The organism is Chryseobacterium sp. FP211-J200, from assembly GCF_001643375.1.
GTDB lineage: Bacteria > Bacteroidota > Bacteroidia > Flavobacteriales > Weeksellaceae > Epilithonimonas > Epilithonimonas ginsengisoli.
Map to the genome: position 1 here is coordinate 1 of NZ_LSHB01000044.1, position 57,671 is coordinate 57,671.

54 protein-coding genes (1 of these 54 running past the window's edge) are annotated in these 57,671 nt (G+C 38.1%); 24 read left to right on the forward strand and 30 right to left on the reverse strand.

Annotated features, from left to right (window positions below):
- The first annotated feature begins 103 nt into the window (after positions 1 to 103).
- From AXA65_RS13245 to AXA65_RS13265, 5 genes are all read left to right on the forward strand, one after another.
- A complete protein-coding gene (locus AXA65_RS13245) occupies positions 104 to 2,029 on the forward strand; it encodes an ABC-F family ATP-binding cassette domain-containing protein (protein ID WP_063970573.1) in 1,926 nt (641 codons plus the stop codon).
- Positions 2,030 to 2,153: 124 nt separating this feature from the next.
- Positions 2,154 to 2,762, forward strand: a complete 609-nt coding sequence (locus tag AXA65_RS13250) for a PH domain-containing protein (RefSeq protein ID WP_086048203.1) — start codon at positions 2,154 to 2,156, stop codon at positions 2,760 to 2,762.
- 29 nt (positions 2,763 to 2,791) lie between these two features.
- The gene (locus tag AXA65_RS13255; RefSeq protein ID WP_063970574.1) at positions 2,792 to 3,139 is read left to right on the forward strand and encodes a hypothetical protein; all 348 of its coding nucleotides are present in this window, start codon (positions 2,792 to 2,794) and stop codon (positions 3,137 to 3,139) included.
- 34 nt (positions 3,140 to 3,173) lie between these two features.
- The gene (locus AXA65_RS13260) at positions 3,174 to 3,749 is read left to right on the forward strand and encodes a Crp/Fnr family transcriptional regulator (RefSeq protein ID WP_063970575.1); all 576 of its coding nucleotides are present in this window, start codon (positions 3,174 to 3,176) and stop codon (positions 3,747 to 3,749) included.
- A gap of 153 nt (positions 3,750 to 3,902) precedes the next feature.
- Positions 3,903 to 4,346: a carboxymuconolactone decarboxylase family protein gene (locus tag AXA65_RS13265; protein ID WP_063970576.1), complete on the forward strand. Its 444-nt coding sequence runs from the start codon at positions 3,903 to 3,905 to the stop codon at positions 4,344 to 4,346.
- Positions 4,347 to 4,615: 269 nt separating this feature from the next.
- On the opposite strand, the gene AXA65_RS13270 is transcribed toward AXA65_RS13265, so the two are convergent.
- The 13 genes from AXA65_RS13270 to AXA65_RS13330 all read right to left on the reverse strand — a co-directional run bounded on the left by AXA65_RS13270 (position 4,616) and on the right by AXA65_RS13330 (position 17,263).
- Complete coding sequence (locus AXA65_RS13270) at positions 4,616 to 5,281, reverse strand: hypothetical protein (RefSeq protein WP_063970577.1); 666 nt, start codon at positions 5,279 to 5,281, stop codon at positions 4,616 to 4,618.
- Between the two features lie 202 nt (positions 5,282 to 5,483).
- Positions 5,484 to 6,206, reverse strand: a complete 723-nt coding sequence (locus tag AXA65_RS13275) for an intradiol ring-cleavage dioxygenase (RefSeq protein ID WP_228391681.1) — start codon at positions 6,204 to 6,206, stop codon at positions 5,484 to 5,486.
- A 120-nt stretch (positions 6,207 to 6,326) separates the two neighbouring features.
- A complete protein-coding gene (locus AXA65_RS13280; RefSeq protein ID WP_063970578.1) occupies positions 6,327 to 7,007 on the reverse strand; it encodes a LytR/AlgR family response regulator transcription factor in 681 nt (226 codons plus the stop codon).
- Positions 7,008 to 7,009: 2 nt separating this feature from the next.
- Entirely contained in the window at positions 7,010 to 8,023 is a 1,014-nt protein-coding gene (locus AXA65_RS13285; RefSeq protein WP_131797821.1) for a sensor histidine kinase, read from the reverse strand.
- 283 nt (positions 8,024 to 8,306) lie between these two features.
- Positions 8,307 to 10,388, reverse strand: a complete 2,082-nt coding sequence (locus tag AXA65_RS13290; protein ID WP_228391683.1) for a M3 family metallopeptidase — start codon at positions 10,386 to 10,388, stop codon at positions 8,307 to 8,309.
- Between the two features lie 376 nt (positions 10,389 to 10,764).
- Positions 10,765 to 12,618: a cation:proton antiporter gene (locus AXA65_RS13295; RefSeq protein WP_063970581.1), complete on the reverse strand. Its 1,854-nt coding sequence runs from the start codon at positions 12,616 to 12,618 to the stop codon at positions 10,765 to 10,767.
- Entirely contained in the window at positions 12,615 to 13,139 is a 525-nt protein-coding gene (locus AXA65_RS13300) for an NAD(P)H-dependent oxidoreductase (RefSeq protein ID WP_063970582.1), read from the reverse strand. The genes AXA65_RS13295 and AXA65_RS13300 overlap by 4 nt, the downstream gene beginning before the upstream one ends.
- Before the next feature lie 172 nt (positions 13,140 to 13,311).
- Entirely contained in the window at positions 13,312 to 14,115 is an 804-nt protein-coding gene (locus AXA65_RS13305) for a TPM domain-containing protein (protein WP_063970583.1), read from the reverse strand.
- Complete coding sequence (locus AXA65_RS13310; RefSeq protein ID WP_063970584.1) at positions 14,096 to 14,527, reverse strand: TPM domain-containing protein; 432 nt, start codon at positions 14,525 to 14,527, stop codon at positions 14,096 to 14,098. The genes AXA65_RS13305 and AXA65_RS13310 overlap by 20 nt, the downstream gene beginning before the upstream one ends.
- Positions 14,524 to 15,120 (reverse strand): LemA family protein, encoded by a 597-nt coding sequence (locus tag AXA65_RS13315; RefSeq protein ID WP_063970585.1) that lies wholly within the window; start codon positions 15,118 to 15,120, stop codon positions 14,524 to 14,526. The genes AXA65_RS13310 and AXA65_RS13315 overlap by 4 nt, the downstream gene beginning before the upstream one ends.
- A 62-nt stretch (positions 15,121 to 15,182) precedes the next feature.
- Positions 15,183 to 15,953 (reverse strand): nucleoside triphosphate pyrophosphohydrolase, encoded by a 771-nt coding sequence (gene mazG / locus AXA65_RS13320; protein ID WP_063970586.1) that lies wholly within the window; start codon positions 15,951 to 15,953, stop codon positions 15,183 to 15,185.
- Positions 15,954 to 16,172: 219 nt separating this feature from the next.
- The gene (locus AXA65_RS13325; protein WP_063970587.1) at positions 16,173 to 16,613 is read right to left on the reverse strand and encodes a PH domain-containing protein; all 441 of its coding nucleotides are present in this window, start codon (positions 16,611 to 16,613) and stop codon (positions 16,173 to 16,175) included.
- Positions 16,613 to 17,263, reverse strand: a complete 651-nt coding sequence (locus AXA65_RS13330; RefSeq protein WP_063970588.1) for a protein-L-isoaspartate(D-aspartate) O-methyltransferase — start codon at positions 17,261 to 17,263, stop codon at positions 16,613 to 16,615. The genes AXA65_RS13325 and AXA65_RS13330 overlap by 1 nt, the downstream gene beginning before the upstream one ends.
- Before the next feature lie 190 nt (positions 17,264 to 17,453).
- On the opposite strand from AXA65_RS13330, the gene AXA65_RS13335 reads away from it, so the two are divergent.
- From AXA65_RS13335 to AXA65_RS13355, 5 genes are all read left to right on the forward strand, one after another.
- Positions 17,454 to 18,431: a 3-oxoacyl-ACP synthase III family protein gene (locus AXA65_RS13335; protein ID WP_063970633.1), complete on the forward strand. Its 978-nt coding sequence runs from the start codon at positions 17,454 to 17,456 to the stop codon at positions 18,429 to 18,431.
- 31 nt (positions 18,432 to 18,462) lie between these two features.
- Positions 18,463 to 19,287 (forward strand): SDR family oxidoreductase, encoded by an 825-nt coding sequence (locus AXA65_RS13340; protein ID WP_063970589.1) that lies wholly within the window; start codon positions 18,463 to 18,465, stop codon positions 19,285 to 19,287.
- Between the two features lie 330 nt (positions 19,288 to 19,617).
- Positions 19,618 to 20,646: a Gfo/Idh/MocA family oxidoreductase gene (locus AXA65_RS13345; protein WP_063970590.1), complete on the forward strand. Its 1,029-nt coding sequence runs from the start codon at positions 19,618 to 19,620 to the stop codon at positions 20,644 to 20,646.
- 373 nt (positions 20,647 to 21,019) lie between these two features.
- Positions 21,020 to 21,985 carry a Gfo/Idh/MocA family protein gene (locus AXA65_RS13350; protein ID WP_063970591.1) on the forward strand — a complete coding sequence of 322 codons (966 nt, stop codon included), beginning with the start codon at positions 21,020 to 21,022 and terminating at the stop codon, positions 21,983 to 21,985.
- 17 nt (positions 21,986 to 22,002) lie between these two features.
- A complete protein-coding gene (locus AXA65_RS13355; RefSeq protein ID WP_063970592.1) occupies positions 22,003 to 22,764 on the forward strand; it encodes a DUF6882 domain-containing protein in 762 nt (253 codons plus the stop codon).
- Here the strand turns inward: AXA65_RS13355 and AXA65_RS13360 are convergent.
- Positions 22,757 to 23,206 (reverse strand): very short patch repair endonuclease, encoded by a 450-nt coding sequence (locus tag AXA65_RS13360; protein WP_063970593.1) that lies wholly within the window; start codon positions 23,204 to 23,206, stop codon positions 22,757 to 22,759. The two genes, AXA65_RS13355 and AXA65_RS13360, sit on opposite strands and share 8 nt — an antisense overlap.
- A 222-nt stretch (positions 23,207 to 23,428) precedes the next feature.
- On the opposite strand from AXA65_RS13360, the gene AXA65_RS13365 reads away from it, so the two are divergent.
- From AXA65_RS13365 to AXA65_RS13375, 3 genes are all read left to right on the forward strand, one after another.
- Complete coding sequence (locus AXA65_RS13365) at positions 23,429 to 24,319, forward strand: 3-hydroxyacyl-CoA dehydrogenase family protein (protein WP_063970594.1); 891 nt, start codon at positions 23,429 to 23,431, stop codon at positions 24,317 to 24,319.
- Between the two features lie 90 nt (positions 24,320 to 24,409).
- Positions 24,410 to 25,741 (forward strand): hypothetical protein, encoded by a 1,332-nt coding sequence (locus tag AXA65_RS13370; RefSeq protein WP_063970595.1) that lies wholly within the window; start codon positions 24,410 to 24,412, stop codon positions 25,739 to 25,741.
- 79 nt (positions 25,742 to 25,820) lie between these two features.
- Positions 25,821 to 26,063 carry a hypothetical protein gene (locus AXA65_RS13375; protein WP_063970596.1) on the forward strand — a complete coding sequence of 81 codons (243 nt, stop codon included), beginning with the start codon at positions 25,821 to 25,823 and terminating at the stop codon, positions 26,061 to 26,063.
- A gap of 58 nt (positions 26,064 to 26,121) precedes the next feature.
- Here the strand turns inward: AXA65_RS13375 and AXA65_RS13380 are convergent, their stop codons facing one another.
- Together AXA65_RS13380 and AXA65_RS13385 are read right to left on the reverse strand one after the other, a co-directional pair.
- Positions 26,122 to 26,523, reverse strand: a complete 402-nt coding sequence (locus tag AXA65_RS13380) for an META domain-containing protein (protein WP_063970597.1) — start codon at positions 26,521 to 26,523, stop codon at positions 26,122 to 26,124.
- Between the two features lie 94 nt (positions 26,524 to 26,617).
- The gene (locus tag AXA65_RS13385) at positions 26,618 to 27,529 is read right to left on the reverse strand and encodes a T9SS-dependent choice-of-anchor J family protein (protein WP_063970598.1); all 912 of its coding nucleotides are present in this window, start codon (positions 27,527 to 27,529) and stop codon (positions 26,618 to 26,620) included.
- Between the two features lie 190 nt (positions 27,530 to 27,719).
- Between AXA65_RS13385 and AXA65_RS13390 the strand changes: the two genes are divergently transcribed.
- Positions 27,720 to 28,166: a KTSC domain-containing protein gene (locus tag AXA65_RS13390; protein WP_063970599.1), complete on the forward strand. Its 447-nt coding sequence runs from the start codon at positions 27,720 to 27,722 to the stop codon at positions 28,164 to 28,166.
- A 143-nt stretch (positions 28,167 to 28,309) separates the two neighbouring features.
- Here AXA65_RS13390 and AXA65_RS13395 read toward each other — a convergent pair whose 3' ends face one another.
- The 4 genes from AXA65_RS13395 to AXA65_RS13410 all read right to left on the reverse strand — a co-directional run bounded on the left by AXA65_RS13395 (position 28,310) and on the right by AXA65_RS13410 (position 34,676).
- A complete protein-coding gene (locus AXA65_RS13395) occupies positions 28,310 to 31,498 on the reverse strand; it encodes an efflux RND transporter permease subunit (RefSeq protein ID WP_063970600.1) in 3,189 nt (1,062 codons plus the stop codon).
- Between the two features lie 6 nt (positions 31,499 to 31,504).
- Positions 31,505 to 32,566, reverse strand: a complete 1,062-nt coding sequence (locus AXA65_RS13400) for an efflux RND transporter periplasmic adaptor subunit (RefSeq protein WP_063970601.1) — start codon at positions 32,564 to 32,566, stop codon at positions 31,505 to 31,507.
- 59 nt (positions 32,567 to 32,625) lie between these two features.
- Positions 32,626 to 33,978, reverse strand: coding sequence for a TolC family protein (locus AXA65_RS13405; RefSeq protein ID WP_063970602.1), 1,353 nt, complete (start codon positions 33,976 to 33,978; stop codon positions 32,626 to 32,628).
- A 104-nt stretch (positions 33,979 to 34,082) separates the two neighbouring features.
- Complete coding sequence (locus tag AXA65_RS13410) at positions 34,083 to 34,676, reverse strand: TetR/AcrR family transcriptional regulator (protein WP_063970603.1); 594 nt, start codon at positions 34,674 to 34,676, stop codon at positions 34,083 to 34,085.
- Positions 34,677 to 34,951: 275 nt separating this feature from the next.
- Here AXA65_RS13410 and AXA65_RS13415 point away from each other — a divergent pair, with 275 nt between their 5' ends.
- Entirely contained in the window at positions 34,952 to 36,157 is a 1,206-nt protein-coding gene (locus AXA65_RS13415; RefSeq protein ID WP_063970604.1) for an RsmB/NOP family class I SAM-dependent RNA methyltransferase, read from the forward strand.
- Positions 36,158 to 36,347: 190 nt separating this feature from the next.
- Here the strand turns inward: AXA65_RS13415 and AXA65_RS13420 are convergent, their stop codons facing one another.
- Entirely contained in the window at positions 36,348 to 39,662 is a 3,315-nt protein-coding gene (locus tag AXA65_RS13420; protein ID WP_063970605.1) for a T9SS type A sorting domain-containing protein, read from the reverse strand.
- A gap of 119 nt (positions 39,663 to 39,781) precedes the next feature.
- On the opposite strand from AXA65_RS13420, the gene AXA65_RS13425 reads away from it, so the two are divergent.
- Together AXA65_RS13425 and AXA65_RS13430 are read left to right on the forward strand one after the other, a co-directional pair.
- Entirely contained in the window at positions 39,782 to 40,834 is a 1,053-nt protein-coding gene (locus tag AXA65_RS13425; protein WP_063970606.1) for an NAD(P)/FAD-dependent oxidoreductase, read from the forward strand.
- 160 nt (positions 40,835 to 40,994) lie between these two features.
- Complete coding sequence (locus AXA65_RS13430; protein ID WP_063970607.1) at positions 40,995 to 41,327, forward strand: 2Fe-2S iron-sulfur cluster-binding protein; 333 nt, start codon at positions 40,995 to 40,997, stop codon at positions 41,325 to 41,327.
- Between the two features lie 80 nt (positions 41,328 to 41,407).
- On the opposite strand, the gene AXA65_RS13435 is transcribed toward AXA65_RS13430, so the two are convergent.
- A complete protein-coding gene (locus tag AXA65_RS13435) occupies positions 41,408 to 42,838 on the reverse strand; it encodes a M20/M25/M40 family metallo-hydrolase (RefSeq protein WP_063970608.1) in 1,431 nt (476 codons plus the stop codon).
- A 152-nt stretch (positions 42,839 to 42,990) separates the two neighbouring features.
- Between AXA65_RS13435 and AXA65_RS13440 the strand changes: the two genes are divergently transcribed.
- From AXA65_RS13440 to AXA65_RS13450, 3 genes are all read left to right on the forward strand, one after another.
- On the forward strand, positions 42,991 to 43,533 hold the full coding sequence (locus tag AXA65_RS13440; RefSeq protein ID WP_063970609.1) for a lipocalin family protein: 543 nt from the start codon (positions 42,991 to 42,993) through the stop codon (positions 43,531 to 43,533).
- 256 nt (positions 43,534 to 43,789) lie between these two features.
- Positions 43,790 to 44,701: a DnaJ C-terminal domain-containing protein gene (locus tag AXA65_RS13445; protein ID WP_063970610.1), complete on the forward strand. Its 912-nt coding sequence runs from the start codon at positions 43,790 to 43,792 to the stop codon at positions 44,699 to 44,701.
- A gap of 2 nt (positions 44,702 to 44,703) precedes the next feature.
- Entirely contained in the window at positions 44,704 to 45,009 is a 306-nt protein-coding gene (locus tag AXA65_RS13450; RefSeq protein ID WP_063970611.1) for a chaperone modulator CbpM, read from the forward strand.
- On the opposite strand, the gene AXA65_RS13455 is transcribed toward AXA65_RS13450, so the two are convergent.
- Positions 45,006 to 45,617: a hypothetical protein gene (locus AXA65_RS13455; protein WP_063970612.1), complete on the reverse strand. Its 612-nt coding sequence runs from the start codon at positions 45,615 to 45,617 to the stop codon at positions 45,006 to 45,008. The two genes, AXA65_RS13450 and AXA65_RS13455, sit on opposite strands and share 4 nt — an antisense overlap.
- 216 nt (positions 45,618 to 45,833) lie before the next feature.
- On the opposite strand from AXA65_RS13455, the gene AXA65_RS13460 reads away from it, so the two are divergent.
- The 4 genes from AXA65_RS13460 to AXA65_RS13475 all read left to right on the forward strand — a co-directional run bounded on the left by AXA65_RS13460 (position 45,834) and on the right by AXA65_RS13475 (position 51,610).
- Positions 45,834 to 46,274 (forward strand): hypothetical protein, encoded by a 441-nt coding sequence (locus AXA65_RS13460; protein WP_063970613.1) that lies wholly within the window; start codon positions 45,834 to 45,836, stop codon positions 46,272 to 46,274.
- Entirely contained in the window at positions 46,274 to 49,510 is a 3,237-nt protein-coding gene (locus AXA65_RS13465) for a T9SS type B sorting domain-containing protein (RefSeq protein ID WP_063970614.1), read from the forward strand. Before AXA65_RS13460 ends, AXA65_RS13465 begins: the two co-directional genes overlap by 1 nt.
- Positions 49,511 to 49,535: 25 nt before the next feature.
- The gene (locus AXA65_RS13470; protein ID WP_063970615.1) at positions 49,536 to 50,498 is read left to right on the forward strand and encodes a YpdA family putative bacillithiol disulfide reductase; all 963 of its coding nucleotides are present in this window, start codon (positions 49,536 to 49,538) and stop codon (positions 50,496 to 50,498) included.
- Positions 50,499 to 50,614: 116 nt separating this feature from the next.
- Positions 50,615 to 51,610 carry a L,D-transpeptidase gene (locus AXA65_RS13475; protein ID WP_063970616.1) on the forward strand — a complete coding sequence of 332 codons (996 nt, stop codon included), beginning with the start codon at positions 50,615 to 50,617 and terminating at the stop codon, positions 51,608 to 51,610.
- A gap of 253 nt (positions 51,611 to 51,863) precedes the next feature.
- Here AXA65_RS13475 and AXA65_RS13480 read toward each other — a convergent pair whose 3' ends face one another.
- From AXA65_RS13480 to AXA65_RS13510, 7 genes are all read right to left on the reverse strand, one after another.
- A complete protein-coding gene (locus AXA65_RS13480) occupies positions 51,864 to 53,153 on the reverse strand; it encodes an aldehyde dehydrogenase family protein (protein ID WP_063970617.1) in 1,290 nt (429 codons plus the stop codon).
- A gap of 285 nt (positions 53,154 to 53,438) precedes the next feature.
- Positions 53,439 to 54,035: a hypothetical protein gene (locus AXA65_RS13485; protein WP_228391682.1), complete on the reverse strand. Its 597-nt coding sequence runs from the start codon at positions 54,033 to 54,035 to the stop codon at positions 53,439 to 53,441.
- A gap of 28 nt (positions 54,036 to 54,063) precedes the next feature.
- On the reverse strand, positions 54,064 to 54,708 hold the full coding sequence (locus tag AXA65_RS13490; protein ID WP_063970634.1) for an HD domain-containing protein: 645 nt from the start codon (positions 54,706 to 54,708) through the stop codon (positions 54,064 to 54,066).
- The gene (locus tag AXA65_RS13495) at positions 54,708 to 55,547 is read right to left on the reverse strand and encodes a serine aminopeptidase domain-containing protein (RefSeq protein ID WP_063970618.1); all 840 of its coding nucleotides are present in this window, start codon (positions 55,545 to 55,547) and stop codon (positions 54,708 to 54,710) included. The genes AXA65_RS13490 and AXA65_RS13495 overlap by 1 nt, the downstream gene beginning before the upstream one ends.
- A gap of 56 nt (positions 55,548 to 55,603) precedes the next feature.
- A complete protein-coding gene (locus AXA65_RS13500; RefSeq protein WP_063970619.1) occupies positions 55,604 to 56,512 on the reverse strand; it encodes a PfkB family carbohydrate kinase in 909 nt (302 codons plus the stop codon).
- 74 nt (positions 56,513 to 56,586) lie between these two features.
- The gene (locus tag AXA65_RS13505; protein WP_063970620.1) at positions 56,587 to 57,231 is read right to left on the reverse strand and encodes a DUF4241 domain-containing protein; all 645 of its coding nucleotides are present in this window, start codon (positions 57,229 to 57,231) and stop codon (positions 56,587 to 56,589) included.
- Positions 57,231 to 57,671 carry the end of a valine--tRNA ligase gene (locus tag AXA65_RS13510; RefSeq protein WP_063970621.1) on the reverse strand. It continues 2,178 nt past the right edge of the window, so only the last 441 of its 2,619 coding nucleotides appear in the window; its start codon lies beyond the right edge, outside the window; the stop codon is at positions 57,231 to 57,233. Before AXA65_RS13510 ends, AXA65_RS13505 begins: the two co-directional genes overlap by 1 nt.

A 57,671-nucleotide genomic window follows, 5' to 3' on the forward strand; every position in this document is an offset into this window, starting at 1 on the left:
AATAATGCACTACGAGTTAAGTAAATATAAACTTCCCACATCCAGCTTCCATCTTCCATCATATTTCACTACTTTTGCAAATTCAAATAAAATATAGAATACAATGCTTTCGGTTCAGGGATTAGGCTTACATCACGCAGGAAATTATCTTTTCAAAGACACCAATTTTACCATCAAAAAAGGGGACAAGATCGGATTGGTCGGAAAAAACGGAGCTGGAAAATCCACGCTTCTCAAAATACTTTCCGGAGAGATCAATTTCTACGAAGGTAATGTGATCACTGAAGGTAAGATCACAATCGGTTTCCTAAAACAGGATCTTGATTTCGTAAAAGGAAGAACAGTTTGGGACGAGACCATGCAGGCTTTTGAGCAGATCAATGCTTTGAAAGACGAATTGGAAGAAGTCAACCACCAATTGGCAACCAGAACCGATTACGAAAGTGATGCTTACACGGATCTCATCAACAGAATGACCGATCTAAATGATCTTTTGATGAATTTCGATGCTTACAATTTGGAAGGTGATGTGGAGAAAATTCTATTTGGACTAGGTTTCAAAGCGGACGATTTCCAAAAGATAACCGACGAATTTTCCGGCGGTTGGAGAATGAGAATCGAATTGGCAAAATTGCTTCTTCAGCAAAACGATTTAATGCTTCTGGATGAGCCTACCAATCACTTGGATATGGAATCTATCATTTGGCTAGAGGATTTCTTGAAAGATTATCAGGGATCGATGTTACTCGTAAGTCACGACAAGCAGTTTATGACTTCCACTTGTAACCGGACTTTTGATGTTAATAACAGAAAGGTTGACGATTACAAAGCCAACTATTCCAAATATCTTGAACTAAGAAAAGACAGAAAAGAAAAACTCATCCAGGCGAAGAAAAACCAGGATGCAGAAGTAAAACATACCGAGGAATTGATCAACAAATTCCGTGCAAGTGCTTCCAAAGCCTCTTTTGCGCAGTCTTTGATCAAAAAACTTGACAAACTGGAACGCATCGAAGTTGAGAATGATGACGTTTCCAAATTCAATATCCGATTCCAACCGAGTGTTCAACCTGGAAAAGTGATTTTCGAAGCACAAAATCTTGGGAAAGCTTACGGCAAAAAACAGATCTTCGATAAAGTTGATTTCATCGTAGAAAGAGGTGCTAGAATTGCTTTGCTTGGACAAAATGGACAAGGTAAAACAACTTTGGCAAAAATCCTTGCGGGAGACATCACTGACTTTTCAGGAAGCTGGAATCTTGGTCACAATGTGAACATTGGTTATTTCGCTCAGAATCAGGAAGAAGTTTTGACGCCGGATAAAGCCGTTCTTCAGGAAGCGGAAGATTCTGCAACCGAGGAAACAAGACCGAGAGTTCGGGATCTTTTGGGATCTTTCCTTTTCCAAGGTGAAGATGTGACCAAGAAAACGAAAGTCCTTTCCGGAGGTGAGAGAAACCGTCTGGCACTTTGTAAATTGTTGCTTCGTCCTTTCAACACGTTGATCATGGATGAGCCTACGAATCACTTGGATATCCAATCTAAGGAGATCATCAAGTTGGCACTTCAGAAGTTTGAAGGCACCTTGATCGTCATTTCTCACGACCGTGAATTTTTACAAGGTTTATCAGACAAGATCTTCGAATTCCGTGATGGAAGCATGAAGGAATTCCTTGGCGACATCAATGAATATTTGGAATACAGACAAAAAGAAAGCATCCGTGAGATCTCTGCTGAGAAAGCAAAACTGCATCAGGAAGAAGCAATTCCGGAAGTTAAAGTGAAGGTTCAGGAGCCAGCTAAAGAATCTAATATCATCGTAAGTAAAGAACAAAAGAACATCCAAAACAAGATCAAAAAAGTAGAAGAAAAGATCTCTGAACTTGAATTGAAAATCGAGGAATTTGAAAGTTCTTTTACTAAAGAAAATCCTTCTGAGGAGACTTTGGAAACTTACAACAAAATCAAAGAAGAATTAGATTTGACGTTGCAGGAATGGGAATTCTTGGGAACTCAGCTGGAAAGCTAAGATTTGAACTTTAAGGTAAAATATAAACTGCATTGGATATTCTGATGCAGTTTTTTATTGATGATATTCCGTTTGTTTTTGTAATTTCACATTAAATAAAAACCTCAATCACAAAAGTTATACAATGATCAACAACCTCAAAAAATACCTCAACGAAGAGCAAGACCCAAAATCCGTTGAAAAAATCATAGAAAAAGTAACAGACCTTTTGACCAATGGTGAAACCATTGAGTACATCGCGGTTCAGAATAAACCGGCAATTAATATTTCGCCGGATTCTATTGTTCTTACCAACAAAAGAATCATCTTTTTCCGTTCCAAGTCATTTGGTTTGGTGACAGATTTTCAGGATTATCTTTGGAAAGATGTGGGCGAAAGTCACATCAGTGAAGCGATTCTGGGTTCTACTTTCAAGATGACAGCGGTCAGCGGATTTGTGGAAACGATTGATTATATCCCAAAATCCCAAGCGAGAAAATTATACCAATACGCACAGGCCAAAGAGGAAGAAATGATAGAATTCCGAAGACAGAAAGAATTGGAAGACAAGCGTGCGACTTCTGGCGGAATCACAGTCAATACACAACCTGAGCAAAAAGAAGAACCTAAAAAAGAAATCCCAACTGAGGATCCAATGGAAACGCTGATGAAACTAAAGGCCTATCTGGATAATGACCTGATTTCCGCCGAAGATTACGAGGCTAAAAAGAAAGAGATATTGGCTAGAATGTAAAGTCCATCCTTGCAAAACCACTAAAAAAAATGAAACCCTGGAAAGCCTTTTTGTCGCGCTTGTTGATCGTTGCGATTCCTCTGCTGGTTTTGTATTTTTATGCTGAAATCGCTTTCGAAGCCAACAGAAAAAAAGAACATCCGACAGACGCGGGTTTGGGAATTGTCGTCTTACTTGCCTTTATTCTGATCATTTTATTTGGGGGTTTTCTAATAGATCTATTGTTGAGACTTAGCAGAAAAGAGTATAAAATCGCTTTGATCAATGTTCCTTTTCTGATTCCGTTTGTTATTTTTATTATTTACATTGCTTGTTTGATGGCCAGTAGAGAATGTTTTTGTGGCTGGCTGATCGGTACGATCGACTGGATGCGCTAATGTAAATTCCTTTCTAATTTTAATATAACATTTAATGTCCCAGATCTTCCGAAACCATTTAGAAAAATTCATCAAAATCAACGATGACGATTTCGAAAAGATATTCTCTTATTTCGAGGTCAAGACCTTTGCAAACAAAGAAGACCTCTTGGAAGAAGGACAGGTCTGCAGGCACAATTACTTCGTTCTGAAAGGTCTTTTACGCAAGTTTTTCATTAATGAAAAAGGAACCGAACAGACCACAGACTTTGCCTTGGAAAGCTGGTGGATGACCGACAATTTTTCCTTCGAGCACAAATCGCCTTCAGATTTTTCTATTCAGGCGGTAGAGAAGTCGGAAGTACTGGTCATTTCCAATGACGCTCAGGAAAAACTGTTGGAAGAATTACCGGTGATGGAGAAGTACTTCCGGATCGTTTACCAAAGAGCTTTTGCGGCCAATCAACGGAGGGTGAAATATATTTTCTCGTTCTCCAAAGAAGAGTTCTATCTCAATCTACTCAAGAAATATCCAGACTTTGTCCAGCGTGTTCCGCAATACCTCATCGCATCCTTTCTTGGTTTCACACCAGAATATTTGAGTGAACTGAGGAAGAAAATTGTCTCTTAAATCTATACCCGAGTTTATCTGCAACATTTGCCCAATCAATCTGCGAGAGATCATCATCCGAATCATTCTAATCATTTTCTTTCTTAAACCAGTTTAAGTTTTTCGCAGTTTCGATTCCTCAACTTTGTCCTATCAAATTAAAACATCAAAACAATGGACAAACGTATCAACATCAACACCACAGAACCACACGCTTACAAAGCCATGCTAGGATTGGAAGCGTATCTTGCCAACACAGAGATCTCTAAAACTTTGAAAGAACTGATCAAGATCCGCGCATCACAGATCAACAACTGTGCGTACTGTCTGGCGATGCACACCAAAGATGCCATCAAATATGGCGAAAGTGCTGAGAGGCTATTCATCCTAAGTGCCTGGCACGAGGCAGAAAGCCACTTCACAGAAGAAGAAAGAGTGGCTCTGAAAATGACAGAAGAGGTCACACAGATCTCCCAACATGGCTTGAGCGATGAGACATATCAAAAAGCTTTGAAGTTCTTTTCTGAGAAACAGGTCGCCGAGATCATCATGGCCATCGTGACCATTAATGCATGGAACAGAATTGCGATCAGCACGCAACTTCAAATTGGCGAATAAGACATTTCAAAAAAGTATTTTCCAAAAAACAACTTGATGTTCTCCTAAAAACATCAAGTTGTTTTGATCAAAAGGTCAAGTTGTTTTCATGAAAACAACTTGACCTTTTGAGGTACCATTCTAAACGTCCTATCCATGGGATTTGCAGAAGGTCACTTTTTGATCTGGATGAAGACTTAACAAAGTAAAAATCCCGATCAAAATTTGACCGGGATTTTGGGTAAATAAATCGAAAAATGAAAATTTAATAATAACAACAATTTTAAATACTATTCAGGGACCTCAAAGAAAAGGATGATGGCATTTTCACTCAACGCTTCGAATTCCAGTTCCTCGATATCCGTTATCAGGACGGCATCCCGGTTTTCCAGCAATCTGTTTTGGAACTCAAAAGCGCCATTGATCACCATCCCGAAGATCCCATGACTTTGCTCCCTGAGGATATAACGCCCTTCCTCTCTCCCATCGAAAACCCCTATGAATCCAGGAAAACTGAAACCTGTATCGATGAAGTTCAGTTTGTTTCTGATTTCCAGGTCCAGATGATTGATCCGGTAAGAATTCTCCGTTATCTTTTTATGGAATTTGATCACGAGAACATCCGCATCCTCATTATCAAGGACATTCTTGATGGTCACACTTTGTGGCTCGGCAGCTTCGAAGATCACTACCTCTCCAGCTTCTATCACTTTATTGAAACCGTGGATCCTGACCTTTCCGTAAATGGGTATAAAGATCACTTTCTGGTCTGCTTTCAGATCGACAAGGTTTTGAGAATCTCTATAAATCACAAACTCTAAAACTTCATACAATGTATGGTCCGTGCTGCTTACAGTTCTCTCATTTTTGTAAACATCTGCAATGGCAGCACTTGGGGCAAGATCCCAAAACCTGTGATCCGATCGTAATATCTTTGAAGGTGTCTGAACCAGCATATTTTATTTGGAAATACTTGATTGATGATAATTAAAAAAATTCCGGAACCCTATCAACAACTTAAACCTACAACATGTCAGGATTCCGGAAAAAAAATAAACTTATGAAAATTATTATGGACACCTACATCTACGAGAGTCGTGCAATCATAGATGTTAAATTTTAAAAAGATATTATAATATTTTACTAATACTAAATAACTTACGCATTCACTTTGATGGTATGCTGAAGCTTAAATCCTTCACCCACACTTCCGCTGACCGTGCTCATCTCATTTGCTGTCCAATCACTGAAGACATTATCATTGGCATTGTAAGTATAGCCGCTCATGCCGCGATAGCCAGGACTCGCGTTCACCAGTTCCACCGCACTCCCCGACCCTTCCGGAAAAGCGATCTGCGTGATGAGAAGTGACGTTCCCACATTGTTGTAGATATGAACGTGAATATGTGTTGCCCGCCCATTGTACCAACCAAGGAAAATGGATGCGTAACTTACTTTGCCGTTTTCATCCGTCGTCTGTCTGCCTCGTAGAAAATGATAATTGGTGTAATTCGTCGCCTGCATACCGCCACCGCCATATTCGGAATAGTTGCCGTCTTTGTCACAATGCCATATATCTACGACCACGCCTTGCAACGCAGCACAATTGGCCTTTACGTTTTGAATCGTTAGATCAATTTCAAAAGGAATACCTGTCCTGTCGCCAACAATATTGTTTTGAACAAGAGTCGATGGGGATTTGGTGGGGAAAGGACCTTCCGTTTCAGAATTCGTCACCGCACATTCTGTGGAAACAGAATTATTGATCGCTGCATTCTCTTCATCATCATTTTTGCTGCTGCAACGTAAAATAAACGGTGTTGCAACAACAGTTACACCTGCTAATCCTAGACTTTTCAGGAAGTCTTTCCTACTCACCATCCTCATCTTTTGAACATTTAAGTTTTACAGGACAAAAGTAGGGCGACCGGGAAAGAAGAAGAAATTTTTGAGGGAAACGATGTAAATGTGTCGATTTTTTGGCTAAACCTTAAAGATATCTTAATAATATCCAATGATCTTCTTCAGATCTTCCTTGTAAGTCTCGCCAACGGGAATGATGAAATCTTCCAAGTGAATATTCTTGTTCACAATCCCTTTGATAGCCTTTATCGGGAGAATATAAGATCGGTGAACGCGGATGAACTTCTTCTCAGGAAGTTTCGACATGATGTTCTTCATGGATGACCTTGCGGTGATCTTGGAAGCATTTTTTAGATGGATCTGGATATAATCGTCCAGGCCTTCGATCAGTTTTATATCTTCAAATTCTATCTTATGCAGTTTGTAATCGGCACGTATCAGGAGATGCTGGATCTGTAATTCAGAATTCGACTTTTGTCTGATCTTGTCTATTGCTTTTTGAAATCTATCGAACGAAAAAGGTTTTACCAAGTAATCTACGGCGTTCACATCAAAAGCGTCAACCGCATATTCCGAAAAAGCGGTGGTGAAGATGACTTTGATGTCCTGAGAAAGACTTTTATAAAAATCCAACCCATTTTTGTTCGGCATCTGGATGTCCAAAAAGATCAGGTCGACCGGGAATTTCCGCAGATACTTTTCGGCATCGCTCTGTTTATGGAAAGTCTTTTCCAGACTGATGTCATCGATTTTCGAAGCGAAAGTTTCGATGATCTTGAGAGCCAATATCTCGTCGTCTATGGCAATTGCTTTTATCATAACTAAGCGCTTAGATCTAAATTAAGTTCAACAGAATAAGTTCCGGAAATCTCTTCTACGTTCAAAGTATATTTTCCTGGATATAGTTTTTCCAGACGTTCGGTCGTATTCTTCATCCCAACTTTGGTCGATTCGTCTGCGGCAGAATGATTGACTATATTATTAAAGACTTTGAAGTTCAATGTTTCATCTTTCACATTGACCTCGATAGAGATCTTCGAATTCTCTTCTGCATTCACACCATATTTGAAAGCATTTTCGATATAATTGAGGAGGATCATAGGGACGATTTTCACATCATTTGTCACGCCGTTTTCTTTATAATCAAAGTCGAGACTTTCGTCTGTTCTCATCAACTGCAACGCGATGTAATCCTTAATGTAAAATAACTCTTTTGACAACAATACAAAGTCATTTTCACTTTCTTCTACGATGTAGCGCATCACATTTGATAATTTCAAAATCCCTTCCGAAGCATCGTCAGATTTAATCAAAATCAATGAGTAAATCGAATTAAGTGTATTGAACAAAAAATGGGGTTGAAGCTGATATCTTAGATTTAGGAGATCGGCTTTTGCCTTCGCACGTTCCATTTCCTTTTTCTTAATGGATTGATGCAAAAAGAAAGAACTGAAAAACGAGAGTAGGAAAGGAAGAATTCCCATAACATAATTGCGGACAAAGAAATTATTCTGTCGCAACATTGGCGGAGGCGGACCGACTTGTCTTCCCTCGGAACCTTGCATATCCGAAGGTGATTTTTGATTTGTAAAATCCCTTCCATTTTCAGGTATAAAATCGAGATCATTTGGTGGCGGTGGCGGCAAATCCCGAAGTTCATTCTGATTACTTTGACCTGCTGTTTTGGAGATCTTGTTTTGAAAGAAATCAAATTCATCATCATTTCTGTGCTGATTTGGAAACATCAAAAAAGGCAAAGTCGAAATCCAAACATAGGAAACAAAAACGCCTGCCCAATACAGAAGCAACCGTCTCTTATCATATAATTTTGGCAAAAGAAAACCGAGGTTGATATAGAAAAAGACGATCAATAAAAAGTATCTCGAAAAATCCCTGAGAAATCCTGAAGACTTCAACAAACTAAGGTTGCTATCCAACTCCGGCGATGACAAGATCGGAATTAGCAACAACAAAAGGATCAGGAGAATATGGTAGTAGATGTTTTTTAAAAATGATTTTTTACTAATTTTAAACGAAGTTAATCAAAAATATTCCAGAATTTAAAACAAAAAGAACGTCCCCAAAATTGGAAACGTTCTTTATAGATGGATTTTATTTTTACTTGATAAAACCTCTACTTCTTAACAATGGTTTGATATCAGCCTTGTGACCTGTGAAACCTTCAAAAGCTTTGTTCAAGTCAACGCTATTACCAACAGAAAGAATATATTTTCTGAAACGGTCGCCGTTTTCTCTCGTGATTCCGCCATTGGCTTTGATCCATTCCCAAGCATCGGAATCCAAAGTTTCTGACCACAAGTAAGCATAATAGCCCGCCGAATAGCCGCCGCCCCAAATGTGTGCGAAATAAGGCGTGTGGTATCTTGGCGGAACTTGCTGAACCAACAATCCATATTTGCTTAAAGCTTGTTTTTCGAAGTCCAAAACTGGGATCAGCTGACTGTCCGAAGTTACCGTGTGCCAATTCATATCCAAAGTTGCAGCCGCAACCAATTCTGTCGTTGCGTAACCTTGGTTGAAGTTGGATGCTTTTTTGATCTTATCAATCAATGCTTGTGGCATCGGCTGTTTGGTTTGATAATGCAAAGCATAATTTTTCAGGATCTCCGGTTCCAAAGCAAAATGCTCATTAATCTGAGATGGGAACTCCACAAAATCTCTCGGTGTGTTGGCTCCCGAAATCGAGGCATATTTTTGATCAGCGAATAGGCCGTGTAAAGTATGACCAAACTCATGGAACAACGTTTCCACATCATCGTAAGAAATCAAAGATGGTTTTCCTGGCGCAGGTTTTTGGAAATTGTAAACATTTACAATCACCGGTTTCTGACCTAATGAATGGGACTGCTGAACGAAGTTGTTCATCCACGCACCGCCACTTTTATTGCTTCTGGTGTAGAAATCCAAATAATAAAGCGCCAAAGATTTCCCGTCTCTGTCGAAAACCTCATAAGCCACCACATCTGGATGATAAACCGGAAGGTCTTTTCTCACTTTGAAAGTGATGCCGTAGAATTTCTCAGCGGCGTAGAAAACACCTTTTTCCAAAGCAGTTGTTACCTCGAAGTAAGGTTTGATCTCGTTATCATCCAGGTCATATTTTGCTTTTCTCACTTGCTCAGAATAGAAATTCCAGTCCCAAGGTTCCACTTTGAAGCCACCTTTTTGTGCATCAATTACTTCCTGGATTTCTGCAGCTTCACGATTTGCGGTTTCTACAGCTGGTTTTGCCAATTGCGCTAGAAGTCCCATTGCAGCTTCCGGCGTTTTTGCCATTTGGTCTTGCAAGCTCCATTCAGCGAAGTTTTTCTTTCCGAAGAGTTGCGCTTTTTGCAATCTTAGTTTAGCTAATTTTTCAACAGTTTCTCTCGTATCATTGGCATCGCCTTTTTCGGCTCTTGTCCAAGATGCTTTGTAAAGTTTTTCTCTGGTGGCTCTGTTTTTAAGATTTTGAAGAAGTGGCTGCTGTGTTGTATTTTGTAAAGCTAAAAGGTATTTTCCCTTTTGTCCTGCTTTCTCTGCGTCTTCCGAAGCTGCAGCGATGTCGTCGGCGGAAAGCCCGTCTAATTCTTTGACATCGGAAATCAAAACGGCGCCGTTCTTTCTGGCTTCCAACAATTTGTTGCTGAATTGTGTTGCTAAAGTTGCCAATTGTTGGTTGATCTCTTTTAGTTTTTCTTTGTTCTCTGCTGACAGATTTGCGCCGGCCAATTCGAAATTGGTAAGATAAAACTCGGTGAGTCTTTTGCTTTCCGCATCAAGCTTATCGGTTTTTACGGCTTTTAATTTTTGATATAATTTTTCATTCAATGAAATCTTGTCCGCGTGCGAGGCAAAGATCGGAGCGAATTCCTCTTCTAATTTTTGAAGCGCATCATTGGTATTGGAGCTCGTCAAATTGTAAAAAATAATGGTTGCCCTTCCCAAAGTTGGTCCGCTGTTTTCCAAAGCCAAAACAGTATTCTCGAATGTTGGAGCCGCTTTGTCGTTGACAATTTTATCGATGTTGGCCAATTGTTCTTTCAAACCAAATTCAAAAGCGGGTTTGAAATGTTCGTCTTTGATCTTGTCAAATTCCGGCGCTTGATATTGTAAGGTACTTTTTTTAAGAAATGGATTGTTGTTCATAGCTTTTTCTGTGGTTGCCGTGGTCTTTTTCTGTTGGGCACTGATCATCATATTACCTGTATTGAACGCTAAAAATGCGACAAGCAATGATGTTTTTATTTTTTTCATAGAATAAAAATTAATTGGGGAATAAAAGTAATGAAAAGTGAGGGAATAATCGACCTGGTTTTTTAAAGTAATGATCTCGGAATTAATCGATTTACTATTTAAAGATTTTCGTGAATTTGGAGACCAATGTAATTTTATGCTGAATCCGCAGCCCGGCTTGAACGGAGCTCATTTTTTGTGGCTGGAAAAGCAAAGGCAAAAATAGCGGGAGTGGAAGACGGAAATAGCTGCCATAAAAAAATAAAAACTAGCTATTCGACGAATGTCAAAAGCTGCCCAAATCATTCTCACTAATATCAACTTTAAAAAAATAAAATAATTATTTATCCTCGTCCTCATCGCCGCTCCAATGGTTTTCTTCGAAGGAGATGCTGTCGAGCGCCAATAGTTGCGCCTCGCGTTCCAAGGTTTCTCTGAGTGTAAAAGTGACCATATTCTCGTCTTTTTCTTTGGCAAGTCGTCTGGTCATGGCTTTATCGATGATCATGAAACGCTTGCCCATTCTTCTGGCGGTGTACTTTCGCATTCCGTTTTCTTTGAGGATGTCAACGGCCATATCTACGGCAGTTCCTAGGGTTTCGCGGTAAATATTATCGACTTTTTTATTGAGGAATTCGTACGCGTCGAGACGGTTTTTTGCTCTGACGAAAATTTTGATATCTGGATAATTTTCTTTGACGTAATCGACGAGGAATTTGTTTTTTTCAGGATCATCCAGGCAAATAACGAGTAACTCAGCCTCTTCTATTCCGGCAGAACGTAACAACGCGGGTTTCGTGGCGTCGCCGTAGTACACGTTGAAACCGTTGGAACGCAGCAGTGCGACGCGATCTGGATCATTGTCCAAAACTGTGGAACGGATGCCGTTGGCTTTCAACAATCTTCCAACTGTACTTCCAAAATATCCGAATCCGACGATGATAATTTTACGTTGTTTGATGATCCCGAGTTCTACATTTTCTTCAGATTTCTCTTTGATAAAACGCTTATCGAGAACTTTTTCCTTGAAGATCAAAAGCAAAGGCGAGATGCACATCGTGATCGCTACAATCGCCATCAATTCTGAGTTGGCTTGATAATCAATTAAAAATAGACTGGCAGAGAAATTAATCAAAACAAAAGCAAATTCACCTACCTGTGACAAGGCAAAAGCGAGGAAGAAACTCTGCTCATTGTTCATTTTATAATATTTTCCGATGCCAAATAGTACTGTTGCTTTGATCGCTAAAACAATGAAGGCCGCTGAAAAAATGAAAACTGGTTTTGAAGCGATGATATCAAAGTTGATCGTCGCACCAACACTCACAAAAAATACCGCCAACAACAAACCTTTGAATGGATCAATGTTACTTTCCAGCTCATGACGAAACTCGCTGTTTGCCAACATGACTCCGGCGATGAACGCGCCTAAAGCAGGACTTAATCCAATCGAGATCATCAATTCTGAAACGCCAATCACGAGGAACAATGAAGCAGCGGTCAAAAGCTCATTGAGGCCAGACCTGGAAACAAATCTGAGGAATGGAATGAAGATGTACCTTCCCAACAAGATCAGGATCAAAACTGCTCCAATTACGGTAAAAGGCTGCAACCATTCGGGAATATAATGCAGCAATATTTTTTCGTGGTCTGCTTGCGCAACAGCTTTTTGTGACCTTGATAGAAATGGTAACAATGCCAAAATCGGAATGACCGCAATATCCTGAAAAAGTAAGATTGAAAATGAGGATTCGCCGCTCACCGTTCGGAAAAGATTCTTCTCCTTCAAAGTCTGTAGCACGATTGCCGTAGATGACATGGCGAAACAAAGCGAAATGATAAATGATTTTTGAAGCCCAAATCCAGCGACATAAAACACGATGAAAATCCCAACAATACTCAGAAGCATTTGGCTCAAACCAAGTCCAAGAATACGTTTTCTGATCTGCCAGAGTTTTTGCGGTTCCAATTCTAAACCGACCAGAAACAACAGCATGATCACACCCAATTCTGATGCGTGCATAATATCTGCCGCGTCTCTTCCCGTCAATTGTAAACAAAAAGGACCGATCAAAATTCCGCCGAGAAGATATCCAATCACGGAACTCAAACCCAGTTTTTTCCCCAGCGGCACCGTGATGATGGCAACGCCCAAGAAAATAAGGATTGTCATTGCAATTGAATTTTCTGTCATTCTATTTTTAGGATCTTTGATAATTCTTCACAAGAAACATCCAATTGTTTCTCATCCAAATTATCTGCGTTATAAATGATATGTGTATGTTTCAGTTCTATATTGTTGATGTCCAAAGAAACCTGCAAACCGATGAGGAGACTTTCCGCATCAGTCTTGTATTTTCCTTCTTTGGAATAATTGCCTTCGCTTCCGCCAACACTGGTGATGATCAATGCATCTTTTCCTGATAGTATATTAAGCTGGCCTTCCGAGATCCATCGCATATCAAAAACCTCATCGATCCAAAGCTTAAGCAATGGTGGCAATCCGAACCAGATGATCGGGAAATGGAAAATGATCCTTTCAAAGTCGACAATCCTCTTCCGCTCGCGAAAAGCCTGAATATGAAAATCGGGATAATCCTCGTACAGGTCTCGGAAAGTGACATTTGGCATATTCTCATAACACTTCAACAATCTAATATTGGTTGTAGAATGTTCGAAGTAAGGATGCGCAAATAGAACCAGTGTTTTTTTCAAGAGAAACTGCGATTTTCGTAAATATAATGAAAATTCAAACAAAAATCAAGATTAAAATATTAATAAATATTCATAATAAATAAAATCAAAGAAATAAAAATCTTATATCTAACAAAAAAAATCAGAACCCTAATTAAGATTCTGATTTTTTTGTTTTTGATATTAAGGTTTGTTACCAACCACCAGAAGCACCGCCGCCGCCGAAACTTCCGCCACCGCCAAAGCCACCGAAACCGCCGCCACTACTGCCACCACTACTACCACCACCAAATCCACCGCCGCCGAAACTACCTGGGAATGGGAAGAATCCGCCACCGTATCTTCGGCTTCCTTTTCTGGAAAGCGTGTAATCATCGTCATCGTTGTTTCCCCCATTATTTTTGTTGATGATACTTAACAAGATGATGATAACAATGACGATCAAAACAAGAGAACCAATACTGATTCCACCATCCTTATTCTGCTTCTTGACGATGGGTTTGAATTTCCCCTGAACCGCCTCCATTATCGCAGAAGTTCCTTGGTCTATCCCATTGTACCATTCGCCTTTTTTGAAACTTGGTGTTACGAGATAATCCAATATCTGTCCCGCCACTGAAGCTGTCAAGTATTGTTCAACCGCCCGTCCTTGCTGGATTGACATTGTATGGTCTTCCGTAGCAATCAGAAAGACAACGCCATTATCAACACCTTTTTGTCCTATTCCCCATTTCTCACCGTACATTGTTGCGAGATAATTCACATCTTCGCCATTAGTTGTTGGAAGAATGATGACCTCGATTTCTGTAGAAGTGGAATCTGAAAATTTGATCAGTTTTTGATTCAGTGCATCCTTTTCACTTTCCGAAAGCAGATTGGCCTTATCATAAACAGGATAAAGCACCGCTGGTTTTTCCGGCACAAGCTGAGCATTGATAAACAAACCAAAGACCAGGAATACTGAGAAAATATACCGTTTAAGAGAAGCTGATATCATTGGGTAGTTCATTGATATTTTCCCCAATTACAGGGAAATATTTTTTAAGTTCAAAGCCCGTTTTCAGAATGGCATCTTTGAGACCTTGATAATAATTTTCTTTTACAAATTGAGCCGTGATCTCATCGTGAATTGTATCCCAGAAAGATTGTTTTACTTTCTTGTGAATACCTTCGTCTCCAATGATCGTGAGATAATGCTGTTCAAAATTCACGTAGAACAAAACGGCATTTCTTTCCTTGGTCAAATGCATATCCAAAGATTTGAAAATGCCAAAAGCTTTCGCGGCAAAGTTATCTTCTGCAGTAGAATCTATATGCACACGAATCTCTCCTGACGAGTGATCCTCAGCTATTTTGATGGCTTCCACAAGGGAAGCCATCTCTGTATTTGTAAGAAAGTGATTCATTATTCTGAGAAAACACTAGGTGCATTTTGTGCGCCTGCTTCCGCTTTGAAATATGGTTTTTCTTTGAAGTTTGAGAAGTTGGCGATCACGTTATTTGGAAACGTTTTGATGTTCGTATTATACTCTTTCGCAGCATCGTTGTAATAAACCGTTTCAGAACGGATACTGTTCTCAATCGCTGTATATTCTCTTTGGAAGTTGATATACTGTTGGTCAGCTTTCAGGTTTGGATAGCTTTCTACAACCGCCATCAATCTGCTCAGTGAACCACTCAATTCACCTTGAGCTGCCTGGAATTTCGCCATATCAGCTTCGGTCATATTTGTAGGATCGATGTTGATAGAAGTCGCTTTTGATCTCGCTTCAACCACTTTCGTCAACGTTTCGGTTTCAAATTTTGCGTAGGATTTTACTGTTCTTTCAAGATTCGGAATCAAGTTCGCTCTTTTCTGATAAACTGTTTCCACGTTTGACCATTTGGCATTCACGGTCTGCTCCTGACCTACAAATCCATTTCTAATTCCGACTGCCCAAAATCCAATAATTGCAATAATAGCAACAATGACGATGACAGCGATACAACCTTTACCTTTCATAGTTTGATGTGTTTTAAATTTTTAATTGAATCAAATATACAAATTATATGCAATCTTGAAATTTATTTTTCAAAAGTCTTTGCCTCTTCCCAAAGTTCATCCATCTTTTCTAAGTTAAGATCAGACAGAATCAAATCTTTCGACCTCGCAATATCTTCCATTTTCTGAAATCTGGAAATGAATTTGGAGTTCGTTCTTTCCAAGGCTGTGTCTGCATTCAAGCCCGAAATTCTCGCATAATTAATCAAAGAAAAAAACACATCGCCCAATTCCTGTTCTTTTTTGTCAGCCTCAGTTTCTGCGTGAAATTCCTCCAGCTCCTCTTCCACTTTTGCCCACGCATCTTCCGCAGAATCAAACTCAAAACCGATTCCCTTCACTTTATCCTGAATTCTGTAAGCTTTGATAATCGGTGGCAAACTCTTCGGAACACCTTCCAGAACGGACTTGTTCCCTTCCTTCAATTTCAGTTTTTCCCAATTCTGCTTCACCGCTTCTTCATCTTCCGCCACGGCATCGCCGTAAATATGTGGATGACGGAAAATCAATTTCTCATTCAAAGAATTGATGACATCAGCCATATCAAAACTCTCTTTCTCCGACCCGATTTTCGCATAGAAAACCAAATGCAGAAGCACATCGCCAATCTCTTTCTTGATTTCCAAAAGGTCATTATTCAGAATCGCGTCAGACAATTCGTAAGTTTCCTCAAGCGTCAGATGGCGCAAACTTTCCAAGGTCTGCTTCCTGTCCCACGGGCATTTTTCCCGCAAATCATCCATGATGTCGAGAAGCCTTCCAAAAGCCTCCATTTTTTCCTCTCTTGTGTTCATAAATGATGAATGATAATTGATTAATGATTATAATTAAATTTTATTTGGGCAGCTTTTCCGCCTTCCGCTCCCAATCTTTTTTGCAGAAATTTTCCAGTTCAATAGAAACTGAGAAGAAGCAAAAAAGGATTTCCGCTCAAGTCGGGCTGCAGCTTCGCAAAGTTGAACGTTTGTCTTTTAAATGTCAATTTCCATCCACTTTCAACCAACAACCATCAACTATTTTCTGACATCTTCAATAATGATATGACTATTCACTTTCAGCAATTCCTTCAAAAATTCATCCTGATTTTGCGGCGTGATGTAAAGGTCGTTTTTATTTTTTGAAAAAATGATGAGACCTCCCGTTGCAGTTCCACATTTATGAAAACCGCTCCACATCGTTTCACCAATTCTGATTTTCGTGATTTTAAAAATATTAATTCTAAACACATTATAGATGACGCTTACAATCAGTTCTTCATCTTTGATTTTAGTTTTAATAAAGAAAAAGTTGATTAATATGATCAAATCGATTCCAACTAAAATAAAAACCATCAACATCCAATCCCAAAAGCCTAGATCAAAATAAGACAAAACCAAAATGACAGCAAAAAGCAAAGTGATTCCCAAAAATATAGAACCATAAATCCAATCTCTTCTGCTTTTGTAAACTTTCATCAGTGCGATTTATTTTGCAACATCGGAACAAATTTGTAAACCCCAAATTCCTCTTTCTCAAACTGTGTATCCGAAATCTTTGTAAATCGGTAGAGAATCTGCTCATCGGTTTTTCCCAGTGGAATTACCATTTTGCCACCAACTTTCAATTGTTTCAATAATTCGGTGGGCAAAACTTCTGCACCACAAGTCACCAACACTTTATCGAAGGGCGCAAACGTTGGCAAACCAGCAAATCCATCCCCAAAACTCTGGAACTTCGGTCGCATATCCAATTCCTTGAAAAGTTTATGAGAAAAATCAAACAAGTCTTTTTGACGCTCAACGGTGTAAACCAAAGCTTTCATTTTGATAAGAACCGCCGTCTGATAACCGCAACCAGTTCCAATCTCCAGGATTTTTTCGCCTTCCTCAACTTCCAACAATTCGGTTTGTTCCGCAACGGTGGACGGATGAGAAATGGTCTGCTTCGCCAAAATCGGGAAAGCGCGGTCTTCGTAAGCATAATCCTCGAAAACACTTTCTATGAAAAGATGCCTTGGAACCTCGTTCATTGCAGACAAAACAAAACCGTCAGTGATTCCAATCTTCTGATGAAGATAATCCATTAATTGTTTTCTTTTACCTTTGTGAACGTAAGTATCTCTCATTATTGCTGTTAGTTCTTTGTATTATAACTTGCAATTTCCGAAGGATAAATTTAAAATCCAAACAAGAATCATAATTTTCAACATTTATTAAAAATTTCTCCTTCAATCAGATTAAACTTTATAAATTTGATTGTTTTTTTACCAAATATTTAAATAAAATTTTAATTAATTGAATGAACGAATGGATGTTATGCAGAAAATAAGAGCTTACATTAAAGGAACTGGCTCATACGTTCCACCAAAAATTTTAAAAAATGACTTTTTCGAAAAAGTAGGTTCGTCCGACGAATGGATTTTCAAGAATCTGGGAATCAAAGAACGAAGAATTGCGGAAGGCGAAGTGACCAGCGATTTGGCCTACAAAGCCGGACTAAAAGCGTTGGAAAACACGGATGTAAAACCAGAAAACATTGACTTAATAATCGTCGCAACCTCAACGCCTGACCGCCAAGCACCATCAACAGCTTGTTTTGTTCAGGAAAAAATGAATGCGCCACAAGCCGTTGCATTTGATATTTCGGCAGTTTGTTCTGGTGGACTTTACGGCATTGCGATTGGTTGCCAGTTCATAGAAACCGGAATGTACAAGAATGTTTTGGTTATCGGCGCCGATACTTTTTCGACAATTACAGATTGGGAAAGAAAAGATTCGGTTTTCTTTGGAGACGGCGCAGGCGCAATTTTATTATCTGCAACCACCGAAGACAAAGGCTTTTTCGATTTCAAATTGCACGCAGACGGAACTGGGAAATACCATTTCAATATTCCGGCTGGTGGTTCAGAAATGCCCGCTTCAGAAGAAACTTTAAAACAAAAACTTCACTATTTCCAAATGAACGGGAAAGAAGTTTATGAAACGGCAACAAGAGTTTTGCCAGAAACAATTCACGAAATTTTGGAAGCCAACAAAATGACTTCTGATAACGTAGATTGGGTGATTCCACATCAACCAAGCATCAGAATTCTTCAGGAAACGGCTAGAAAAACCAATATTCCTTTCGAAAAAGTGATGACCAATATGGACAAATATGCCAACACTTCCGGCGGAACAATCCCAATTGTCCTTGATGAAACTTACAAAAGCGGAAAAGTGAAACCTGGAAACATCTTGCTTTTTGCAGCCGTTGGTTCGGGTTGGACTTGGGGAACTGCGCTTTACAAAGCTTAAGCTAATTATTAATTGTTAATTGAAAAACAATATGTTAGAAAATCAAACTTTCCTGATAACAGGAATTGCGGATGAAAATTCTTTGGCGATGAAAACCGCTGAGAAAATATTAGAAAACAACGGAAAAGTCGTTTGCACAGGTTTGGGCGTGACGCCTTTCCACAACAATCTTTCGGAAAAAGCAGCAGGATTTCTCAATAAAAACTATGAAGATTTTGAATCAGCATGTAAAAAGGTTTTGGGCGATGATGTCTACACCGCGTCTTTGGATGTGACGCTTCCGGAAAGTTTAAAATTCCTTGCCGAAGATTTGAAAAATAAAGACATTCAACTGAATGGATTTCTTCACGCCATTGCAATGGACAAAACCATTCGAAACAAATCTGTAAAACCAATGTTGGAAGTGACGGCTGAGGAATTCAATGATACGATGAATGTTTCGGCATTTTCGTTGATTTCGTTGTGTCACGCTTTGTTATCCAACGGTGTGTTGCAAAGAGGTTCATCGATTGTTTCGTTGAGTTATATTGCGGCGGAAAAAGTTTCGTTTTTCCCTTACATCAATATGAGTATTGCAAAAGCGGCGCTTGAAAGACTGACGATAGAAATGGCCTATGAATTAGGAAAAGAATACGGAATCCGTGCGAATGCCATCAGATTTTCGCCTTATATGGGAAGCAAAGCCGGAAACGCAACATTAAAAGTTGAAGACGTGGAAAGAGCAGACAGAATTAGTCCGCTTGGAAATGCTTTGCCGGAAGATCTGGCCCACGAGATTGTTCATCTTTTCCGAAAAGAGACCAGAATTACTGGCGAAATTCGTCACGTGGATGGTGGATTTCATATTATGGGATAGTTTGGGTTTGAGACTTGGAGGGTTTGAGAGTTGGAGAAAGTTTGCAGGTCTTCGACTCCGCTCAGACTGACAAATCTATCACTAACAGTTTATTTTCAGCGATGTCAGGCTGAGGTTCTCGAAGCCTTTTCTATATTAAAGTTCGATAACAAATACGAGTATAAATTTCTCGCAGATTGAGTAGATTGAGCAGATTTATAAAAATTGAATCTGCAAAATCAGCTTGATCTGCGAGATTTTATTTAAATCTTCTGTGACTTTTGTGGTTTTATTTTAAATTTATTGCGACTTTGCAAGACAGAAATGATTTCAAATTAATTGTAAAATTTTATGAGAAAAATAAAAACAGCTTTGTTGGCTTACGGCGGTTCTGGGAAATTGTTTCACGCACCGTTTTTTGAAGTTCACGAAGGTTATGAATTATTGGGCGCTTATGAACGAAGCAAGAAATTAATCCAACAAGATTATCCGAAAGTCACAAGCTTTGATTCTTTGGAAGCCGTTTTGGAAAGCGATGCAGAATTGATTGTTGTGAACACACCAATCGACACCCATTTTGAATTCACGAAAAATGTTTTGGAAGCTGGCAAAAATGTTTTGGTAGAGAAAGCTTTTACAACGACTTCTGAGGAAGCTGAGGAATTGCATAAACTTGCGAAAGAGAAAAAGCTGAAACTCTGCGTTTATCAAAACCGAAGATATGACAGCGATTTCAAGACCGTGAAAAAAGTTTTGGATGAGGATTATCTTGGCGAAATTGTGGAAGCTGAAATCCGTTTTGAGAGATACAATCCCGAATTGAGTCCGAAAGCGTGGAAAGAAAACGGAAATCCTGGCGCAAGTATTTTGATGGATTTGGGTTCACATATTATCGACCAGGCTTTGACTTTGTTTGGTTATCCTGAAAAAGTTTTTGCCGATGTTAGAAGGACAAGAGAAAATACGCAGATTGATGATTATTTTGATATTTTGCTTTATTATTCGGACAAACGTGTGAGATTAAAATCCAGTTATTTCGTGAAAGAAGCTACGCCAGCTTATGTTTTTCACGGCAAAAAAGGAAGTTTCCTAAAACACAGAGGCGACGTTCAGGAAGATGAATTGAAACTGGGAAAAATTCCTAATCGTGAAAATTGGGGAACGGAACCGGAAGAGAAAACGGGACTTTTGGTTTACAATGACAGAGTCGTCCACTTCCCGACTTTCCAGGGAAATTACCTTAACTTTTGTGATGACCTTTATGATGCAATTGTAAATGATAAAAAAGTTCCCGTAACTGCGAAACAGGCTTATCACACTATGAAAGTGATTGAAGCAGCGAAGGAAAGTTCTGAGAAGGGGAAAAGTGTTGTTTTGTAAGAAAGAGACTTCGACTCCGCTCAGTCTGACATTTAATATCATTTTCTACAATATTTGTAATTCTGAAAGAATCTAAACTTAGCTGTCGAAATTCTTTCAGAATGACAATCATGTGTTTTTATGAAAAACTAATTTTACGCTGAAACCCGCAGCCCGACTTGAGTGGAGCTCTTTTTTGTCATTGCGATTATAGAAATGTTCAACTAAACGAAGAACGTCGCTCGCAATGACAAAAAAAGCGGGAACGGAAGGCGGATAAAGCTGCCCAAATCATATTTGAAATGACAAGACTCAGAAAGTTTAAAAATTCTGGGTCTTTTTTTATGTTGGTTGGCGATAATTCTTAAATTTACGTCTTTAAGAAAATTAAGCTATGATAAAAGCCGGACTTGTGGGCGCGGGACATTTGGGGAAAATCCATTTGCGATTGTTGAATCAATCTGAGAAATACGAACTCGTTGGTTTCCACGATAAAGACGCAGAAAACGGACGAAAACTGGAAGCGGAATTCGGTTATAAATATTTTGAAAGTTTGGAGGAACTTTTGAACGAAATCGGAATGTTGGATATTGTCACACCAACGCTTTACCACTACGATTATGCGATAAAAGCGATTGAAAAAGGCATTCATTTTTTCATTGAAAAACCGGTGACGCAAACGCTGGAACAAGCGGAAGAAATTCTCCAAAAATGCAACGAGTTTGGAATCAAAGCGCAAGTTGGTCACGTTGAAAGATACAATCCGGCGTTCATTGGTGCGAAAGATTATATTAAAAATCCAATGTTCATCGAGATTCACAGACTTGCGGAATTCAATCCGAGAGGGACGGATGTTTCTGTGGTTTTGGATTTGATGATTCACGATCTGGATATTTTGTTGAGTTTGGTAAAGTCGAAAGTGAAATTGATCCACGCAAGTGGCGTTTCGGTTGTGAGCAAAACGCCGGACATTTGCAATGCGAGAATTGAGTTTGAAAATGGTTGTGTTGCGAATCTGACCACGTCAAGAATATCGATGAAAGCGATGAGAAAATCGAGGTTTTTCCAGCAAGATGCTTACGTTTCTGTTGATTTCTTGGAAAAAAAATCTGAGGTCATCAGAATGAAACCAGCGCCGGAAAATCCGTCTGATTTTGATATGATCATCGAAAATGCGGAAGGTGAAAAAAACCAGATCCTTTTTGAATATCCTAACATTCAGCCGAATAACGCTATTCTTGATGAATTGGAAAGCTTTGCCAATGCAATAGAAAATGATTTGCCTGTTCAGGTTTCTTTGGAAGATGGAACGGAGGCTTTGAAGGTGGCGTTGGAGATTATGAGATTGATTCATAAATAGTTGAAAGATAACTTTTGATGATTGATTATAAAGAATTTGCAAAAGCAGAACTTAATCGTGTAATTCCAATTCAAAATAGATTCAAGGAAGAATTTGATATTGATTCTTATACCAATTGGTTTTATGATGATGAGTCTGGGATACTACGATTATACAACAATGATGATGATGAAATTTTTTTCAAATATATCCCCATTGGAACTTTTTCTTTAAGTCAAAAAACTTGGATGTGGAGCTGGCTCAATAATTCTCTTGTTGTAAAAAGTAAAATTGAGACTTTAAAAATCAAGCAATTTGGAGAAGAAAATCAATTTGAAAAATTAACAACCGGAACTTTTCCAAGTGATGAGTTCGATGGCTGGGAATTTCTGGCAATAAGTCAAAAAGTACTCAACGGAATTGGCGTTTATAAAATCAATGGAGATAAGTTAAATTATTACCTGTTATTAACAGAAATACTAAATCCAGACGGCAATCAAGAAATTATAAAATTAAAACAAAAAATAGTAGATTGTGGCTATCACGGCTTTAAAAGACCAGCTTTTATTTGCCAACATTTAGAACTTAATTCTAGCAATGGTTTTGAGGAAGCATTTGAAACTTTCCCAGGAATGGACTTGGACGAAGACGATGATTTTTCAGCTTGGTGCGATGAATGTGAAAAAAAGAGAACAGAATGCGATGGTTGGAATGACGAATCAGAAGAATTTGCAAAAATCAAATTAATTTGTGAAGATTTCTATTTTGAGATAAAGGAATCCAATCAAAAAATCACATGACGAGATTTTTAATCTTCTCGACACTCTTCTCCAATTTCTCTTGATCTTTCAGTTCACATTCCCAAATTGTCAAGACTTTCCAATTCATTTCTCTCAAATTGTCATTGGCTTTAAGGTCTCTGGTGATGTTCTGCTCAAATTTATCTTTCCAAAAATCCCGGTTGCTTTTTGGTAATTTGTATTGGCAATGCGGACATCGGTGCCAGAAACAGCCGTTCACAAAAATGGCAACTTTCTTCGAAATGAAAGAAATATCTGGTTTTCCGGGCACTTTTTTGTGATGAAGTCTGTAGCCTCTCACGCCATTTTTCCAAAGCGCTTTTCTTAGCAAGAGTTCCGGTTTGGTATTCTTACTCTTGTTTTTACTCATAACCCTGGAAACAGTTTCGCTGGTAGAAATGGGCGAGCGCTTATCTCTTATATATGTTTCTGGTTGCTTCATTATTAGAACTTTATATACATCAAAATATATTATGTTAAATTCAAAAGCAAGACCAAACAATAATTAAAACGTTTTGTACGCTTGATATGAATAAGATCACTTTCCAGATTCGGAAAATATGATATATTTACAAAAAGTAAACTTTAACATCAAATAGGTTTTCAAGAACCTTTAGAATCAACTTGAATCAAATAAAACTGATTCTTTTATAAAAATTTAAATATGAAAAACATCGTTGTTATCGGAGCTGGAACTATGGGAAACGGAATTGCCCATACTTTTGCCCAAAGTGGTTTTGCTGTGAATCTGGTAGATGTGAAACCGGAAAATCTGGACAGAGCACTTAAAACGATCACCACAAATCTGGATAGGATCATCTCCAAAGGAAACCTGACCGAAGAACAAAAAAACCAAACACTTGGTAACATCAAAACGTTTACAGATCTAAAAGATGCTGTTCCCAATGCTAACCTCATCGTAGAAGCCGCAACAGAAAACCTGGAGCTGAAACTCAAGATATTTGCTCAGATGGACGAACTTTCTCCTGAAAATTGTATCCTTGCGACCAACACCTCTTCTATTTCAATTACTAAAATTGCGTCAGTAACCAAACGTCCGGAAAAAGTCATCGGAATGCACTTTATGAATCCGGTTCCTATTATGAAATTGGTCGAGATTATCAAAGGTTATTCGACTTCGAAAGAGACTTTTGATGTAATCTATGAATTGAGTAAAAAATTGGATAAAGTTCCTGTAGAAGTGAATGATTATCCAGGATTTGTAGCGAACAGGATCTTGATGCCAATGATCAACGAATCCATCGAAACGCTTTACAACGGCGTTGCAGGCGTGGAAGAAATCGACACCGTGATGAAGCTCGGAATGGCGCATCCAATGGGACCTTTGCAATTGGCAGATTTCATCGGGCTTGATGTTTGTTTGGCCATCCTAAACGTAATGTACGACGGTTTCAAAAATCCGAAATATGCGCCTAATCCGCTTTTGGTCAATATGGTAATGGCCGGCAAAAAAGGTGTGAAATCCGGTGAAGGCTTCTATGATTATTCCGAAAGTAAAAAAGCGGAAAAAGTTTCGAAAATGTTTTTAAAATAACTTATTGAAATACAAATTAGTAATTATAAATTACGATTGATAACTTTGTCAGAATCAGATTTGGTTCTGACATTTTTTATTAATAAAACTATGATTTCCATAAAATTAAACGAGAAGTACGAGAAAACGCTTCAGTTTCTTTTGATCATCACAACTTACGTCATGATTGTCCTGAGATTCCTACTGAACGAAAAAGGACGTACAAATCCCGATTCCATAAGATATATGAGGCAATCGGAAATCTTTCCAATCATTGATAATACGACTGCGCCACTCGGTTATCCGTTGTTCATCAAATTTTTCACCTATTTTGGGATCGATGAATTTTGGAGCAGCAAATTGATTGGGATCTTGGCGTACACATTCCTTTTATTTTTCGCTTACAAAAAACGATTTTTCTTCAAAGAACTGTTGATCGCATCGGCATTATTCAGTTTCGTGAGTATCTTTTCTTTCACAATGAGTGAGGCTTTGACGCTTCCTTTTGTGATTCTTCTTTTTTATGTTGCCAATCAAATTTTAAACAATAAAATCTCGACCAAAAGTGGAATCTTTTATTTGAGTTTGATTTTAATTTTATTGATCAACATCCGTTACAGCGCATTGTTCCTGTGTTTTGGAACTTTGTTTTTTGGATTGCTTAATTATAAAAAATCCTACTGGAAAAGTTTTGTCATTTCTGGAATTATCGGCATTGTATTTTATGGTTTGTACAAGCTTTTGTTCATCGATTATTTTAATGAAAATTACGTTAATAATTTCCTTGAAATCGGTTTGAAACCCACGTCAACTCTACTTTTGGAATTGTTTCAAGGTTTGGCGACAACCTTCGACCCGTTTGTTCACATTGCCGACCCGAACGGCGGGATCATCAATTATGGGATTTATGGCATTGGCGTTGTGACAATCATTGGAATGGTAATTATTTTCATTAAAACAAAACTTTCTGAGACCGAAAGATTCATCTTAATTGTTTCCCTCATCAGTATCATCTGTTCCTATTTTGTTCAATATGTTTATTCGGTGAATCCAATTGATTACAGATTGTTAGCGCCTTTTTCCATCGGAATTTGGTTGGTATTTTTCAGGAAATTATTTCAAATATTTGATAGTTTGACTTATTCCATCGCTTTTTTGAGTTTGATGACAGGATTTGCTTTCACTTGGTTGTCAAAGGGTTCGTATCTCGAAAACAGAAAAGAGATCAGCCATTTTCTGGAAAAAGAAAATATGAAAGAGAAAACATTGAAATTCTATATCAAAGATGATGCGAGCGAGGAGATCCAAACAGCAGAACTCATCAGCACTGTGAATCCTAAGATCTATGTTACGTTCCAGCCAAAAGATACGCTGCAGAAGAGCGTTCTGACAAGGCACAGAGTGGAAAGCAAAATGAAGATCAAAAAAAATAATTATCAATAATTAATTTCGGGAATTTTTCTATCTTTGAACCATAGAGTGACAGTCACGAATGCTCTGATCTATTTTAAAATTTTATATTATGAAATTACCTAAGTTTTTATTAGCCGACAATTCTGAATTTCCAGAAGATCTTTTTGTAGTTCACACAGAATATCCACGTTTTATCCTTAACGTAGAAGAAGAGGATGTAGAATGGTTGGATGACTTGGAAGGAGACGACGAGGAAACTGTAGCAAACGAGGCTACGAAAGTTGTGGAAGAAGCCTTCAAATGGTGTGATGAAGAGCTTGCAAAATACGACGACGAGGAAGACGAAGAATAATAAAAAAAAAGGAACTCAGTTTTGAGTTCCTTTTTTTATGCTGTTAATTTTACAATTACTACTGTTTGTTGAACTTCAGCAACAACAGATTGTCTTTGTAAAGTTCCAAAGTGTTTTCTGTCACCACATATTTGTTCACTTCCTGCAATACACTGATGTAGCTGGTCTCAGCCGTCATATTGTTACACATTTTTCTAGTGGAACCAATGTTCTTAGCAGAAAAATTACCTGCAGAAGTATCGATCACCGCATCGGAAAAATAGTTGTTACAACCTGCATTTCCGGAGATCCTGTTTTGTTCTATAATAAGCGTTGGCTTGTTTGTGATATTATCTGCCAAAACCCATTGCGTGCCTGTGACCGCCGCTTGCGATTTTCCAACTTTGGAAGCATTCCCTACTCTGCTGGTACAAGAAGCCATTGCTAGAAGTAGTATTGTGGTATAAAAAATATTTTTCATTAGATATAAATTATGATTCAAAGATAGGATTTTCTTTTTGAAGTTTTGAAGCGTTTTGTTTCTCAACCTTGTCTTTCTATCTTTCGAGGAATTCTTAGTCCTTAATAATTTTACGGCTAATTGTTTCACCAGACCTTAAAGTTACAACAACGGTATAATTGCCTTTTGCTAATTTGGAAAGGTTAATGGACCTTCCTTTCATCGCCATTTCTGATACCAACTTTCCAGAGATATCATTAATTTTCACACGAGAGATTTCTTCAGAGAAATTAAGAGTCTCTTTTACGGGATTTGGATAGAACTGCATTTTTGAAGAAGACAAATTTTCAACAGACAAATTTTCGGTTGCAACGACTTTGAAGTTATCGATTTCCCAAGAAGTTGCCGCCGTAGCTGAAAGATTTGTGTACTTGAAAGCAATTCTGATAGTCTCACCGAGATAAGTTGTCAAATCGACATTTCCGGAAGGTACAAAACCATGATAACCTGTCAGATCTGAATCTAACACGGCATTCAATCTTGTCCATGTTACACTACTTGGCGAAGCTCCGTTTGTGTAATCATCCGTCGTAATGTAAACCTCCATAGGAAGTCCTGGGAAACTCGCATCTGTCTGGAAAGAAAATGAAGCCGCATCATAACCGCTTCTCAAATCAATGCTTTTTGAAATAAGCCAATCCTCATTCACACCACCAAAACCATTCATCATGGCTGCGGGCGCAGGATTTCCAAAAGGCATTATGATTGACCATTGCTGATTACCAGCAACGTTGTAAATGGTCCAGCCATTATCTGTATAATTATTGAAAGTTTCATCAATAAGTGTAGATACAATTGGCTCACTTAATAAATTGATTGAATCTGACTTCTTAGAAGATATTTCACCGACTGTAAGTGGGAAATCAATTCCATCATGAAGGAGATGTTGTGCGAGATTGTTATCATTTTTGGCTTGTATGGTGACTGAAGTGATGGCAAATACAAATAGTAGATTTTTAGTTTTCATGGCTTATAGAAATATATTTTCAAAGATAATGTTATAATGATAAAACTTAATATGGAAAAGAATATTCCAACCCAAACAAGCACAAATAAATTAATAATGAATAAGTTATGATTTTTTAAATTTAAAAGCTTAATTTTGCACCCCGAAAATAGACCTTGAATACAGTCTTGACAATTATTAAAATCTACTTATGAAAAGAATAGGCGAACACAGAAAGCTTCTTGGCGTTGACAAAACGGCAACCCTAAAGGATCTTAAAACAATTTACAGAAACACGATGAAGGACACACATCCTGATAAATTTGTAAATGATGAAGCCGGAAAACTGGACGCAGAAGCAAAAAGTAAATCTGTGATCGAAGCTTATCACTTTCTAGTAAGCATCCACGAGGAAACACAGGAAAAATATAAAGACGAGTACACAGATACAATCACCACATCCATCATCACCGATTTCTATCTTGAAAAATCCATTTTGAAAGTTCAGCATTTGAATGGAAAAATGTTCGAATACATTGGTGTTCCAAGAAATATCTATATCAAAATGGTGAATTCTGATTCGCCAAGTCGTTTTGCAAGAAGACACATCTACGGAAATTTCATCTACAGAAAATCCGGTGAAGTAATGGCAGATTAATTTCTAGCTTTAAAAATATATTGAAGACTTTCAGATTGATCTGGGAGTCTTTTTTTTGTTTTAATACTATAAGTAAGTATTAAATAAAAAACCGCATCAATAAAAATTGATACGGTTTCAAGGATTAAATAATTGATTTATGATTAATCTACGTGTTTCGGAGTGTATCCGTCTTCACTTAGTTCTCTGTGTTCATAATCTGCTTTCATTTCAGCGTCATAATCTACTGTTTCGTGTTTACCCATTTTTCTTAATAATGAATCGAATAATGAATACACCACCGGTACGATAATCAAAGTCAGGAATAATGATGATGTCAATCCACCGATGATTACCCAAGCCAATCCGTTGTTCATCTCCGCTCCTGCTCCTTTTGCAATCGCAATTGGAATCATACCGAAAATCATCGCAATGGTTGTCATCAAAATCGGACGAAGACGGGCGTGGTTGGCCTGAATCAAAGCGTCGTGCGTATTAGCTCCGGCTGCCTTTCTCATATTCGCAAAGTCGACAATCATAATCGCGTTCTTCGCAACCAAACCAATCAACATAATCATACCGAGCATTGTAAATATATTCAATGAGTTTCCTGTGATTGCCAGAATTACCATTACTCCAATCAATGCCAACGGAATCGAGAACAATACCACGAATGGATAAACAAACGAGTCATACAAGGAAACCATTACCAAATAAACCAATACAATAGCCGCCAATAATGCGATTCCTAAAGTACCGAAACCTTCCGTCTGGTTTTCCATATCTCCACTCCAGATGTAAGTTACACCTGCAGGTTTAGTCTTTTCATTATTCATAAACTGGTCTGCCCATTCATTGGCAACATCACCCACAGGACGACCGACCACTTTAGATTTCACCTTCACAGAAGGCGCTTTATCTCTACGTTCTAGCAAACTTGGTCCAGAACCCATTTTGACATCTGCAAACTGGCTTAATCTTACTTGTTGACCTTGTGGATTAGTGAACATCAGATTTCTTACGTCATCAATTGACTGTCTGTTAGCATCTCCAAAACGGATATTGATGTCATATTCATACTCTCCCGCTCTGAATTTTCCGTCTGTATTTCCTGAGAAAGCAGTTTGCATCGTTTGTCCTACACTAGAAAGATTTAAGCCTAAAGAAGCCATTTTATCTCTGTCGATATTCACCTGAACTTCCGGACTTCCTGAGTCAGTTGACAATTCTGCATCTACAGAACCAGGCACTTTTTTAAGTAATTCTAGGATTCTATTCGCTTCTTTGTTTGCAGTTTCGTTATCTTGAGCTGTTACAACCATTTCGATTGGTGCATTATCTGCTCCCATTAATCCGATTGGTGCTGTTTTAAACTCAACTCCGGTGAATTTCTCTTCTAAAGCTCTTTTGATTTTAGCAGATTTGATATCTGTACTTTCATTACGTTCAGATTTATCCACTAAAATTACTTGAATCTCTGATTGATACAAAGTTGCCTGAGCTCCACCAAAACCAGATGATTGCTGACCAACTGTTGTAATCATATCCACTACATCTTTGTCATCTCTAAGATATTTTTCAACCGCGAGAGTTACTTGATTGGTTTTTTCTACAGAAGCATCTTTTGATAACTCCATCTGAACAAGGAACTGTCCTCTATCAATTTTCGGGAAGAATTCTCCTCCAATGAATCCAAATGCTACCAACATAAAGGAAGAAATCAAAATAATAAATGTTACAATAACAGTCATTATTCTTCTTAATGTCGATTTCAAACACCATTCTAAGATTCCACTAATCCAGTGTGTAAATTTCTCCAATTGTTTTTCGAACCAAAGGATAAATTTCTCAAATGGATTTTTCCCGGTCAAATGTACCAACTTACCGAATCTTGATGATAACCAAGGAATAATCGTAAAGGAAGCCAACAATGATAACATCGTCGCAATAACCACGGTCACACAGAACTGCGCCAAGATATCAGACACTAATCCTGAACTCATCGCAATCGGTAAGAATACCACCACGATTACCAAAGTAATTGCAGTTACGGTAAATCCAATTTCTGAAGCTCCGTCATATGCTGCGCGGATTCTGCTTTTCCCCATCTCCATATGACGGTAAACGTTTTCCAAAACCACAATCGCATCATCCACCAAGATACCTACAACGAGCGAAAGTCCTAATAAACTCATCAGGTTTAAGGTATATCCCATCAGGTACATTCCAATCACTGTTGCAATCAACGAAACAGGTATTGAAACCATTACGATGAATGCATTTCTGATGTTATGAAGGAACAATAACATTACCACAGCCACTAGAATAATCGCTAAGAATAAATCGAAAATTACGTGATCTGCTGCTTCAAGGGTAAAGTTTGTTGTATCATCTACGATATTGACTTTAACACCTTGAGTTTTATAATTGTCCTGAACCTGAGCAATCGTCTTCTGAACCAATTCTGAAACGGATACTGCATTAGCATCTGACTGTTTTTTGATCTGCATCAAAATGGTAGAATTCTGGTTGTATCGTGCTATTTTCTCGACATCTTTCTGAGTATCTAAAACCGTTGCAATATCCGACAGACGAACCTGTGCTCCATTTTTGTTGGAAACCACCAAATTGTTCATTTCTGCCACATCTCTATATTTCCCAGAAAGTCTGATGGTAGAACGCGAAGTTCTCGTTTTCAAAGCTCCCGTCGGGAAATCTAGATTCGAAGAAAGAATCGCTTGCTGCACATCTGCAATCGCAAGACCATAACCCTGCATTTTCTTTTCATCCAAACTCACTTGGATTTCTCTTTCCTGTCCACCAACAAGGTCAACCTGAGCCACACCGTTTACACGGGAAAAAATAGGCTCGATTTTCTTGTCAAGAAGGTCATAGAGTTCTTTATTATTCAGTTTATCACTAGTGATACTCAAGGTCATAATTGGTAAATCATCCAATGAGAATTTCTGTAAAGAAGGCGGATCTGCATCTTCTGGAAGGTCTGCCAAGATGGCATTCACTTTTCTTTGTGCATCATTCAAAGCATAGTTTACATCGGCACCAGTATTCAGCTGAACCATAATAACCGATAAACTCTCGTAGGAAGATGATTCTACTTTCTTCACGTTTTCCAAAGAACCAACGGCATCTTCAATTTTTCTGGTTACCGACGTTTCCACCTCACTTGGCGAAGCTCCTGGATAAACCGTAGAAATCGTTACCATATTGGTTTCAAACTTCGGAATCAATTCGTACCCCATCATAGAGTAACTCAACAAACCACCCAATGTCAGAATCGTAAATAATACGATAACGAGCGATGGTCTTTTAATGGATATTTCTGCTAACTTCATCTTCTCTTACTTTACGATATTGATTTTTGAACCGTTATCCAGGTTGATTTGTCCACTGGTGATCACTTGCTCACCACCGTTAAGCCCGCTTAGGATCTGGACTTTATCACCGTAAACTTTTCCGGTTGTAACTTTAATTAATTTTGCAGTTCCGTTATCAACAACAAACAATTGACCTGAACTAACACCATTCACGAAAGCTTCTGCAGGAACGGTCAACATATTCTGAGTCTCAGCACCGTGATTGGTTTTGAACACAGCAGTTGCGTACATACCAGCTTTTAAGTTTCCTTTATTCTGAACTTCGATCTCTACTGGGAAGTTAAGAGAAGCATCACTTTTTGGAGCGATGAACGTAATTCTACCGCTGAAAGATTCGTCAGGTAAAACATTCACGTTGATATTAACAGTCTGACCAATTTGGATTCTTCCAACCTGGCTTTCGTCAACCAAAACAGAAAGTTTAAGTGAATTGATATTGACAATTTCGAACAATGCAGTTCCTGTTGCCACAACAGCTCCCGGCTCCACCATTTTCTTGTTGATGATTCCGCTGATACCTGCACGAACGCTAGTGTCATTCACTCTTACACCTTGAGCTCTAAGTGAAGCCTGTGCATTTTTGAGCTGCAATCTTGAGTTATCAAGTTGTTGTTTTGTGACGCCGCCAGATTTGAAGGCATTTTCGTAACGTTGGTTGTCAGCAATTGCATTTTGTAAATTGTTTTGTGCCTGAGTCACATCAACTTCGATCGCATCTCTTTTGATAGTTGCTAAAACCTGTCCGGCAGAAACTCTAGAACCTTCTTTTACGAATACGCTTACCACACGGCCAGCAATATCAGCTGATTGATTGGTTTCCTGTTTTGGAATGAATGTCCCGTTAGCTGAATAATCTGTATCGATATTGGCTCTGGAAGCAGTTACAACATTCACGTTGATCTTATCAACTTGTTTTGCCACTTCTTTTACTTCTGTTTCCTGCTTCTTTTTATTATCGGCAATTTTCCAAGCGGCCAGACCTACAAGTACAGCTGCTACGATGATATATATAAAAGTTTTTTTCATTTGATATAATTATTTTTTTAATGGTCAAATGGAATCTAAAAGATTTCATTTTAAGTTTATTATGGATTTTGTAAAGTATTAAGTTCACCCTTCGCTTTTATCAACTTGATTTCAGCTTGTTTGTAATCTAATAATGCTGTTGTATAATTCTGTTTGGCATCTGTAAGAGCATTTTCAGAATCAAGAACTTCTGTTAAAGTTGCCAAACCATATTGATAATTAGCTTGTGTATCTTTTTGTACTTTTTCAGCCAAAGACACATTATTCTTCATACTTTCTATATTGATAATAGAATTTTCCATATTAGCAATCGAATTTTTGTAATCTAAACTCAAGCTCAACTGCGTACTTTGAATATCCTGTTCAAGATCTAAAATATCAATTTCTGCCTGCTGAATCTTTGATTTGGTAGCGCCACCAGTAAAAATCGGAATATTGATATTCAAACCAACCGCTGAATAGTCACTCCAAAGAACGCCATTATTCAATCCATTTGTTAAAGGAAATTTCTTACCCATTCCTGCCCATCCATAGTTTGCAGTCAATCCAACCGTTGGATAGAGATAAGCTTCTGTAGCTTTTAGATTATACTGAAGAAGTTCTTTGTTTTTATTAAGAACTTTAATTTCTGTTCGATCATCCAAATTCACATTACCAGCAATCAATTCTGGTCTTGGCTCGATAGATTTTTCTTCCAACTCGATAGGTTTATCAATCGGAATACCCATATAAAATTTCAAAGAATTTTTAGAGAGTTCAACAGCATTCACCAATTGCTGTCTGCTTGCACTGATATTAGTTAATTGTACATTGGTTCTATCCAGATCAATTCCTTTTGCCAAACCATTATCTACTAAGCTTTTGATAACATTTCTAACTTTTTCTGTGTTAGCATAACTTACATTCAAAGTTTTAAGATTCTCTTCCTGAACAAAAACCTGATAATAAGCAGTTGCTACATTTTCAATGATCTGCTCATTGGAAAGTTGTGCGTTCAGAACATAAAATTCTCTTGTAGACTTTGCCGCTTTAAGACCTGTGAAAACCCTTTGGTCAAAAATTGCCTGGTTCAAAGTGACGACTGCGCTCGAGGTCCAAGGCTGCCCCAATTGTGCTCTGATCCTTTGTCCACTGAATTCTAATAAAGATTCCTGAATGATAGGATTATAGGTCACACCTGCAGTAGCACTTATTTGTGGGAGTGTTCCAGCTCTCGCTTCTGTGATCTTCAATTCAGCTCTTTTAATTTCAAGCGTGGCCTTTTTAGCTTCTGCTTTATTTTGCAAAGCCTGTTTGATGGCTTCCTGCAAAGACACCTGCTGCTGGGCAAAAGCAGATGTAGAGCCGAAAATCATAAATACTGCAGCTATGCTGATTCTTAGCCTTGTTGCAGTTATACGTTTTCTATTCATAATTTAATTAATTCTTTTATTTTTTATTTTCTTCTTTCTTATCTCTAATCATTGACGACGATCCGATTTTATAAATACTTTAACATTTAATTAATTATTTCCAATTAATTCTTAAAAAGCATTCTCATAATGATCTCTTTGCGATCTGATATCAATCTGTCAAATTCTTTATCATTGATCATCATATTTTCCATGAACAACGGTCTTATCGCACTTGGGAAAATCAATAGAGAGATCATATTGAAAATAAATTGAATGGGTTCCATTTTTTCAATATTACCCAATTCCATTTCTTTTTTGATATCCTTTAAAAATGTATTAAGATCCTCTTCTTCCACATCTCTTTTATGACAACTTCCCTTGTTGATCTGTGAAACAATGTAAGTTTCCAGGTAAGGATATTGGAGACTTGTCGATAAGCTACCATCAATGAACTGACTTATTTTTTCTTTAAATGCAATGGCAGATCTCATTACGATCTCAGATTTTTCCTTCTCCACCTTATGCGCTTCATCAAATACGATCTGCACGAGATTATCTCTCGATCTGAAGTAATAATTGATAAGCGTTCTGTTGACACCTGCTTCGTCCGCGATCTCTTGCGTTGTGGCATCAAACTTCCCTTTGACGAAGAATAAATTCTTGGTCGTCTCTTTGATCAATTCCTGTGTTTGGTCTTTTTTTTCTTGTTTTGACATTTTTGTTAAACAATTTTGTGCAAATTTATACCAATCATTTGTTTTGACAAAATTGTTAAACAAAATAATTAAACATTTTTGAGAAACTTAATAAAAACTTAACATTGCTTATAAAAGCTTGACTTTTCTTACGACAAGAACAGTTAGAAAAAAATTAAATTAAAATCATTAACTTTGCCGATTGAAAAACAGCACTTTTTCTTTTTAAATCATGAATGAAAATATTCTGTAAAACTCACATTCTCAAATAGAAATCATAACATTTTATCATCATAATGGAACTTATACACCGTAACCTTCTGATCGGAATTCACGATTGCCTGCAAGAAACCTTCTTCGAAGACAGAAAATATGCAGACAAGGTCATAGAAAGACTCTTAAAAGCCCACAGAAAATGGGGAAGCGAAGACCGACGCGTAGTTTCCGAGATCTTTTACAACATCATCCGTTGGAAAAAACGTCTGGAATATTACATGGGCGAAAGTGTAAAGCCGACCAATGTTTATAAAATGATCATCGCCTATTTGCTTTGGAGCAAAACGCATTACAAAAAATTTGAGGAATTCGACGGGATCAAAGTTGCGGATATTCTTACAAAACTTAAAAAAGGAACTGTTCCGACAAAGGCTATCGAACACTCTATTCCAGATTGGTTGGCTGAAACTTTGGAAAAAGAATTGGGCAAAAACTGGGAAAAAGAAATGGTCGCTCTTAATGAGCAAGCACCAACAGTGCTACGTGCCAACACTTTGAAAACGACGCCAAGAGAATTGATCGCCGATCTGAACGACGAAAATGTAGAAGCTTTCACAATCAAGAATTATCCAGATGCAATTCAGTTAGCAGAGAAGAAAAACGTTTTTTTGACCTCAGCTTTCAAAGATGGATTTTTTGAAGTTCAGGATGCAAGTTCTCAGAAAATCGGAGAACTACTGGATGTACAGGAAGGCATGCGTGTTGTAGATGCATGTGCCGGTGCTGGTGGAAAAACTTTGCACTTGGCCGCTTTGATGAAAAACAAAGGTCAGATCATCGCCCTTGACATCTACGGTTGGAAATTGACAGAACTGAAAAGACGCGCAAAAAGAGCAGGCGCTCACAACATAGAAGCCAGACTGATCTCTGACAACAAGGTCATCAAGAGACTTCACGAAAAAGCTGATAGATTATTGATTGATTCACCTTGTTCTGGGCTTGGTGTTTTGAAAAGAAACCCAGATTCCAAATGGAAAATAGACCAGGCTTTTATTGATAGGATCAAAGGAGAACAGCAACAGATCTTACAAGATTATTCTAAAATCCTGAAAAAAGGTGGACAGATGATCTACGCGACTTGTTCTATCTTGCCTTCAGAAAATAATGAGCAAGTAGAAACCTTCTTGAAAAACAATCCTGACTTCACATTGCTAAAGGATCAAAAGATAATGCCAAGCGAAGGCTACGACGGATTCTACATGGCACTCATCAAACGTAATGCATAAAAAAATTCCTGAGGTAAATAAATTACGCTCAGGAATTAAAAACACAAATGATGAAAGGACAATATTACGGAAAACCGTAAAATGATTTCTTATCATTTGGTAAGAATTTATCTAAAAATAGTTTTAAAAATAGAAAAAAAAAGCAATCTCGATTTGAGATTGCTTTTTTCATATTAATGAAATATTGTACTTAGTTTTTGATAAATTTTGAATTAATAATATTTTTATCTGCGTAAATTTTGATTAGATAAATTCCCTTCGAAAGATTGGAAACATTGATTGTTTTGCCACTTCCTGAATTCGATTTCAAAAGTTTTCCGCTGGTATCCAAAATCTCGATTTTTGAGATTTTTTGTTCTGTTTGGATGTTTAGGATATCGGAGGTTGGGTTTGGATAGATAACCGTTACAAATGTCTTTGCTTCTTGATTTGCCAAAATCCCTGTTTGTGTTACCACGACAGTTTTGGAAGCCACGCCTCCATCCCCTGAGATCAATATGCTTGAAGACCTTGTGCTTCCTGTATTATTAGTATCAGCTGTAACTGTCAATTTGGCATCGCCGTTTCCTGAAACCGTATTGTAAATATTTTTAGCTTGAGATGCGGACAGGCTCAACCAATTTTGGTCGCTTATTGCAGTCCAGTTGACATTAGTGATCAAGTCAAATATAAAGGTATTGGCATTCCCAGGATTGTTGGAAATATCGGCATTTGTCAAAGTTAAATAGTTGCTCATCGGCGTCAGATATTTTTGATCTATAGTTCCGAAAGTAGCAACGTAAAGATTGGTTGCATTTTGATTATTGATTTTATAATTGAGAAAATTATTCTCTGTTGTAAAACCCGAAACGTTAATTTTATCATTTTCTATCACATATACCAAAGAATAACCTTGCATTCCTTTATCTGCAATCTTATGATAAACTCTGTTTCCATTTGTATCCAGTTTCAGCAAAATCTTATTTCCCTCTGTTGCATTGAAAGAATATTCTGTCCCATTGAAATTGACTTTGTCTTTCACAGAGTAATACATGTAGATGTTTTTATTCTCATCCAATGATAAATTCGTATAATTCCCAGGATTACTGTTGTTAGAGTCTAAAACTTTTTGCCAGATTACCGTACCGTCCGTTTTTATCTTGGCAAAAAATGGCGAGTAGAATGACTGCGGATAAATTTTGGGAATATTAACAAAGTCTAGTCCTATAAAATTTGAATCATTTGTTTCTCCCAAGATACTTCCCATCATTACAAAATCCTGCCCATCATACACAACATCATTTGGCCATGCATATTTGTAATCGACGGAATTAGCAAAAAAGTTTTTACCAAAAACAGCGTTTCCATTGTTATCAAATTTTAACATTAATAGATCCAAGTTAGATTCACTTGCAGGAATTGTAACATTCCCAAATTTGAAATCTAACCCTAATCTATTGATTGGCTCCATGAATGCATATAAATTATTTTGCGCATCCAATACAGGCAGTATCGAATAAAATGAAACATCACTAGGAAATAGCTTAACATAAGAAAGGTTTCCTGTACTATCAAACTTTAAAACATGAAGAGAATTCAGTGTGCTGCTGTAATTTTGACCTTCCAAATATAGATCTCCAGTACTTCCAGTAACATATACATTGTTAAGAGAATCCACCAACACACCTGTGTAAGTTGTATTTCCTATCTCCTTCCCCCATATATATTTGCCATCTTTATCGAGCTTAATTAGAACTTTTCCGTCCATAAAATTCTTACTGAAATTAATTACGGTTCCAAAACCATCTGTGAAAGTAGAATTCTGGGAAGGTTTACTACAAAGAATGTAGAAATTATCATCCTTGTCTACAGCAGCAAAATTTTGCGAAACATTTTCCAGAGAACCTAAACCAGAATTCGTTAATCTTGCGATCCATTTTGTAGTTCCATCTGCTGCCAATCTTGTAATATACCTAGAATATACGCTTTGACCATTGTCAAAATTTGCATTAAAAAACTGACCTTTTCCCTCCACCAAAGCAGTAAAAAACATGTCTGACTTTGCAGACTTTAAGTGCTTTTGAAATTGCTTAGTAAGACTTCCCCCATTGGAACCGGCTTTCTGCTTGATCCAAGACAGATTGCCATTTTCGGCATTGAACTTTGATGTAGTAAAAACTCGTATATTAGAATTGTCAGTCGTTGTATAGCCAGTTCCAGAAACGCTTAATCTAAGACTATACGAACTGATTTGATTTCCTGATGAATATCCCCCAAGATTATTATACGACAATAAAGATGTATAATTCTGAGAACCAGACACAGGAGACAATGAAGTCAGCGTACCATTGGGATTGGTGTAAGATAATGTAGTATAGTAACGGTCTAAAATATAATTAATTTGTTTAAAATCTCCAGAAGTACCATACGGAATCAATTTCGAGGAATTCACATCTGTTCTAATATTATAGGTTGATTCCTGATTGATGCCACCAGATGTTCTAAAAAAAGAAACAGCACCAAGATTAAGATCCACTTTCGCTACATAATTATACAATCGATTTGCATTATTATAATTATCATTTGGATTGTATGTAAAAGAAAACGTTCCAACCTCTGTTTCAAGATTGATAGCACTTCTTGTGTAAAATCCAGATAACAATAAAGACCCATCTGTAGAGACCGCAATATCAGAAACATCGGAAAAGGCCTGAAATGAGCCAGCTTGAGCAGTCCTGATAGAGGAGGTGAAATTGGCATCTTTATCTCCTTTCACCACAAACCCTACAAAACTTTCAGTGAAAATCTCCGATCCTAAAACAGCACCTGAAGCAGTGGTCGCACCAGCCAAATACAAATCCTGATCTTTAACGGCTACAGTTTTTAATTCGACATTATTGTAAACATTATTAAAAATCACACTCCCGTCAGCAGTATCAAGTTTTAGTAAACGATTACCGCCATAAACAAAATAAGTATTGGCGCCTTCAGTAACACATTTCGTTTTGTACTGTGAATTATATCCATTCTCGAGATAATCAGCCCAAACCGCGTTGCCGTTGTTATCAATTTTCATGAGAAAAGTATCAGTTGCATTGACAGATGAAAAGGTTTTGTTTCCTACCGTAACAGAACCTTTGAACTGAGCAAAGACATATATATTTTCTGAAGAATCCACGTATACGTATCTTGGTGTAATAACGCCTTTGACGCCGGCATTGAACGTTTTGAACCAACTATTTGCTCCGGTAGCACTATTTGATTTTAGTACGAAAAGATCATCTAAACCAACATTGGTCGCAGAGATATTGTCGAAACCAACCTCAGAATTATTGATCGTTCCAATGTGATAAACAAAATCATCACTACTCTCAACTAAAGTTAATCGACTTCCTTTGATGGTATTAAGTTGAAAAAGTCTTGTGTTATCAGGCGCTGTTTGAGCAAAACCTTCGTTTGAAAAAATACTGATAAAGAGGAATAACGCAAATTTAAAAATTTGCCGAGAATAGATTTTTGTGGTCATAAATTGTTTTTCGCAAAGATATTTCAAATTAAATATTAATCAGCAAATTAATATCATACTTTAGAACCATTCTAAAATCAGATTTAATCATTAAATTTGCCTTTCCAAAATTTATATAAATGTTTGAAACAGATATTATTATAATAGGTGCTGGTCCAACTGGACTTTTCACCGTTTTCGAAGCCGGATTGTTGAAGCTGAGATGCCATTTGATTGATGCTTTGCCACAACCTGGTGGACAATTGACAGAACTATATCCTAAAAAACCAATCTTCGACATTCCTGGATTTCCAAGTGTGGATGCCGGTGTTTTGGTTGACAACTTGATGGAACAGATCAAGCAATTCGAACCGCAATTTTCATTGGCTCAAAAAGCATTGAGTTATGAAAAAACCGAAGATGGGCAATTCATCGTAACAACTAGCCGAGGTGTTCAAGTCAAAGGAAAAGCCATTGCGATTGCCGGAGGTCTGGGAAGTTTTGACCCAAGAAAACCGGAGTTGGAAAACATCGGAAAATTCGAGGAAAAGGGGGTTGAATATTTTGTAAGAGACCCTGAAATGTTCCGTGACAAAAAAATCGTGATCGCTGGCGGTGGAGATTCTGCCCTAGACTGGTCGGTTTTCCTAGCTGATGTTGCGTCTGACGTCACTTTGATTCACAGAAGAAACGAATTCCGTGGTGCATTGGATTCAGTAGAAAAAGTAACTGAACTAAAACATCAAGGAAGAATCAATCTTATCACGCCAGCAGAAGTGACTGGTTTGATCGGCGATGATAAAATTACCGCTATCGAAATCGAAAAAGATGGTGAGAAATCAATCTTGGAAACCGATTATCTGATTCCACTTTTTGGTTTAACACCTAAGTTGGGTCCGTTGTCAGATTGGGGATTGGAAATCGAGAAAAATGCGATCAAAGTGAACAATGCTTTGGATTATCAAACCAATATTGAAGGTATCTACGCCATCGGCGACATCAACACCTATCCAGGAAAACTGAAGCTGATCCTTTGTGGTTTTCATGAAGCGACATTAATGGTTCAAAGCGTTTACAACAGAATGAATCCAGGTAAAAAATTCGTATTGAAATACACAACTGTAAGCGGCGTTGACGGTTTCGACGGAACTAGAAAAGAAGCTGAAAAAGCGGTCGTAAAATCCATTGATTAGAAGTTAGATTTTAGAAGTTAGAGGTTAGATTTTTCTAACTATGTTTATAACATTAAAAGAGAATTTTAAAAATCCTCTTTTTTTTGCTTATTTTCAAACTGTCAATGAAAATCTAACTTCTAACTTCTCATTTCTAAATTCTACTTACTATCTTTGCAAAATGTCAGACGTTAATATTACAATCATAGACAGAGAGGGCGTTTCTCACACAATTCCCGCTCCAACAGATATGGCGATGAGCCTAATGGAAATTGTTCGCGCCTACGAATTGGCTCCGGAAGGAACCATAGGAATCTGCGGCGGAATGGCAATGTGCGCTTCTTGCCAATGTTATGTTTTGAGCGAGAACGTACCACTTCCAGAAATGTTGCCAGACGAGGAAGCAATGCTGGATGAAGCTTACAACGTGAAACCAAACAGCCGTTTGGGTTGTCAGATCCCTGTAACTGAAGAATTGGAAGGTCTCATCGTAGAACTTGCGCCAGAAGCTTAATTATAACCATATTACATCTATAAAAAATAAAGCGAGAACAAATAAATCTGTTCTCGCTTTTTATGTAAGTTTGAATTAAATTACTCAAGAATAAATTTCTTAGTAACCACTTTCCCAGATTTGGTTTTGAAAACAGCAAGATAAAAACCAGTATTCAGTTTATCAAGATTCAGTTTTCCAATTGACAAAAGGTTTTTCGATTCCAACAATTGTCTTCCGCTTGTATCCACAATCACCAGCGACTCAATCGATTCTTTTCCCAATTTATAATTCAAAGCTTTGTCTTTCACATAGATTTCGACTGAGTTATTTGAAGTTTCTGAAGTTGCCAAAACAGAACCTTTTGCCGTTTCTATAATAAATTCCAAACCGAGTTTTGCAAACTTAGCAGCGTGCGTTGCAGAATTACTACTTCTGGACAACGTATCATTGGCTGAATGGATATAAGGATTGGATTGCGAAAAAGAAGCTTCAAATGGAAAAGCCGCATCGTAACCATTTTGCGCCCAACTGAAATGGTCAGAGCATCCGTAATTACAAATCGTGTTTCCATAAGTGAAAGCGTGACTTCCAGTTTTGTTGTAATGCTCCATCAATTCTATCAAAAACAAATTAAGGTCATTGCTGTTATAAGCATCGGTTGAAATGTAAACATCACGATTAGAACCTTTATAGTTGGTCATATCAAACTGCACATAAGAAACCACGTTTCTTCCGTTTGCAGCGTAATCCTCAGCTATTTCTGATGAACCAACCAGCCCAATTTCTTCTGCAGCATAGGCCATAAACTCAACGGTTCTGGCAGGTTTGTAATTGATGTTCAAAAGTACACGGATCATTTCTGTTACCGTAGCAATTCCGGAAGCATCATCATCCGCGCCTGGCGCAACAGCCGTGTTGGAAATAGAATCCATATGACCGCCAACAATGATATATTCATTCGGCGTCGTATTTCCATTAATTGTAAAAACCAAAGAAGGCATCGGCGTTCCAACGTGGTTTACAATTCGCACAGAAAGGTCGGTTCTTCCCGTAGCTGCGATCAGACCTTCCCACTTTGTCTTCAAATCCTGAACAGAAGTCTGCGCCTGAGTGGTGTTATGACGTCTAGTTCCGTAAGCTTCCATTACCGAAATGTGCGCTTTGATATTATCCGCATTCACTTTTGCGATAGCAGAAGTTACCAATGCGTCCTGGTCAATGGTAAAAGCTAAAACTTTATTTGATTTTTTAGATTTGTTGATGGCCGATAACGCTTCCTGTTCGGAAGATTTATAAAGGTATCCAGGTCCGTGTGTGATAACATTATGATGAAGAAATTCTGCCGCTTTAGGGGAGAGATAAACCACAGATTCGTTGTCATTTGAACTGATGATTTCAACTTCGGTCGGCATTTTTGATTTTAATTCCACTGCATTTTTGGCATCAGTTGTCGCGTAAAATTTTTCAGACTGCGCAAAAGCCTGATTGAACAGAACCAAAGAAAATATCGAAAGTAATTTTAATTTCATTGATAGTTGATTTTTTAACTTCTATTTCGGTAAAAATAATTAAATTCCTTAACTAATTAATCAAATCTTTATCATTTTGATTTTACAATAATTTGCAGATATGTTATGATGGAATTATTTTTGAATTGAATGATCATCAAAAATATTCTACTATGAAAAAATCATTTGTAAAAATAGCCGTTCCTGTCACTTTGGGAATTTTAGGATTGATCATTTTCAATTCTTGCTCGGCTGGAATTCCGGAAAAAGCGACTGCCATCCAGAATTTTGAAGCGGAAAAATACCTTGGAAAATGGTATGAGATTGCCAGATTCGATTATAAGTTTGAAAAAAATATGAATCAGGTGACTGCGACCTATTCCAAAAATTCGGACGGCACGATCAAGGTTGAAAACAAAGGCTATGATTATGTGAAGAAAGAATGGAAACAAAGTACGGGCGAAGCCAAATTTGTGAATGCTGAGAACGAAGCGAGACTGAAAGTTTCTTTCTTCAAACCATTTTGGGCAGGTTATAATGTCATAGATTTGGATGAAAATTACAAATATGCTTTGGTTGCAGGAAAAAATCTCGAATACTTATGGATTCTCTCTCGTGAAAAAACTATTCCTGAACAAATCAAAACCCGTTTTTTGGAAAAAGCGAAATCGGTCGGCTATGACACTTCGCAGTTGATCTGGGTGGAACAGAAATAAAGATACAAGGCAAAAGTAAAAATAATCAAGTGAAAAGATGTACAAAACCTCAATTTAGCCCCGATTGCAGCGGCATCCTTTTTTTGCATTGGCTTGAAAAAAGCGTTGGCAAAAAAAGATATAGCGGAAAGCGGGTTGGAAACCTGAACTGAAGCTGAAACGAGATGCTCCTAAAAGTCAGACCTTTAAATTTGTTTTCTGATGATAAAATAAGTAACTTAGAACTGTAAAAATCACAAATAAACCCACTGATAATATGGCATTTATAGACTATTATAAAACACTGGAAGTAAGCAAAAACGCGTCTGCGGACGACATCAAAAAAGCTTACCGGAAACTTGCCAGAAAATACCATCCGGATATGAATCCGAATGACAAGGAAGCGGAACGGAAATTCAAGGAACTGAATGAGGCAAATGAAGTTCTGAGCAATCCGGAGAATCGCGCTAAGTACGACAAATATGGCGAAAACTGGAAACACGGCGAGGAATACGAACGGGCACAACAACAGCAAAGACAGCAATATCAAGGCAGTCCTAGCGGTGGATTTTCGGGCGCAGATTTTGGTGAAGGGGAAGATTTCTCTGACTTTTTCCAATCGATGTTCGGCGGCGCTGGCGGTGGTTTTGGACAAAATTCCCGCGGCAGTGCAAGTGGAAAATTCAAAGGTCAGGATGTTTCGGCGGAACTGAACCTCAACCTGAGAGAAGCTGCAAAAACGCATCAGCAGACGTTCGACATCAATGGAAAGAAAGTGAGGATTACGATTCCAGCAGGCGTTTACGATGGACAACAGATCAAACTGAAAGGCCACGGAAATCCAGGTATTAACGGTGGTCCGAATGGTGACCTTTACATTACGTTCAATATTTCTGAAGATAAAGATTTCAAACGTGACGGCGATAATTTGAGAACTTCTGTTGATATCGACCTTTACACTGCGGTTTTGGGCGGCGACGCGAACATTGAAACGCTGGAAGGTTCTGTAAAACTGAAAGTGAAACCTGAAACGCAAAACGGAACAACAGTCAGACTAAAAGGCAAAGGTTTTCCGGTTTACAAAAAAGAAGGCGAGTTCGGAGATCTGTATGTGACTTACAACGTAAAAATCCCGACAAACCTGACTGACAAGCAAAAAGAACTATTCCAACAACTTCAAAATTCCTAATGATGAGCGAGAGAATATCCATAACAGAGGTCATCCAGATCTACAAAATTGATGACCATTTTCTGAACGAATTAATAGCTTCGGAATTGTTGCATCCTGAAACGGAAAACAGCATCCAATATATTATTTATGAGGAACTACCACACTTGGAAAGGTTTACGAATTGGCATTATGACCTGGAAATCAATCTTCCGGGAATTGAGATCATCCATAAACTGTTGAACCAAATGGAAGATTTGAGAACTGAAAACCGAAGATTGTCAAAAATCTCCGGAAAGCTTACCAATTGGGAAGATGCGGAACTCTAAACCGTCCATTGGTTATTAGCCATCGAAACCAAATAGTATTGATCATCAATCTTTTCGAAGATGAAAATTAAACTATTCCAATCCATATAAGAATACTCTACTGTCCCAGCCAGGTAATTTTCAACCGTTACTGCGTTGGGATATTTTTCTTTGATATTGTTCAGGCTGTTTCCTTTTCCTTCAAAATTAGCATAGTTGATCTTTGCTTTGCTAAAGTCTTTTTTGAAAACCCAATCTTTAAAATAATCTTTTAGAGAAACGATGTAGATCGCACCGGAACCATCTTTGTGACCGAAGGTGAACTTCTCATCGGAATCCACATATTTTTCGAAATCAGCTTTGGAAAAACTTTTGTCATTGTCCGACACAAAGCTGTACATAGAAAAGTGAATACCTTTTTCCGGATGAATGTAATTTGAGAGTTTTGTATAATCCTTATTTTTCAGAACATCAATGATCTCATTATTAAGATTGATAATCGTTTTTTCTTCCGAATTTTCATCTTCAGCTAAATGTTCTGTTTTAACCTTTGGGATGATAGCCGTATTGGGATCAACTTTATTACACCCCATTATAATAGCTAAGAATATTACTGCGTTGATTTTCATAATTTACTTTTAATCAAAAAAATTGCCATAGTTCTAAGACTTCCTTATCGAAACTGATTGGTCAAAAATACCTGAAAAAAAATTAACAACCGTTAATCCATTTTATAATTTCTTATACACATTTCATAAAACAATATCATAATTATTAATAAGTGTAAATTATATTACGATAACCATAAATTTTTATTAAATTAGGTAATAATTAAAGCGTAGATTATGAAACAGTTAATATCGCTGATTATATTGATTCATACTCAATTTCTCTATTCACAAACCTGTTCTAATATTACCGCAACTGATATCTTTGGAAACACATCGGCACAGTTGAGCTGCGGAAATGGGGCTTGCGTAGAACTTACGACCAATGTTCCCAAAACATTCCTGACGACTTCTTACCAAGTTGCATCCCAAACTTATGCACCAGTAGTACCATTTGACCAAGGAACACCACTCAATGCCAAAACCGATGACGATTTTTCACAAATCATTCCCCTGCCTTTTAATTTTTGTTTTTACGGAAACACTTACAAGAACATCGTTATCAGTACCAATGGACTTGTAACTTTTGACACGGCACAAGCTGGATTAGCCAGCAATCCGAATATATTAGCCGACACCCAAGCGCGCTTTTACAAAAAAACTCCATTTTTGGGGTGATGCAAGATCTGATATTTTCCGAGACCGATGATTCCGAGATCTACTATACTGTTATCGGAAGTTCGCCTTGCAGGAAATTTGTTATCAATTATTACAAAGCAAGATTGACAGGTTGCACAGATACTTCCACTTTCCAAATTGTCTTGTCTGAATTTTCCAACGAAATAGATATCATCATTGAGAACAAACCACTTCCCTGCGCAACGGCACGTTTCAAAGAATCACTGATCGGAACTATGAATTCTGAAGGAGACGATGGTCTATCACCTCCAGGCAGAAACAGAGGCATCTGGCAATCCGGCAATGAAAGTTGGAAATTCAGTCCAGCAGGATCCCAGGTACAGCCAAGCATCACCTGGAAAAATTTAGCCGGTCAAACTGTCGGAAGTGGTGCAACCATCAACGCCTGTCCAACGCAGACAGATAAATATACAGTTACAGTTAACTATCTGGTCTGTGGATCAAATTTTACACTGAGCGATGATATAGACATCACCTACAGCACCGGAGGCAATTCACCAGTGATCAATAGCCCGGTGAGTTACAGTCAAACACTTTGCGACAACAATGCAGACAACTCCGAGATTTTCGATTTTAAAACATTCGTTACGCCACTAATAACGACAGACCCTACACTTATGGTCAGATATTACGACACTATGTTGGCGGCTCAGGCTGGCGGCACAGGTATATCCACTATCAAAGGCGGCCAATATACAGTCTATGCGAGAGTCACCAATCCAAGTGGCTGTTTCTCTATTGGTGTAGTGAATATGGACATTACATTCTTGGAAAAAATAGAAGCAACTGACATCAAAAAACTATATTGTTTCGATGGCAAAGAAGATATCACTGTAGACCTGAACGATATCTATCCAGATATGCTGATCACGCCCATTTCGGAGATCAAGACAGTTACTTTCTATAAAACTCAGGAGGATGCTACCGTTCCGAACGAGAGCGAAGAGACTCCTGCTATTCAATCTCTCGAAGATGACGGCGACCTTGTGACCTATGTTTTTTATGTTCGATTCGAAAATGAGGATGGCTGTTTTACTGTGAAGAAAATAACAATTGAACTTCGAAATCCCATTGCCAATCAAAATCAGGACATCTGTGATTTTCAAAATGATGGAACAGAAAATGTCACCTTGAGTACTTTAAATGGTGCGATTGCCGGTAGTCAACCTGTGACGGTGAGCTATTTTATCAATCCAATAAATGCCAATATCAACTCAGGTCCCATTACGACGTATTTGCTTACGAACTCGAACTCACCCGCGATTATTTATGTCCGCCTGGATATGGTTGCAGATAATGGTGATTGCTTTCGAGTTTATCCAGTAACGCTGAACTTGATAGCCAGCCCAACGCTTACCAATGAGCTGGTGAATGTAAATCTTGGACGGATCTGCGACAACAACAATGACGGCTCTGAAGCTTACGACCTGACACAGCATCAATCTCAGATCTATTCTGGACCAGAAACTTTTGGCTACAGTTATTATCTCAATTATAATCCGGCTAATGGAACATTTTCCAATGGAATTCCTGACCCAACAGCTTTTCTAATAAAAGAGAGCATAGAGGTTTATGTTAGAGTTTCAAGAGGCGCTTGTTTTGCCGTAGCAAAGATCAATATTAATTTTAGTTTTTTACCGGCTGTCATCATTAAACCTGCTACCATTGCAAAATGCGACAAAGGATACGACTACGGCGAAACCTATGACCTCAATGATGCAAAAGCCGATATGTACATTGCGTCACAAAATACGGATACGTTAGCAGATATGGACGTGACCTATTATTCAACTAAAGAGGATGCAAATCTGGGAACACCAGTGATTTCCAATTTCCAGACCACTTACGTCAATACCATTACTTTCTGGGCAAGATTCGAATCCAAAAACACGCACTGTTTTTCTGTATCTTCTATCGTTTTGAAAACCTATTTCCCTCCGAAAGCGATACCTTCTACCATACAAGTTTGCGATAGCAATCTGGACAGCAATCCGGAAGTCAATCTATTATCACCAGAATATACAAAAAATATGGTAAGTGAAACAGATCCTGAAAATCGCTTTATGTTTTTTCTGACAGAAGAGGATGTTACAAACAACAATCCTATAAAAAATCCTGAAAACTTTTCACAGCTTCCTTTTCCAACTAGGATCTATGTTCTTGTAGAAAATCTGGCAGGCTGTTTTACTTTACCCTCCACTATTGATTTTACGCTTGGAAATGTGGTTCCCGCAGATCAAGGCCCATTTTTGTTGTCACAATGTGATGTAGGCAATGACGGTAACGAAATCCTAAAGCTTGACCAATTTGAAGATCAAATCTACACTTCCGCAGCTACGTATTCATACTATCCAACTTTAGAAGATCTGAATAAAAAAATAAATAAGATTGAAACACCGTCTGCATACCCGTACGATAACAGTTTACATCCACCTGTCATTTTCATCAAAGTTGAAGATGTCAATTTCTGTCCAGCATTGGTGAAGATCAATATTGAACTAAAAAATACGCCTATCTTTGAATTACCACCTTATTACTTTTGCCCAGGCGTCGGAATCAAAATAGCGCCTGACCTGTCATTTATAAATCCAGTAGAATATACTTGGAAAAATCCGGACGGAGAAATCATATCCAAAGATCTATTTATCGACAACATCAAAACCGAAGGTCAATATTCACTCACCATTCGTATTGCAAATAATTGCACTTATACAGAATATTTTGATGTGATAGCCTATGAAGTTCCCATCATTACTCAACTGGTCGGCCTTTCCGCCACATCTTATCAGGTCATCGCAACAGGGAGCAGAAAAATAGTTTATTCTATTGACGGCATCAGCTGGCAAGACTCCAATATTTTTGAAAACATCACGCCTGGTCCTGTTAGATTTTATGTTCGCTTCGAAGATTCCGAATGTCTTGGCCTTACAAAAGACGGCCTTTCCGTAAACGTCATCAATGTCATAACACCGAATGATGATGGCGTGAATGACACTTGGACATTCAGGGACCTGGATGTTTTCAAAGATACGCCTTCCAATCTTAAAATATATGACCGAAACGGAATCATGGTTTATGAGCAATCCAGCACAAACAGTTTCATTTGGGATGGTAAATTCAATGGAAGAAGTTTGCCGACATCCAGTTATTGGTACATTATGATTCTGCCGGACAAAACAATTGATGGTTGGATTCTATTAAAAAACAGAAATTAATTCCAAAAAGCCGTAAATTTGAGTTATGAAATTATACGATGTTCTTATAGTTGGCGGAGGCCCAATCGGTTTAGCCAGCGCCCTGGAAGCGAAGAAAAATAATTTAAAATATATCATCATAGAGAAAGGAACGGTTGCGAACAGCCTTTACAACTATCCTTTATATATGACCTTCTTCTCGACGGCCGACCGTTTGGAGATTGACGAGATCCCTTTCATTACCACCAAACCAAAACCCGGCAGACAAGATGCACTTGAATATTATCAGGGAATCGCGCGGCAAAAAGAACTCAATATCAGACCTTACGAGAAAGTTCTGAATATTGAGAAATCAACCTTTTTTCAGGTCGAGACCAGTAAACAAATTTACTTTGCTAAAAACGTCATCATCGCCACAGGTTTTTATGACATTCCGAATATGATGGACATTCCAGGCGAAGAATTACCAAAAGTAAAACATTATTATACAGAACCTTATCCTTACGCTTTTCAAAACGTTGTGGTGATTGGTTCCAGCAATTCGTCTGTAGATGCTGCTTTGGAAATCTACAGAAAAGGTGGCAACGTCACGATGATTGTCCGCAAAAATGAGATCTCACCAAGCGTCAAATATTGGGTCAAACCAGACATTGAAAACCGAATCAAAGAAGGCAGCATCAAAGCTTTCTTTGGCGCAGAGCTGCTCGAAGTGAAAGAAAATTCCGTCATCTTTAAAACTGAAACTGGCGAAACGAAAGAAATAGAAAATGACTTCGTTCTCGCAATGACAGGCTATTTACCAGATTTTAATTTCCTGCAAAATATCGGCATCGATTTACAAAACGAATGTCTGAATCCAAATTACAACCCCGAAACAATGGAAAGCAATATCGAAGGAATCTATCTCGCTGGCGTTGTTTGCGGGGGAAAAGACACACATCTTTGGTTTATAGAGAATTCCAGAATCCACGCCAAACTAATCATCAAAAACATCATTGAGAAACAATAATTGATTATTAATAATGATAATTAAATTTTTGTCAATTATAATTTAATACCCATTTTAAGTTCCAAATGGTATCCTTTTTGTTTATATTCAGGCTGAAAAAAAACACTAAGAATCCTATGAAAATTAAAAACCTACTTCCTTTATTTATCGTATCAACCTTATTTCTAGTCCAATGTAAAAAGGACGAAAATATTCCTTCCGAGACAAAAGACAATCCTATCACTGACATTTTGGGTTCCGATGACAAAAAAGAGGAAGAGAAAAAAGAAGAAGAAAAACCAAAAGTACCGGACGTGGTCATCCCACGAAAAGATTTCGGATTTTTTCCTTGGGTATACAAAAACACCGACTCCGTTTCTCAAAAAAACAAGAAAGAATTTACCGGCAAAGCACTTTACACCATTCTTGCACTTAACCGTCTGGACAGAGCCAACATTGGCGCTGCCGACACTTTGGTGGTTCCCGCAAAAATCGAGGACGACTTCCTGATATACTCTCCATTTCCGGGTCACGTTACAAGCCTGGAAAATGTGAAAAAATTCGTATTTTTCTCCTACCCGATTCAGGCGTACGGCGTTTATGAATACGGAAATATCGTAAAATGGGGACCAACCAGTATGGGCAAAAAAGCGACCAAAACCAAAACCGGTTTGATGTTCGCCAACTGGAAAAAAGAAGTAGCCATCTCCACTGTCAGCGACGAATGGAAATTGCGCTGGAACGTCAACATCGCCAACTTCGACGGCATTGGCTGGCACCAGTACGCAATGCCCGGATATCCCGCTTCGCACGCCTGTCTCAGAATGTTGGAGGAAGACGCCAAATGGATGTACACCTGGGTAGACAATTGGGTTCTGAACAAAGGCGGAGCAACAGAAAGAGCTAAGGGAACGCCAGTTATCGTCTATGGCGATTATCCATGGGGCAAAAGACGACCTTGGAAAAAACTTCTAGATTCGCCGGAAGCCAACAACATTTCCGAAGACGAAATGAACAAAATAATAGAACCTCACATTGCAACCATAATGAAAGAGCAGGAGAACAGAGATATTGTGATTCAACAGGTGACAGCCGAGAAAAAAGCCAAAGCAGATTCTCTGGCAAAATATTAAAAGCCAGACGCAACTTTCAGCAAATATGAATTAAGGTTTTCAGTAGCTGTTTCCCGCTATCCGCTATATCTTTTTTGCCAACGCATTTCCCTAACCAAAAAAAAAAGGATGCCGCTTCTATCGGGGCTATGGGATCACTCTTCAAAACAAGATTTATCATTCAATAAAACAAAAACCCTTTCAAAGATTCATTTGAAAGGGTTTTATTATAATTGTCACGCTGAGCGGAGTCGAAGCGCTATTTCTTTAATATTTAAATATTTCCTACAACTGTTTTTATCTGCGTAAATTCCTTGATTGCGTGCAGAGACAATTCAACGCCGTAACCAGAGGATTTTGCACCACCAAAAGGAAGTCTTGCATCTGAACTTGTGGATTTGTTGATGGAAACTGTTCCAGATTCCAGATTTTCTATGAAAAATTGCGCTCGTTTTTTATCTTTCGTCCAAACCGAATTTCCTAATCCAAACGGAATGTCATTCGCCAATTTCAAAATCTCTTCGTCGTCTTTTCCAACCATCAACATTGCCAACGGACCGAATAATTCTTCCTGCAAAATCGGGTTGCCTTCTTTCACTAAAATAATTCCCGGACGAAACTCGCTCTCCGAAATACGTTCCAAAGCCAAAACCACTTCTGCGCCATTTCTCAAAGCTTTTTTATATTGACTTTCCAATTCGTCTGCCAAATCAGGTCTTGCCATTTTGCTCAGTTTAGTTTCCTTTTTGAAAGGGTCAGCTGGTTGATAGGAATTGAATTCTTCTACGAATTTCGGGACAAAATCTTTCTCCACTTTTTGATGCACGATGAAACGTTTCGCTGCATTACAAACCTGACCTGTATTTTGAAGTTTTCCGCTCGGCGCTTCGGTTGCCGCTTTTTCAACATCTGCATCATCCAAAACAATATAGGCGTCACTTCCGCCCAATTCCAGAACAGATTTTTTGATATTTTTTCCAGCGAGTGCAGCGACATTTGCGCCGGCTTTTTCACTTCCAGTCAAACTTACGCCTCGTACAAAAGGATTTTCCAGGATCTCTTTGATTTCTTCGTGACCGATTCTCAGATTTTGGAAAATGTATTCTGGGAAACCTGCATCTTTGAAAACTTTCTCTACTGCATCGCCACTTTCGAAGCAGATGGAAGCGTGTTTTAATAGGATTACATTTCCTGCCAGAATTGCTGGAACCGCAAATCTAAGTACTTGCCAGAACGGAAAATTCCAAGGCATCACACCCAGAATAATTCCCAACGCATCGTAATGAACCTCAGAAATTTCGAATTCTGTTTTGATCTTCTCCGGTTTCAGCACGTTTTCTGCTTTTGCGTAATATCTTATCATTCCTGCACTTTTTTCGATTTCCGCAATGGATTGAGAAATCGGTTTGTGCATTTCTGTGGTGATGAGGTTAGCAAATTTCTCTTTGTCTTTTTCAAGAACATCAGCGAGCTTCAAGAGTAATGTTTGTCTTTCTGTGAACGGCACTTTTTTCCATTCCAAGAAAGTTTTCTGTGCTGAATTTATATGGTTTGATAGATTCATTTTGAAATATTTTTTGTCTAATTAGGTTGCAGTAATTGTACCATTTTTGGATTGCTAAATGTACAAAGTTGAGAAGAAACCCGAAACCTAATTTTATACTTTCTATAAATTTAGGTATTAAATTTTATAAATAATGAAATTTGGTTTTAGACTTTTGATTTGTAAAACTCGTTTCAAAATTAGGTCATCATCGCAGCCCGACTTGAGTGGAAATCCTTTTTTGTGGCTGGATTAGCGCTGGAAAAAAGATTGGGAACGGAAGGCGGATAAAGCTGCCCAAATATTCTACTTTTTCTTGTTGCTTCGGAAAAGTAAAACGGCGTTGAGGAAAATCAAAAGTAAATCCAACGTGACCCAAATGCTGAGCTTGATGTTCTCGTACTTCAGCTCTGCAACTTTTTCTGTGGCGATGGTCGAGAGTTTCAAACTGTGGTTGATGTAATTGCGAACCTCGATGATCTTGTCCTCGTTTTTGTTCGGGACTGCAACTTGTGAAAAGTAAACCAAGTTGCCTTTTCCAATGTATCCAACGACCCAAAACTCATTGGATTTCTGCATATTGAGATACTCTATCCTAAAATATTCTGGGCGGACCTGACCAACGTGTTTGGAACTGAATTTTTGATATTCAGGCACTTGGTCTTGAATCCTGATGATGTAAAAATCTATCGGCTGCGGCAAGTAATTGATGACCTGAACCGCCAAAGAGTTCTCCAAAAACTGAGAAACGCTCCTTTCCACGAACCAAAACGTGAAGTATGTGGCTGCAGAAATGGTAATAATTGTGCGGACGACCTTGTTCCAAAAACTCCATTTTCCCCCTCGGACAGCCGAAAGAAATAATGCAATGATGAGAAAAATTAGGATTAAAATGATCAACATTGAAACAAAGATAATGGTTTCTCTTTAATTAAAAAGTGACATTCCATTCTTTGTAGAATTCGTCCAGGAACTGAAGCATGAATTGATGTCTGTGTTCCGCAATTTCTTTGGCAGTTTTTGTATTGAGCAGATCCTTCAGCAGCAACAATTTTTCATAGAAATGGTTGATCGTAGTTCCGTTTGATTTTTTGTATTCTTCTTTGGATTGCGTCAATTTTGGTTCGATATCCGGATGGTACATCAGATTGTTTTTGTAGCCTCCAAAGTTGAAAGTTCTTGCAATTCCTATCGCACCAATGGCGTCTAATCTATCCGCATCTTGGACGATCTTCAGTTCCAAAGGCAGATCTTTCGGCGCTTCATTTCTATTTTTGAAGGACATATTTTCTATGATGAAAATGACCTTGTCGATGGTTTCCTGATCTACTTTTTGTTCGGTCAGAAATTCGGTTACGATCTTTGTGGCGATGGTTTCGTCGCCGTTGTGGAATTTTGGGTCAGCGATGTCGTGCAAAAGTGAGGCTAATTCGATGATCAACTTGTCTCCACCTTCTTTTTCCTGAATTTTCAAGCTAAGCTTCCAAACACGTTCTATGTGAAACCAGTCGTGGCCGGACTCTGTTCCTTCTAATTTTTCTTTTACTAATTCTATTGTTTTGTTGATCAATTCCATTAATTCAATTCTTTTAAAATAATATTCCAAAGTTTCCTGTTGTAGCTTCGGAAAAAGTTGATGTGTCCTATTTCGTTCTTTTCGGATTCGGAGGTTTTTACTAATCTGTAAGTTGGTCTCATATTCGGGTAAGTGTCTTCCAAAAGAGACCTCACGCCTTTTTCTGTGAGCCACGCATCGTCTTCTGCTCTTATGACAAAAACCTTTTGAGTCAGCTCTTTTGAGTGATCCTTTACCTTTTCCAACAACCTATTTGTTGACCTTTTATTAAGAATCAAAGTTCGCCAATCGAAAGCACTTCCAGCCGGTAAACTTTCGCCAAGTCCGAACCAATTGCCTGGGAAATAGCCCAAGATCTTTGTTGACAACGGCTGTGCAATTCCGAAGCCAAGATAAGCCTCGATCTTTGTTTTGAACTTTAAATTTCCAACAAAAGCATTCTGAGTTCCCACGAAAAAAAATCCCTCAAACATTTTCGAATCTTCATTCATTCCCAATATCAAGGCACCTAGCGAATGTCCGAGACAGAATTTTTGATAACCTTGAAAATTGGTTTTAATATAATTGGTTAACGCTTTGTAATCCTCAGTTCCCCAAATTCTCATTGATGCTTTGAAGCCTTTCATCTTTTTCGGTTTCGAAAGTCCAATCCCGCGATAATCATAGGTGATCACCGTAAAACCCTGATCACAGAAAAATTGTGCAAATGAAAAATAAATTTGCTGTTTCACACCCGTTGCCGAGTTGATCAATAATAATTTATCATTTGGATCTGTTGGTTCAAAAAAGTGGCCAGACAAGGGATAATTGTCATCAGTTAAAACATCGATACTTTTCATGAAAAGCGATTAGATTTCAGTAAAAGTAGAAAATTTTGTTCGGGTAAATGTAAGTATTAATATGCGTGGGATATCAATTCCTTCATTTCTTTAAGATAAGGCAGACCTTTCTGAGAACCTCGGTAATCGGCCGCTTTCAAAGCAACTTCATTTCCAAATTTCACACAATCCTCGATAGAATTCCCGTGTAGGAAAGCAATTGAAAATCCAGAAGTAAATGCATCTCCCAAGCCCATGCTGTGCGATTCTGTACTTGGATTTTTTCGAAAATATTTCATTTCTGAGCCATCAAAGTAACTTGTGCTGTTGGCGCCATCTCTCACAAACAATTTATTCGGAAGATGTTTCATGATATCTTCATGATTGCCTTCGCCAAAGATAATTTCCAGATCGGTACTTTTTGCAACAATGAAAGTTGCGTAGTCTATGATCTCGTCGGAAAGCCGGCTGGCAGGTGCCGCGTAGATCCCAATTTTCCGATCCAATTTTTTAGCTTTTTGGAAAAGATATTCCACTGTTTTGGCAGGAATTTCCATTTGGGTCAGGATCAGATCTGCAACGGCCAAATATTTCTCCGCCTCATCTACATTCTTTGGGGCTAAGTTATAGTTGGCTGCAGGAACCACTGTTATTGCATTTCCCTCGTTGGAAGCTGTAACATAGGCCGTTCCTGTCGCTTCGTCCTCATCTTCGTATACGTAGGCCACGTTCACTTCCTCATCATCCAGATTTCTCAATACTTGCTGACCATACGGATCCATCCCAATACAACTTACAAGCGATGTGTTTGCACCCAATCTGGATGTCGCAATTGCTTGGTTTGCCCCTTTTCCTCCCAAAAAACTTTTCAAATTATCGGCAAGAACAGTGTTATTGGCTGTCGGGATCTTGGAAGTTTTCATGATCAGATCAATGGAAGAACTTCCTACAACTACGATCTGCGGTTTTGTATTACTCAGTTTCATTTGCTAACATTCAATGTTTTCAAAGGTCAAATAGAATCGCTAATTGCGATTTCATTAGAGGCTAAAGTAATAATTTAATCCATACCAATTTCTATAAATTCAGAAATTAACTTAACCACCTGATTATCTTTGGAATAACCAATATACGTTGCATAGAATCCTTCGCCATAACCTGTCTCGAAAGCGACGATGTTTTCCTTTTTGTCCTGATAAGGTTTCAAAATTGAGAATTGGTCGATTGCGCCATTTTCGTCAAAAAAATGCGAATGGAAAAACTCCTCATAGATTCCCATAAACTGATCGCCTTTTTTCTTGAATAATTCTTTTTCTAATGTATTCAAAGCATTCTGAGCATCTTTGTCCATAAAGCTTCCCATCCCAGATTCTACAAGATAACCGTAAATCTCTTCGTCTTTCAGATCTTTCAAATTCTGATTATCACACAAAGCCAATTTCCAGTTTTCTGCCACTTTATTTTTATCAAAGACAATCTCAGCATAAGCAACACAATTGGATTCGGTTTCTTTATAAATATGAACCGGAAAATCACCTTTCGGAAACTCCTGCGTGAAAGCCGAATGATCTGGCGAAATCAAAGGATCACTGGCTACGATGAAACCTGAAGAAATGTGAATTTCTCCAGCTTCATACGTTTCCAGAAGTGGGTTTTCTACAAAATTTTTGGAGAATAGTTTTTTTATGTTTTCTATGTGTGTCATTATAAACTTTTCAGTTTTTCTTCTAAAAGAACAATTTTATCCTGCGCGTCTTTCTGTTTTTTACGTTCGATTTCTACAACTTCTGGTTTTGCGTTGGCTACGAATTTCTCATTTGAAAGCTTTTTATCAACCGAAATTAAGAATCCTTTCAGATATTTGATTTCTTCTTCAGTTTTGATTTTTTCTTCTCCCAAATCAAGGTTTTCGCTTAATGGGATTGAGAATTCATTAGAACCAACCAAGAATGTGAAACTAGGTTTATCGGTTTTCTGGGCAAAATTGATTTCTGAAATATTGGATAATTTCTGAATTACCTCAGCATCTTTTAGTTCTGTCGCATTTGTGAAAACTTCCACAGATTCTCTTGGCGAAATTCCTTTTGATTGACGGTAATTTCTAACGCCGGAGATCACTTCTTTAGCAAAATCGAAATCTTTGAT

Coding starts and splice junctions, on each gene's coding strand:
- AXA65_RS13495 (WP_063970618.1), bottom strand. CDS start 55,547: ATGAAAAGTATCGATGTTTTAACTGATGACAATTATCCCTTGTCTGGC.
- AXA65_RS13420 (WP_063970605.1), bottom strand. CDS start 39,662: ATGACCACAAAAATCTATTCTCGGCAAATTTTTAAATTTGCGTTATTC.
- AXA65_RS13465 (WP_063970614.1), top strand. CDS start 46,274: ATGCAAGATCTGATATTTTCCGAGACCGATGATTCCGAGATCTACTAT.
- AXA65_RS13355 (WP_063970592.1), top strand. CDS start 22,003: ATGATTGATTATAAAGAATTTGCAAAAGCAGAACTTAATCGTGTAATT.
- AXA65_RS13365 (WP_063970594.1), top strand. CDS start 23,429: ATGAAAAACATCGTTGTTATCGGAGCTGGAACTATGGGAAACGGAATT.
- AXA65_RS13440 (WP_063970609.1), top strand. CDS start 42,991: ATGAAAAAATCATTTGTAAAAATAGCCGTTCCTGTCACTTTGGGAATT.
- AXA65_RS13245 (WP_063970573.1), top strand. CDS start 104: ATGCTTTCGGTTCAGGGATTAGGCTTACATCACGCAGGAAATTATCTT.
- AXA65_RS13315 (WP_063970585.1), bottom strand. CDS start 15,120: ATGAAAGGTAAAGGTTGTATCGCTGTCATCGTCATTGTTGCTATTATT.
- AXA65_RS13335 (WP_063970633.1), top strand. CDS start 17,454: ATGCAGAAAATAAGAGCTTACATTAAAGGAACTGGCTCATACGTTCCA.
- AXA65_RS13385 (WP_063970598.1), bottom strand. CDS start 27,529: ATGAAAACTAAAAATCTACTATTTGTATTTGCCATCACTTCAGTCACC.
- AXA65_RS13405 (WP_063970602.1), bottom strand. CDS start 33,978: ATGAATAGAAAACGTATAACTGCAACAAGGCTAAGAATCAGCATAGCT.
- AXA65_RS13340 (WP_063970589.1), top strand. CDS start 18,463: ATGTTAGAAAATCAAACTTTCCTGATAACAGGAATTGCGGATGAAAAT.
- AXA65_RS13485 (WP_228391682.1), bottom strand. CDS start 54,035: ATGTTGATCATTTTAATCCTAATTTTTCTCATCATTGCATTATTTCTT.
- AXA65_RS13435 (WP_063970608.1), bottom strand. CDS start 42,838: ATGAAATTAAAATTACTTTCGATATTTTCTTTGGTTCTGTTCAATCAG.
- AXA65_RS13255 (WP_063970574.1), top strand. CDS start 2,792: ATGAAACCCTGGAAAGCCTTTTTGTCGCGCTTGTTGATCGTTGCGATT.
- AXA65_RS13390 (WP_063970599.1), top strand. CDS start 27,720: ATGAAAAGAATAGGCGAACACAGAAAGCTTCTTGGCGTTGACAAAACG.
- AXA65_RS13370 (WP_063970595.1), top strand. CDS start 24,410: ATGATTTCCATAAAATTAAACGAGAAGTACGAGAAAACGCTTCAGTTT.
- AXA65_RS13280 (WP_063970578.1), bottom strand. CDS start 7,007: ATGATAAAAGCAATTGCCATAGACGACGAGATATTGGCTCTCAAGATC.
- AXA65_RS13490 (WP_063970634.1), bottom strand. CDS start 54,708: ATGGAATTGATCAACAAAACAATAGAATTAGTAAAAGAAAAATTAGAA.
- mazG (WP_063970586.1), bottom strand. CDS start 15,953: ATGAACACAAGAGAGGAAAAAATGGAGGCTTTTGGAAGGCTTCTCGAC.
- AXA65_RS13505 (WP_063970620.1), bottom strand. CDS start 57,231: ATGACACACATAGAAAACATAAAAAAACTATTCTCCAAAAATTTTGTA.
- AXA65_RS13325 (WP_063970587.1), bottom strand. CDS start 16,613: ATGAAAGTTTACAAAAGCAGAAGAGATTGGATTTATGGTTCTATATTT.
- AXA65_RS13480 (WP_063970617.1), bottom strand. CDS start 53,153: ATGAATCTATCAAACCATATAAATTCAGCACAGAAAACTTTCTTGGAA.
- AXA65_RS13400 (WP_063970601.1), bottom strand. CDS start 32,566: ATGAAAAAAACTTTTATATATATCATCGTAGCAGCTGTACTTGTAGGT.
- AXA65_RS13395 (WP_063970600.1), bottom strand. CDS start 31,498: ATGAAGTTAGCAGAAATATCCATTAAAAGACCATCGCTCGTTATCGTA.
- AXA65_RS13270 (WP_063970577.1), bottom strand. CDS start 5,281: ATGCTGGTTCAGACACCTTCAAAGATATTACGATCGGATCACAGGTTT.
- AXA65_RS13425 (WP_063970606.1), top strand. CDS start 39,782: ATGTTTGAAACAGATATTATTATAATAGGTGCTGGTCCAACTGGACTT.
- AXA65_RS13380 (WP_063970597.1), bottom strand. CDS start 26,523: ATGAAAAATATTTTTTATACCACAATACTACTTCTAGCAATGGCTTCT.
- AXA65_RS13330 (WP_063970588.1), bottom strand. CDS start 17,263: ATGAGAGATACTTACGTTCACAAAGGTAAAAGAAAACAATTAATGGAT.
- AXA65_RS13415 (WP_063970604.1), top strand. CDS start 34,952: ATGGAACTTATACACCGTAACCTTCTGATCGGAATTCACGATTGCCTG.
- AXA65_RS13375 (WP_063970596.1), top strand. CDS start 25,821: ATGAAATTACCTAAGTTTTTATTAGCCGACAATTCTGAATTTCCAGAA.
- AXA65_RS13445 (WP_063970610.1), top strand. CDS start 43,790: ATGGCATTTATAGACTATTATAAAACACTGGAAGTAAGCAAAAACGCG.
- AXA65_RS13475 (WP_063970616.1), top strand. CDS start 50,615: ATGAAAATTAAAAACCTACTTCCTTTATTTATCGTATCAACCTTATTT.
- AXA65_RS13455 (WP_063970612.1), bottom strand. CDS start 45,617: ATGAAAATCAACGCAGTAATATTCTTAGCTATTATAATGGGGTGTAAT.
- AXA65_RS13500 (WP_063970619.1), bottom strand. CDS start 56,512: ATGAAACTGAGTAATACAAAACCGCAGATCGTAGTTGTAGGAAGTTCT.
- AXA65_RS13345 (WP_063970590.1), top strand. CDS start 19,618: ATGAGAAAAATAAAAACAGCTTTGTTGGCTTACGGCGGTTCTGGGAAA.
- AXA65_RS13470 (WP_063970615.1), top strand. CDS start 49,536: ATGAAATTATACGATGTTCTTATAGTTGGCGGAGGCCCAATCGGTTTA.
- AXA65_RS13430 (WP_063970607.1), top strand. CDS start 40,995: ATGTCAGACGTTAATATTACAATCATAGACAGAGAGGGCGTTTCTCAC.
- AXA65_RS13260 (WP_063970575.1), top strand. CDS start 3,174: ATGTCCCAGATCTTCCGAAACCATTTAGAAAAATTCATCAAAATCAAC.
- AXA65_RS13305 (WP_063970583.1), bottom strand. CDS start 14,115: ATGATATCAGCTTCTCTTAAACGGTATATTTTCTCAGTATTCCTGGTC.
- AXA65_RS13290 (WP_228391683.1), bottom strand. CDS start 10,388: ATGATGATCAGTGCCCAACAGAAAAAGACCACGGCAACCACAGAAAAA.
- AXA65_RS13295 (WP_063970581.1), bottom strand. CDS start 12,618: ATGACAGAAAATTCAATTGCAATGACAATCCTTATTTTCTTGGGCGTT.
- AXA65_RS13410 (WP_063970603.1), bottom strand. CDS start 34,676: ATGTCAAAACAAGAAAAAAAAGACCAAACACAGGAATTGATCAAAGAG.
- AXA65_RS13360 (WP_063970593.1), bottom strand. CDS start 23,206: ATGAAGCAACCAGAAACATATATAAGAGATAAGCGCTCGCCCATTTCT.
- AXA65_RS13460 (WP_063970613.1), top strand. CDS start 45,834: ATGAAACAGTTAATATCGCTGATTATATTGATTCATACTCAATTTCTC.
- AXA65_RS13275 (WP_228391681.1), bottom strand. CDS start 6,206: ATGGTGAGTAGGAAAGACTTCCTGAAAAGTCTAGGATTAGCAGGTGTA.
- AXA65_RS13250 (WP_086048203.1), top strand. CDS start 2,154: ATGATCAACAACCTCAAAAAATACCTCAACGAAGAGCAAGACCCAAAA.
- AXA65_RS13450 (WP_063970611.1), top strand. CDS start 44,704: ATGAGCGAGAGAATATCCATAACAGAGGTCATCCAGATCTACAAAATT.
- AXA65_RS13350 (WP_063970591.1), top strand. CDS start 21,020: ATGATAAAAGCCGGACTTGTGGGCGCGGGACATTTGGGGAAAATCCAT.
- AXA65_RS13265 (WP_063970576.1), top strand. CDS start 3,903: ATGGACAAACGTATCAACATCAACACCACAGAACCACACGCTTACAAA.